Source organism: Nocardia sp. NPDC050378, assembly GCF_040655675.1.
In the GTDB taxonomy this organism is placed as follows: Bacteria; Actinomycetota; Actinomycetes; order Mycobacteriales; family Mycobacteriaceae; genus Nocardia; species Nocardia coubleae.
Genome location: NZ_JBFAKI010000005.1, coordinates 453,784 through 510,799 on the forward strand (window position 1 = coordinate 453,784; position 57,016 = coordinate 510,799).

General features: G+C 68.1%; 51 protein-coding genes and 1 pseudogene (2 of these 52 running past the window's edge). 26 read left to right on the forward strand and 26 right to left on the reverse strand.

Annotated features, from left to right (window positions below):
* Together AB0I35_RS14940 and AB0I35_RS14945 are read left to right on the forward strand one after the other, a co-directional pair.
* On the forward strand, window positions 1–611 hold the 3' portion of the coding sequence (locus AB0I35_RS14940; RefSeq protein WP_357396449.1) for an ABC transporter permease. Its footprint begins 208 nt before the window's first position; the window shows 611 of its 819 coding nt (coding positions 209–819); the start codon falls outside the window, past its left edge; it ends in the stop codon at window positions 609–611.
* 15 nt (window positions 612–626) lie between these two features.
* A complete protein-coding gene (locus AB0I35_RS14945) occupies window positions 627–2,006 on the forward strand; it encodes a hypothetical protein (RefSeq protein ID WP_357396450.1) in 1,380 nt (459 codons plus the stop codon).
* Window positions 2,007–2,016: 10 nt separating this feature from the next.
* On the opposite strand, the gene AB0I35_RS14950 is transcribed toward AB0I35_RS14945, so the two are convergent.
* Complete coding sequence (locus AB0I35_RS14950; protein ID WP_357396451.1) at window positions 2,017–2,445, reverse strand: DUF779 domain-containing protein; 429 nt, start codon at window positions 2,443–2,445, stop codon at window positions 2,017–2,019.
* Between the two features lie 625 nt (window positions 2,446–3,070).
* Between AB0I35_RS14950 and AB0I35_RS14955 the strand changes: the two genes are divergently transcribed.
* Genes AB0I35_RS14955 through AB0I35_RS14985 form a run of 7 tightly spaced genes read left to right on the forward strand, consistent with a single transcriptional unit; the run spans window position 3,071 to window position 11,139 of the window.
* Window positions 3,071–4,120, forward strand: coding sequence for a 3-oxoacyl-[acyl-carrier-protein] synthase III C-terminal domain-containing protein (locus AB0I35_RS14955; RefSeq protein WP_357396452.1), 1,050 nt, complete (start codon window positions 3,071–3,073; stop codon window positions 4,118–4,120).
* Window positions 4,121–4,129: 9 nt separating this feature from the next.
* Window positions 4,130–5,026: a hypothetical protein gene (locus tag AB0I35_RS14960; protein WP_357396453.1), complete on the forward strand. Its 897-nt coding sequence runs from the start codon at window positions 4,130–4,132 to the stop codon at window positions 5,024–5,026.
* Entirely contained in the window at window positions 5,023–6,669 is a 1,647-nt protein-coding gene (locus tag AB0I35_RS14965) for a fatty acid CoA ligase family protein (RefSeq protein WP_357396454.1), read from the forward strand. The genes AB0I35_RS14960 and AB0I35_RS14965 overlap by 4 nt, the downstream gene beginning before the upstream one ends.
* Window positions 6,666–7,709, forward strand: a complete 1,044-nt coding sequence (locus AB0I35_RS14970; RefSeq protein ID WP_357396455.1) for an NAD-dependent epimerase/dehydratase family protein — start codon at window positions 6,666–6,668, stop codon at window positions 7,707–7,709. Before AB0I35_RS14965 ends, AB0I35_RS14970 begins: the two co-directional genes overlap by 4 nt.
* Window positions 7,710–7,725: 16 nt before the next feature.
* Entirely contained in the window at window positions 7,726–8,922 is a 1,197-nt protein-coding gene (locus tag AB0I35_RS14975; protein WP_357396456.1) for a peptide synthetase, read from the forward strand.
* The gene (locus AB0I35_RS14980; RefSeq protein WP_357396457.1) at window positions 8,919–11,000 is read left to right on the forward strand and encodes an MMPL family transporter; all 2,082 of its coding nucleotides are present in this window, start codon (window positions 8,919–8,921) and stop codon (window positions 10,998–11,000) included. The genes AB0I35_RS14975 and AB0I35_RS14980 overlap by 4 nt, the downstream gene beginning before the upstream one ends.
* Complete coding sequence (locus AB0I35_RS14985) at window positions 10,993–11,139, forward strand: hypothetical protein (RefSeq protein WP_357396458.1); 147 nt, start codon at window positions 10,993–10,995, stop codon at window positions 11,137–11,139. Before AB0I35_RS14980 ends, AB0I35_RS14985 begins: the two co-directional genes overlap by 8 nt.
* Here AB0I35_RS14985 and AB0I35_RS14990 read toward each other — a convergent pair.
* The 8 genes and pseudogenes from AB0I35_RS14990 to AB0I35_RS15025 form a co-directional block, all read right to left on the reverse strand.
* Window positions 11,136–11,828: a hypothetical protein gene (locus tag AB0I35_RS14990; RefSeq protein ID WP_357396459.1), complete on the reverse strand. Its 693-nt coding sequence runs from the start codon at window positions 11,826–11,828 to the stop codon at window positions 11,136–11,138. The genes AB0I35_RS14985 and AB0I35_RS14990 overlap by 4 nt on opposite strands.
* Window positions 11,829–12,120: 292 nt before the next feature.
* Window positions 12,121–13,920 (reverse strand): fatty acid--CoA ligase FadD11, encoded by a 1,800-nt coding sequence (gene fadD11, locus AB0I35_RS14995; protein ID WP_357396460.1) that lies wholly within the window; start codon window positions 13,918–13,920, stop codon window positions 12,121–12,123.
* Entirely contained in the window at window positions 13,917–14,375 is a 459-nt protein-coding gene (locus AB0I35_RS15000) for an alpha/beta hydrolase fold domain-containing protein (protein ID WP_357396461.1), read from the reverse strand. Before AB0I35_RS15000 ends, fadD11 begins: the two co-directional genes overlap by 4 nt.
* A complete protein-coding gene (locus AB0I35_RS15005) occupies window positions 14,372–15,247 on the reverse strand; it encodes a short-chain dehydrogenase/reductase (protein ID WP_357396462.1) in 876 nt (291 codons plus the stop codon). Before AB0I35_RS15005 ends, AB0I35_RS15000 begins: the two co-directional genes overlap by 4 nt.
* Window positions 15,244–16,701: an NAD(P)/FAD-dependent oxidoreductase gene (locus tag AB0I35_RS15010; protein WP_357396463.1), complete on the reverse strand. Its 1,458-nt coding sequence runs from the start codon at window positions 16,699–16,701 to the stop codon at window positions 15,244–15,246. Before AB0I35_RS15010 ends, AB0I35_RS15005 begins: the two co-directional genes overlap by 4 nt.
* A gap of 4 nt (window positions 16,702–16,705) precedes the next feature.
* Window positions 16,706–18,192, reverse strand: a pseudogene (locus AB0I35_RS15015) (aldehyde dehydrogenase family protein).
* A gap of 18 nt (window positions 18,193–18,210) precedes the next feature.
* Entirely contained in the window at window positions 18,211–19,209 is a 999-nt protein-coding gene (locus AB0I35_RS15020; RefSeq protein WP_357396538.1) for a PDR/VanB family oxidoreductase, read from the reverse strand.
* A gap of 29 nt (window positions 19,210–19,238) precedes the next feature.
* Window positions 19,239–20,120: a metal-dependent hydrolase gene (locus AB0I35_RS15025; protein ID WP_357396464.1), complete on the reverse strand. Its 882-nt coding sequence runs from the start codon at window positions 20,118–20,120 to the stop codon at window positions 19,239–19,241.
* An 88-nt stretch (window positions 20,121–20,208) separates the two neighbouring features.
* On the opposite strand from AB0I35_RS15025, the gene AB0I35_RS15030 reads away from it, so the two are divergent.
* On the forward strand, window positions 20,209–20,820 hold the full coding sequence (locus AB0I35_RS15030) for a helix-turn-helix domain-containing protein (protein ID WP_357396465.1): 612 nt from the start codon (window positions 20,209–20,211) through the stop codon (window positions 20,818–20,820).
* A gap of 160 nt (window positions 20,821–20,980) precedes the next feature.
* Complete coding sequence (locus AB0I35_RS15035) at window positions 20,981–21,322, forward strand: hypothetical protein (RefSeq protein ID WP_067489284.1); 342 nt, start codon at window positions 20,981–20,983, stop codon at window positions 21,320–21,322.
* 27 nt (window positions 21,323–21,349) lie between these two features.
* Here the strand turns inward: AB0I35_RS15035 and AB0I35_RS15040 are convergent, their stop codons facing one another.
* Both AB0I35_RS15040 and AB0I35_RS15045 read right to left on the reverse strand, forming a co-directional pair.
* Window positions 21,350–21,721 (reverse strand): nuclear transport factor 2 family protein, encoded by a 372-nt coding sequence (locus tag AB0I35_RS15040; RefSeq protein ID WP_357396466.1) that lies wholly within the window; start codon window positions 21,719–21,721, stop codon window positions 21,350–21,352.
* 421 nt (window positions 21,722–22,142) lie between these two features.
* Complete coding sequence (locus AB0I35_RS15045) at window positions 22,143–22,904, reverse strand: 3-hydroxyacyl-CoA dehydrogenase (RefSeq protein WP_357396468.1); 762 nt, start codon at window positions 22,902–22,904, stop codon at window positions 22,143–22,145.
* 69 nt (window positions 22,905–22,973) lie between these two features.
* Between AB0I35_RS15045 and AB0I35_RS15050 the strand changes: the two genes are divergently transcribed.
* The gene (locus AB0I35_RS15050; protein ID WP_357396469.1) at window positions 22,974–23,570 is read left to right on the forward strand and encodes a TetR family transcriptional regulator; all 597 of its coding nucleotides are present in this window, start codon (window positions 22,974–22,976) and stop codon (window positions 23,568–23,570) included.
* A 52-nt stretch (window positions 23,571–23,622) separates the two neighbouring features.
* Here AB0I35_RS15050 and AB0I35_RS15055 read toward each other — a convergent pair whose 3' ends face one another.
* Window positions 23,623–24,426 carry a HEAT repeat domain-containing protein gene (locus tag AB0I35_RS15055; RefSeq protein WP_357396470.1) on the reverse strand — a complete coding sequence of 268 codons (804 nt, stop codon included), beginning with the start codon at window positions 24,424–24,426 and terminating at the stop codon, window positions 23,623–23,625.
* Window positions 24,427–24,804: 378 nt separating this feature from the next.
* On the opposite strand from AB0I35_RS15055, the gene AB0I35_RS15060 reads away from it, so the two are divergent.
* Window positions 24,805–25,047, forward strand: coding sequence for a hypothetical protein (locus AB0I35_RS15060; RefSeq protein WP_357396472.1), 243 nt, complete (start codon window positions 24,805–24,807; stop codon window positions 25,045–25,047).
* 104 nt (window positions 25,048–25,151) lie between these two features.
* On the opposite strand, the gene AB0I35_RS15065 is transcribed toward AB0I35_RS15060, so the two are convergent.
* On the reverse strand, window positions 25,152–25,691 hold the full coding sequence (locus AB0I35_RS15065; protein WP_357396474.1) for an AAA family ATPase: 540 nt from the start codon (window positions 25,689–25,691) through the stop codon (window positions 25,152–25,154).
* A gap of 104 nt (window positions 25,692–25,795) precedes the next feature.
* On the opposite strand from AB0I35_RS15065, the gene AB0I35_RS15070 reads away from it, so the two are divergent.
* The gene (locus AB0I35_RS15070) at window positions 25,796–26,224 is read left to right on the forward strand and encodes a hypothetical protein (RefSeq protein ID WP_357396475.1); all 429 of its coding nucleotides are present in this window, start codon (window positions 25,796–25,798) and stop codon (window positions 26,222–26,224) included.
* A 173-nt stretch (window positions 26,225–26,397) separates the two neighbouring features.
* Here AB0I35_RS15070 and AB0I35_RS15075 read toward each other — a convergent pair whose 3' ends face one another.
* Entirely contained in the window at window positions 26,398–26,547 is a 150-nt protein-coding gene (locus AB0I35_RS15075) for a hypothetical protein (protein WP_357396477.1), read from the reverse strand.
* Window positions 26,548–26,706: 159 nt separating this feature from the next.
* Between AB0I35_RS15075 and AB0I35_RS15080 the strand changes: the two genes are divergently transcribed.
* Window positions 26,707–27,606, forward strand: coding sequence for an SDR family NAD(P)-dependent oxidoreductase (locus AB0I35_RS15080; RefSeq protein WP_357396479.1), 900 nt, complete (start codon window positions 26,707–26,709; stop codon window positions 27,604–27,606).
* Between the two features lie 78 nt (window positions 27,607–27,684).
* A complete protein-coding gene (locus AB0I35_RS15085) occupies window positions 27,685–28,287 on the forward strand; it encodes an alcohol dehydrogenase catalytic domain-containing protein (protein WP_357396480.1) in 603 nt (200 codons plus the stop codon).
* Between the two features lie 71 nt (window positions 28,288–28,358).
* On the opposite strand, the gene AB0I35_RS15090 is transcribed toward AB0I35_RS15085, so the two are convergent.
* The 3 genes from AB0I35_RS15090 to AB0I35_RS15100 form a co-directional block, all read right to left on the reverse strand.
* Window positions 28,359–29,771 carry an NAD(P)/FAD-dependent oxidoreductase gene (locus tag AB0I35_RS15090; protein WP_357396482.1) on the reverse strand — a complete coding sequence of 471 codons (1,413 nt, stop codon included), beginning with the start codon at window positions 29,769–29,771 and terminating at the stop codon, window positions 28,359–28,361.
* A gap of 30 nt (window positions 29,772–29,801) precedes the next feature.
* Window positions 29,802–31,616 carry a DUF3556 domain-containing protein gene (locus tag AB0I35_RS15095; protein WP_357396483.1) on the reverse strand — a complete coding sequence of 605 codons (1,815 nt, stop codon included), beginning with the start codon at window positions 31,614–31,616 and terminating at the stop codon, window positions 29,802–29,804.
* Window positions 31,617–31,706: 90 nt separating this feature from the next.
* Window positions 31,707–33,149: an AMP-binding protein gene (locus AB0I35_RS15100; RefSeq protein ID WP_357396484.1), complete on the reverse strand. Its 1,443-nt coding sequence runs from the start codon at window positions 33,147–33,149 to the stop codon at window positions 31,707–31,709.
* A gap of 161 nt (window positions 33,150–33,310) precedes the next feature.
* Between AB0I35_RS15100 and AB0I35_RS15105 the strand changes: the two genes are divergently transcribed.
* Window positions 33,311–34,555, forward strand: a complete 1,245-nt coding sequence (locus tag AB0I35_RS15105) for a helix-turn-helix domain-containing protein (protein ID WP_357396485.1) — start codon at window positions 33,311–33,313, stop codon at window positions 34,553–34,555.
* Window positions 34,556–34,660: 105 nt separating this feature from the next.
* Here the strand turns inward: AB0I35_RS15105 and AB0I35_RS15110 are convergent, their stop codons facing one another.
* The 3 genes from AB0I35_RS15110 to dctP are packed head-to-tail and all read right to left on the reverse strand — an operon-like array spanning window position 34,661 to window position 37,646.
* Window positions 34,661–35,944 carry a TRAP transporter large permease gene (locus tag AB0I35_RS15110; RefSeq protein WP_357396487.1) on the reverse strand — a complete coding sequence of 428 codons (1,284 nt, stop codon included), beginning with the start codon at window positions 35,942–35,944 and terminating at the stop codon, window positions 34,661–34,663.
* Window positions 35,941–36,600 carry a TRAP transporter small permease subunit gene (locus AB0I35_RS15115; RefSeq protein ID WP_357396488.1) on the reverse strand — a complete coding sequence of 220 codons (660 nt, stop codon included), beginning with the start codon at window positions 36,598–36,600 and terminating at the stop codon, window positions 35,941–35,943. The genes AB0I35_RS15110 and AB0I35_RS15115 overlap by 4 nt, the downstream gene beginning before the upstream one ends.
* Window positions 36,597–37,646 (reverse strand): TRAP transporter substrate-binding protein DctP, encoded by a 1,050-nt coding sequence (gene dctP / locus AB0I35_RS15120; RefSeq protein WP_357396489.1) that lies wholly within the window; start codon window positions 37,644–37,646, stop codon window positions 36,597–36,599. Before dctP ends, AB0I35_RS15115 begins: the two co-directional genes overlap by 4 nt.
* A gap of 407 nt (window positions 37,647–38,053) precedes the next feature.
* On the opposite strand from dctP, the gene AB0I35_RS15125 reads away from it, so the two are divergent.
* Together AB0I35_RS15125 and AB0I35_RS15130 are read left to right on the forward strand one after the other, a co-directional pair.
* Window positions 38,054–38,752, forward strand: coding sequence for a hypothetical protein (locus AB0I35_RS15125; RefSeq protein WP_357396490.1), 699 nt, complete (start codon window positions 38,054–38,056; stop codon window positions 38,750–38,752).
* Window positions 38,753–38,828: 76 nt separating this feature from the next.
* Window positions 38,829–40,139 (forward strand): MFS transporter, encoded by a 1,311-nt coding sequence (locus AB0I35_RS15130; protein WP_357396492.1) that lies wholly within the window; start codon window positions 38,829–38,831, stop codon window positions 40,137–40,139.
* Window positions 40,140–40,204: 65 nt separating this feature from the next.
* Here AB0I35_RS15130 and AB0I35_RS15135 read toward each other — a convergent pair whose 3' ends face one another.
* From AB0I35_RS15135 to AB0I35_RS15155, 5 genes are read right to left on the reverse strand one after another with little or no spacing between them, the layout of a single operon-like run.
* Window positions 40,205–41,680 carry an aldehyde dehydrogenase family protein gene (locus tag AB0I35_RS15135; RefSeq protein WP_357396493.1) on the reverse strand — a complete coding sequence of 492 codons (1,476 nt, stop codon included), beginning with the start codon at window positions 41,678–41,680 and terminating at the stop codon, window positions 40,205–40,207.
* Window positions 41,681–41,713: 33 nt separating this feature from the next.
* On the reverse strand, window positions 41,714–42,730 hold the full coding sequence (locus tag AB0I35_RS15140) for an alcohol dehydrogenase catalytic domain-containing protein (RefSeq protein ID WP_357396494.1): 1,017 nt from the start codon (window positions 42,728–42,730) through the stop codon (window positions 41,714–41,716).
* Window positions 42,731–42,758: 28 nt separating this feature from the next.
* Entirely contained in the window at window positions 42,759–44,705 is a 1,947-nt protein-coding gene (locus tag AB0I35_RS15145) for a hydantoinase B/oxoprolinase family protein (protein ID WP_357396495.1), read from the reverse strand.
* Window position 44,706: 1 nt separating this feature from the next.
* Window positions 44,707–46,749: a hydantoinase/oxoprolinase family protein gene (locus AB0I35_RS15150; protein WP_357396497.1), complete on the reverse strand. Its 2,043-nt coding sequence runs from the start codon at window positions 46,747–46,749 to the stop codon at window positions 44,707–44,709.
* A gap of 25 nt (window positions 46,750–46,774) precedes the next feature.
* On the reverse strand, window positions 46,775–46,984 hold the full coding sequence (locus AB0I35_RS15155) for a hypothetical protein (RefSeq protein WP_357396498.1): 210 nt from the start codon (window positions 46,982–46,984) through the stop codon (window positions 46,775–46,777).
* 187 nt (window positions 46,985–47,171) lie between these two features.
* On the opposite strand from AB0I35_RS15155, the gene AB0I35_RS15160 reads away from it, so the two are divergent.
* The 7 genes from AB0I35_RS15160 to AB0I35_RS15190 all read left to right on the forward strand — a co-directional run bounded on the left by AB0I35_RS15160 (window position 47,172) and on the right by AB0I35_RS15190 (window position 55,981).
* On the forward strand, window positions 47,172–48,152 hold the full coding sequence (locus tag AB0I35_RS15160; protein WP_357396500.1) for an AraC family transcriptional regulator: 981 nt from the start codon (window positions 47,172–47,174) through the stop codon (window positions 48,150–48,152).
* A 26-nt stretch (window positions 48,153–48,178) separates the two neighbouring features.
* Window positions 48,179–49,273 (forward strand): LuxR C-terminal-related transcriptional regulator, encoded by a 1,095-nt coding sequence (locus AB0I35_RS15165; protein ID WP_357396501.1) that lies wholly within the window; start codon window positions 48,179–48,181, stop codon window positions 49,271–49,273.
* A gap of 131 nt (window positions 49,274–49,404) precedes the next feature.
* Window positions 49,405–51,471, forward strand: coding sequence for a hydantoinase/oxoprolinase family protein (locus AB0I35_RS15170; RefSeq protein ID WP_357396502.1), 2,067 nt, complete (start codon window positions 49,405–49,407; stop codon window positions 51,469–51,471).
* 9 nt (window positions 51,472–51,480) lie between these two features.
* Window positions 51,481–53,397: a hydantoinase B/oxoprolinase family protein gene (locus AB0I35_RS15175; protein ID WP_357396504.1), complete on the forward strand. Its 1,917-nt coding sequence runs from the start codon at window positions 51,481–51,483 to the stop codon at window positions 53,395–53,397.
* An 18-nt stretch (window positions 53,398–53,415) separates the two neighbouring features.
* Complete coding sequence (locus tag AB0I35_RS15180) at window positions 53,416–53,676, forward strand: hypothetical protein (protein ID WP_067488460.1); 261 nt, start codon at window positions 53,416–53,418, stop codon at window positions 53,674–53,676.
* A gap of 38 nt (window positions 53,677–53,714) precedes the next feature.
* Entirely contained in the window at window positions 53,715–54,473 is a 759-nt protein-coding gene (locus tag AB0I35_RS15185) for an SDR family oxidoreductase (protein ID WP_357396505.1), read from the forward strand.
* Window positions 54,474–54,517: 44 nt separating this feature from the next.
* Window positions 54,518–55,981, forward strand: a complete 1,464-nt coding sequence (locus AB0I35_RS15190) for an aldehyde dehydrogenase family protein (RefSeq protein WP_357396507.1) — start codon at window positions 54,518–54,520, stop codon at window positions 55,979–55,981.
* 154 nt (window positions 55,982–56,135) lie between these two features.
* On the opposite strand, the gene AB0I35_RS15195 is transcribed toward AB0I35_RS15190, so the two are convergent.
* On the reverse strand, window positions 56,136–57,016 hold the 3' portion of the coding sequence (locus tag AB0I35_RS15195) for an MFS transporter (protein WP_357396509.1). The gene runs 505 nt beyond the window's last position; the window shows 881 of its 1,386 coding nt (coding positions 506–1,386); its start codon lies beyond the right edge, outside the window; its stop codon occupies window positions 56,136–56,138.

Genomic DNA, 57,016 nt, shown 5'->3' on the forward strand with positions numbered 1-57,016 from the left:
TCGCGGGCAGCATGGCGGCGTATCTGCCGATCATGATTCCGGGCGTGCTGGTGCAGATCGTGCTCACCTCCTCGGTGGCCACGGGCGTGCAACTGTCCGAGGACATCCATTCCGGGGTGTTCGACCGGTTCGTCGCCATGCCGATCGCCCGCTCGGCACCGGTTGCGGGCGCGTTGCTGGCGGGCACGGTGCGCTACCTGCTGGCCGCCACGACGGTCGTTGTCGTGGGCTTCGCCATGGGCTACCGGCCCGAACACACGGCCGGTTTCCTCGCGGGCGCGGTGCTCGTCGTCTTCGCCACCACCGCCATCAGCTGGCTGTTCGCCTTCATCGGCGCGACCATCGCCCGCCCGGCCGCCGTGCAGGGCATGTGCATGCTCGTGCTCACCTTCCTCGGTTTCGCGTCCAACGCGCTGGTGCCCGAGGCGGCGATGCCCACCTGGATGCGCCACGTCTCGGACCTGAACCCGGTGTCCTACCTGGTGTCGGCGGTGCGGACGCTGGCCGCCGAGGGCACGATCGGCGCCGACGCCTGGTGGTCGCTGGTGGCCTCGGTGGTCGTGGTCGCCGTTTTCGCGCCGCTCACCGTGCGCACCCTGCGTTCCCGCTGATCAGGAGATTCCCCGATGACCGTCACCTCGCCCGTCGTCCCGGTCGCCACCACCGGCCTCAACCGGATCACCGCCGACGACGACCTGTTCTTCAAACTCCACAGCCTCTACCCCAACGCCCTGGTCAACCAGCTGGCCTACCGGTTCGACACCGCCGTCGGCCGGGAGTCGTTGCAGCGCTGGCACGCTCATCTGGCCACGGGATTCATCGCCCGCCGCGTGCGCACGACCCGTTTCCCGATCGCGCGCGCCCACTGGGAGCCCGCCACCGAGTCGCTGCCGCTGCGGTGGTCGGACACCCCGATCCCCGACGACGCCGTGCTCGACTGGTTCCTCGAGCAGGCCGCGGTGGAATTCGACCCGGCCCGGGGGCTGGTGTGGCAACTGGCCGGGGCACCGACCGAATCCGGTGGCACGGTGGTCACCCTGGTCGCCTCCCATGTCGCCTGTGACGGTGGCGGCATGATGCACGCGATCGTCGACTCCCTCGACCGCCTCGGGCGCGGGGCACAACCCGACCGCGACGCGAGCGCGGGCAGACTCGTCGGTCCGATCGCCGGACCCGGCCGGTTTGCCGCCGACCTCGCCGACGCACGCGCACAGCTGCGCGCGGTGGCGCGAGGTGTGCGGGCGGCACGGCGGGCGCGCGGCGTGAGCGAACCGGCCCGCAATCCGCGTCCGACCGAGCCGCGCCTGCCACACGCCGACACCTGGCAGGCCGCCGACGCCATCGTCCAGCTCGACCTGGCCGAGTGGGACGCCGTCGCCGCGGCACACGGCGGCACCACCAACGGTCTGCTGATCGGCGTCGCCGTCGGTCTGCTCGGTCGCAGCGGTCGCATCGCCGACGGAGCGCAGGTGCGCGTGGATATTCCGCACTCGATGCGCGAGGCCGACGACCCCCGCGCCAACGCGACCACCGGCCTGCCGATCAGCGTCGCCTACCGTGTCGGCGCCCGCACCGACCTAACCGAGGTGCGCGCGTCGCTCAAGGCCGCCGCCCTCGCCTACCGCGATCCGGCGACGATTCCGCCGATCCAGCACTTGCAGCCGGTGCAGATGCTGCTGCCGAAGGTGGTGCTGCACAAGTTCGCGCGCACCGCCAAGGCACCGGAATGCCTGTGCACCAACATGGGTCGCACCGCGCAGAACATCGCGGTGCTCGACGGTCATCGCGCCCGCGACGTGATCATGCGCCCCGTGGTGAACCCCGGCCCGGTGGAGTTGTTCCGCCAGGTGGAGGTCGGCGTGAACCTGGCGTTCTCCTGCGACGACGACACCGTCACCCTGGTGGTCACCGGCGCCGACCCGGACCGCTTCCCGAACCGGGCCGCACTGCGCGAGCTGCTCACCGCCGAATTCGCCGATTGGTCGTTGACGCCCCGTTTCTGGTGAGCCAGGGGATTCAGGAAGCCTCGTCGACCAGTTCCGCGGCTTCGGGCTTGCTGATGCGCAGCGTGAAGCGGAAACCGCAGTCGGATTCGAGTGAGCCGGATTGTCGTCCGGTTCGCACCGCGCTGCGCACCTCGATGCCGACATCGAGGTCCTCGAATCCGGCGTAGAAGTCGCCCGCCATCCAGAACTCGGTGTGCGCGGCGGTGCGGCCGGCGAGGACATCGTCGACACCGGGGCAGAATTCCGTGCGGCGCAAGCAGATCGGGCTGCAGCCGTCGGTGCCGGGGGCCAGGTAGAGCACCACGGGGCCGTGCATCGCGGTGAGCAGCGCGAGCACATCGCCTGCTTCGCCGGTGGCCTCGATCGCGCGATGACGGTGACTTCCCCAGTGGGCGTGGAGATCTCGGTCGCGGTGTACGGACCCGGCACGGTTACCCATGGTGCGCTCCTTGCATGTCTCGACGGTGTTCGGTGCACACTATCGGTGCGCAAGGTTGGTCCAACGTTGGTACGCCCCGAACCTTGCGGAACGACGACCCGCGTCCCGCTCGCGCACGGCGGCCTCCCACACCACGATTCGCGAATTCCATTTTCCGGTCCTTCCTCCGCGACCATTCCTGGAAGCGGGCATTTCGACGATGGGTCGCCGAACCAAATCGCACCTGTTGTTTTCGGTGCGAGAAACAACTTCCCGGTGCGGCGGCAGCCATTCCGTCACCCACACCGGCGTGAGGTCCCTCACGCCACACCTGCCACTCCGAGTGCCCAAAACGTCGGGTTCCACACCCACCTTCGGGTAGCTGAAAACTTGCCGATGTGCGATAGAATCGCGACTCGGATGTCGAAAGGTTGAGGAACAGCGGCGAACTCGGCACAGTTGCTGTGTAACTTCACCATTGCCACCGCCAGATGTCTGGATGTGACCCAGGCCGGCTTCCCCTGCCGGCCAACCCTCCGCGACCGCCGAAGCCACGCCGCGAAACCTGGTTACTTTCCGGTAGTGTCCGCTCGCATCGGCCCCCACCACGGTCACCGGCGACCATTTCCGACTGTCAGGAGTTTTCGTGTCGCATTCGCGTTTCGAATCCATCGGTGCGTATCTTCCGTCGAATATCGTCTCGACCGAAGAATTGATTTCCCGGCTCGCCGCACCGCCCGCTTTCGACCTGGAAAAGATCACGGGCATCAAGGAGCGCCGGTTCCGCGACACCCGACCGGACAGTCTCGAGGACTCCTTCACGCTCGCCGTGAACGCGGCCCGCGACTGCCTCGAGCGCTCACGCTACGGCGCGGGCGAGCTCGAGGTGATCATCTCCTGCTCGATCACCCGCAGCAACGAGGGCACCCGCATCTACATGGAACCCTCCTTCGCCTCGACCATCGCCAAGGAACTCGGCGCCGAGCGGGCCATCACCTTCGACGTGTCCAACGCCTGCGCGGGCATGCTCACCGGCACCTATCTGCTCGACCGGATGATCCGGGCCGGCGTGGTACGCAACGGCATGGTGGTCAGCGGCGAATCCATCACCCCGATCGCCGAGACCGCCGTCAACGAGATCTCCGAGAAGTACGACCTGCAGTTCGCGTCGCTCTCGGTCGGCGACTCCGGTTGCGCGGTCGTGCTCGACCAAGCCGTCGACGACGCCGACAAGATCCACTACATCGAATTGTTCACCGCCGCAGAGCATTCGCACCTGTGTCTCGGCATGCCGAGCGACAAGTCCTCGGGCGTAGCGCTTTACACCGACAACCGCAAGATGCACAACGAGGCCCGCTTCCTGCTGTGGCCCGACGCCCAGGGCGACTTCCTCGCCGAACAAGGCCGCACCTTCGCCGACGAGGAGTTCGACTACATCATCCACCACCAGTTCGGCGCTGCCGCTGTGCCGTACATCAACGCGGTCGCCGCCCGCGAGTTCGGCACCCCGATGCCACCGGACCTGAATGTGATCGAGAAGTACGGAAACACCTCGACCACTTCTCATTTCATCGTGTTGCACGATCAGCTCGCCGACAACGGCATCGAGGCCGGCTCGAAGGTCCTCATGGTGCCCGCCGCGTCGGGCGTCGTCGCGGGTTTCCTGTCCACCACCATCTCCTCCCTGAAGGTCTGAGGTTTCGTCATGGGCGTGCGTATCCGAGCCACCGGTACCAGTCGGTCGACCGACACCCACAGCATCGTCGAGCACAGCGGGCGCGCGGCCCGTAACTGTCTGGAGCAGGCCGGGATCCGGCCCGACCAGGTCGGTGTGCTCATCAACACCGGCATCTTCCGCGATTCCAACACCGTGGAACCCGCCGTTGCCGCGATGATCCAGAAGGCCGCCGGTATCGGCCTGGACTACGGCAAGAACGACCAGCGCACCTTCTCCTTCGATCTGATGAACGGTGCGACCGGCGTGGTGAACGCGGTTCAGGTCGCAGGCGCGATTCTGGCGGCGGGCACCGAGTACGTGCTGGTCGTCGCAGGCGACACCCATCCGTCGCTCACCCGCTCGCGCGCGGATGCCGAATTCCCCTATGCCACAGCCGGTGCCGCGTTGCTGCTCGAGCACGTCGAAGGGGCGGAAGGCTTCGGACCCGTGCACACCGTCACCGCACCCGGCACACCGGCCGGACAGGCCTACGTCGACACCGCGACGATGGGCACCGTCGGGCGCAGCCTCATGACGGTGGAACGCGAACCCGATTTCGAAGACCGGGTTCTGGCGGTGGCGGCCGAGGCCGGTCGCGCGGCACTGGTCGAGGCGCCGGACGCTCGGGTCGCGCTCATCGCCTCCACCCCGAGCGCGCACTTCCCCAAGCGCCTCGCCGACGCCCTCGGCCTGGACCAGAATGCCGTGCGCACACCGGATCTCACCGACGGCGACCCGCACACCGCCGCGCTGCCCCTGGCCTACGCGCGCGCCACCGAGGACGCCTCTCTCGATGGGTTCACCCACATCCTGTTCGTCGGTGCCGGTGCCGGTCCGTCGGCCGCGGCCACCCTCTACCGGCTGCCCGAGGAGCACATCGCGTGACCACCGCGACCTACTGGGCCACGATCGACCGCTTCCGCGCATTCGCCCGCACCGAACCCGATCGCCCGGCGGTGATCTACCCCGACGGCACCACCGCCGACGGCATGCCCGACTACCGGCGGGTCACCTACCGCGATCTCGACCGGTGGTCCGACGCCATCGCCGAACACCTGACGAGTTCCGGTGTCGGCAGCGGCACCCGCACCATCGTGCTGGTGCTGCCGAGCCCTGAGCTGTACGCGATCCTGTTCGCGCTGTTGAAGATCGGCGCGGTGCCGGTGGTGATCGACCCGGGCATGGGGGTGCGGCGCATGGTGCACTGCCTGCGCGCGGTCGAGGCCGAGGCGTTCATCGGGATCCCGCAGGCACACGCGCTGCGGGTGCTGTTCGGGCGCAGCTTCCGCCGGGTGCGCACCACCCTGACCGTCGGCCGCCGCTGGTTCTGGGGCGGACCCACCCTGCGATCGTGTGGCCGCACCCCGGCGGGTCTGCTGCCCGACCGTGCGCCCGCCGCCGAGGACGACCTGCTCATCATCGGCTTCACCACCGGTAGCACCGGCCCGGCCAAGGCAGTCGAACTCACCCACGGCAACCTGGCCGCCATGGTCGAGCAGGTGCACGCCGCGCGCGGTCACACACCGCCGGAGTCCTCGCTGGTCACCCTGCCGCTGGTCGGTGTGCTCGACTTGCTGCTGGGTTCCCGGTGCGTGCTGCCGCCGCTGATTCCCAGCAAGGTCGGTTCCACCGATCCGGCGCACGTGGTCGACGCGATCACCAAATTCGGGGTGCGCACGATGTTCGCGTCCCCGGCCGTGTTGATCCCGCTGCTCGCCCACCTGCGGGCGCACCCCGCCGAACTCGACTCCCTGGTCAGCATCTTCTCCGGAGGTGCGCCGGTGCCCGCGTGGTGCATCGCCGGACTGCGTGAGGTCTTGCGCCCCGATGTCGAGATCTTCGCGGGCTACGGTTCCACCGAGGCGCTGCCGATGACGACGATCGAATCACGGGAATTGCTCGACGGCCTGGTCGAGCGGGCCGCAAACGGTGAGGGCACCTGCATCGGACGCCCCACCGACAATGTCGAGGTGCGCCTCGTCGCCGTCACGGACGCCCCGATCGCGAATCTCGCCGACGCCGAACCCGCCGACCGGATCGGCGAGATCGTCGTCGCCGGACCCAATGTGAGCACCCGCTACTACTGGCCCGCCGAGGCCAACACCCTCGGCAAGATCGCCGATGGTGACCGCGTCTGGCACCGCACCGGTGACCTGGGCTGGATCGACGAGCAGGGCCGCGTGTGGTTCTGTGGTCGCAAGAGTCAGCGGTTGAGCACTGCCGCGGGGCCGATGTTCACCGTTCAGGTCGAGCAGGTCTTCAACGCGGTACGTGGTGTGTCGCGCACGGCGCTGGTCGGTGTCGGCCGACCCGGTGCGCACCGCCCGGTGCTGTGTGTAGAACTGGAGCCGGGTGCCGATGCGGTGGCCGTCGACATGCGCCTGCGCGACCGTGCCGCCGCGTTCGACACCGCCGCACCGATCACCGATTTCCTCATCCACCCCGGTTTCCCGGTCGACATCCGGCACAACGCCAAGATCGGCCGCGAAGAACTCGCCCGTTGGGCAACGAAGAAGCTGAACTCATGAAGATCCTCGTCACCGGCGCGTCCGGGTTCCTCGGCGGCGCCATCGTGCGCGCCCTGGTGGCCGACGGTACGCACGACGTGTCGATCCTGGTGCGGCGCACCAGTGTCCTCGACGACCTCGGCACCGCCCGCGACGCCGTCACCATCGTCGAAGGCGACCTGACCGACGCCGACTCGCTGCGCCGCGCCGCCGACGGGGTGGACGCGGTGATCCACAGCGCGGCCCGCGTCGACGAACGCGGCACCCGCGCCCAGTTCTGGGCGGAGAACGTGCGCGCCACCGAACTGCTGCTCGACGCCGCCCGCCGCGGCGGTGCGCACCGGTTCGTGTTCATCTCCAGCCCGAGTGCCCTGATGGACCGTGACGGCGGCGACCAGGTCGATGTCGACGAGTCGCTGCCCTATCCGCGCCGCTACCTCAACCACTATTCCGAGACGAAGGCGACGGCCGAACAGGCCGTGCTCGCCGCGAACACCGCCCGCTTCAGCACCGTGGCCTTGCGTCCGCGCGCGATCTGGGGTGCCGGGGACCGGTCCGGCCCGATCGTGCGGTTGCTCGCCCGCACCGCCGACGGCGCCCTGCCCGATCTGTCGTACGGCCGGAGGATCGAGGCGTCGCTGTGCCACGTGGACAATATCGTCCACGCCTGCCTGCTCGCGCTGAGCGCCCAGAACATCGGTGGCAAGGCGTATTTCATCGCCGACGCCGAGAAGACCGATGTGTGGGGGTTTCTCGGCGATGTCGCCGAGGGGCTCGGCCTCCAGCGGCCGACGCGCAGACCGAATCCGCAGGTCCTCGCCGCCGTTGTCGCGGCCATCGAGGCGGTGTGGCGGATTCCGGCCGTGGCGCGACGCTGGTCGCCGCCGCTGTCGCGCTACGCCGTCGCACTGATGACCCGCACCGCCACCTACGACACCGGCGCGGCCCGTGCGGACCTGGGCTACCACCCGGTCGTCGACCGCGACACGGGCCTGTCCACCTTCTTGGCCTGGCTCGACGCCCAGGGCGGCATCGAGTCGCTCGCCGGGCACCTGCGGTAACACCCGAGAGGCAATCATGAACGGCGACAACGTCTTCCGTCGGCCCGTGACGACCACCGAACGCATGTACTTTCCCATGCGCACCCTCGCCCCGCCCTTCCTCATGCAGCTCGTCGTGCCGGGCGAGGGCGCGATCGACCCGCGGCGCTTGCGCCGGGCAGTTGCGGCGGCGGCGGACGTGACGCCGGGCGCCCGGCTGCGCAGGCAGGGCGACATCTGGGTGGACAGCGGCGTCGCCCCCGCCGTCCGGGTGGTGGCTGACCACGAATTCGGTTATCCCGCACTGGAATCCGATCCGGTACTCACCAGCGAAATCGGTCCGACCCCGGATGCCACCGTCGAGGTCCTGCTGCTCACCGCGACCACACCGACCCTGGTGTTCCGCGTCTTCCACGGCGTGATGGACGGCATGGGCATGGTGCTGTGGGCGACCAATGTGCTGCGCGCGCTGCGTGGCGCCGACCCTGTTCCGCAGCCGGACCCGGTGGCCGATCAGCAACTCGTCGACCGGGTCGGTGCCCCGGGCAAGCCGACCCCGATGATTCCGCGCTACCGCAGCGCGGTGGGGCGCGGCAGGCAGCGGCGCGGCGCCGCCCGGCATCTGCTGCGGCACCGGCGCGTGCACGCCGCCGGACCCGGTGCGCTGGCCCGTGTCTGCGCCCTGCTGGCCGCCGAGACCCCGGGAACTTCGCGGATCATGATGCCCGTCGACCTGCGCCGTCACGATCCGGCGCTGCGCTCGACCGCCAACCTCGCGCTGCCGCTGTTCCTCGACATCGCACCGGGCCAGGACTGGACGCAGGTCAAAGAGGACATCAAAGCCGGGCTCGCGCAGGGGCGGGAACTGAATCAGCTGGCCAACACCCGCATCACCCTGGTCCCGGATCCGGTCAATCGGGGTGTGCTGCGGACGACGAACTGGCTCGGCGCGCGGCTGGGCCGCAACCTGGCCTCGGCCACGGTGTCCCACATGGGCCGGTTCACCTCCGACGACCTCGCGGTCCCCGGTTTCCGGCCTACCGGCCTGTTCGTGCTCCCCCAGCACAGCGTCGCCATGCCGTTGCTGTTCGGTCTCACCGAATTCGACGGCCACACCGAGCTCACCGTGTCGGCCCGCAACGGTGCCGGGATCGAAGCGCGGCTCGAAGCGCTGCTCGACCGGATCGTCGCCATGCTGGAAGCCGAACTACCCGTGGTGGATTCGGCGCGGTGAGCACGCTCGCCCGGTTCGTCGCGGCCCGGCCGCGCACCGTCCTCGCCGTGGTCGTGGTGTTCATCGGGTTGTGCGCCGCATACGGTGCGACTGTGACCGAACGCCTCAGCGCGGGCGGGTTCATCGACGGTGGCAGCGAATCCGCCCTGGTCGACCGCTTCGTCACCGAACAACTCGGCCCGCAGAGCCCCGACGTGGTCGCGCTCTACACCGCACCGGAGGGGCGCACGATCGACGAGATCGGCCCGCAGGTGCGCGCCGCCGTCGACCGCATCGATCCGGCGCTGCTCGCCCGGCCCGTGGAGAGCTACTGGTCGGCGGTGGTGCCGCGCAAGAACTTCTTGGTCTCCGAGGACCGCGGGCACGCCGTGGCCGTGGTGTACACCGCCGGTGACGACACCGCCCGCATCGCCGCCTATCCCGCCGTCGCCGAGGCGCTGCGGGTGCCCGGTGTCGAAACCCGGCTGTCGGGCTACAGCGCGCTCAATGCCGAGATCATCGATCGGTCCCAGCGCGATCTCGTGGTGGCCGAGTCGATTTCGCTGCCGTTGACACTGCTGGTGCTGGTGCTGGTGTTCGGGGGCATCGCGGCGGGCGCGTTGCCGGTGGTGATCGGCATGCTCGCCGTCGGTGGTGCGCTCGGCGCCATCCGGCTGCTGACCGAGGTCACCGAGGTCACCACCTTCGCGGTCAATATCGCGTCCCTGCTGGGGCTCGGCATGGCCATCGACTACGGGCTGTTCCTGGTGAACCGGTTTCGCGAGGAATACGGTGCGAGCGGGGATATCGGCGCCGCGGTCGGCCGGACGATGGCCAGTGCCGGGCGCACGGTCGCTGTGTCGGCGGCGCTGCTGATCTGCGCGTTCGCGGGTACGTTCGTCTTCCCGCAAGCCGTGCTCCGCTCACTCGGTATCGGCGCGGTGGCGGCCGTCGCGTTGGCGGCTGCCCTGTCGCTGACGGTGCTGCCTGCGTTGCTCGTGCTCTTCGGCGCCCGCATCGGGCGCGCTGAACCGACCACACGCACCGAGCACTTCTGGGGACGAGTGGTCGACGCGGTGCTGCGCAGGCCGGGAACGGTGACGATCGCCGTCGGCGCGGTCCTGCTCGTCCTCGCCACCCCGCTGGCCGGTATCCGGCTCGGCGAGATCGACCACCGCGCGTTGCCCGCCGACAGCCCGATGCGTCACACGGTCGAGGAGCTGACCGCGCAGTTCCCGGCGGCGGCGAGCGGGGCGACGGTGCTGCTGCGCGGTCTGGACGGCCCACCGCAATCGGCGGCCGTGTCGGGCGCGCTCGAAGCGATCGGGGACGTGGCGGGTGTCGACGATGTCGTCCAGGTGGGACGCGACGACGACTTCGTCGTCCTGCACGTCTTCCTCACCCACGCCGACCGCAGCGAGGAGGCCGGCGCCGCCGTCCGCGCCATCCGCGAGTTGCCCGCACCGGGTGCCACCACGGTCGAGGTCGGCGGTGACACCGCGGCCACCCTGGACAGTGTGGACGCGACGCTGGATCGGTTGCCGCTGATGATCGCGGTGATGGTGCTGGTCACGATGGTGCTGCTCACCGTGGCGTTCCGCTCGGTGATGCTGCCGCTCAAAGCCGTGGCCATGGCGTTTCTCAGCCTGGCCGCCACCTTCGGGGTGCTCACCTGGATCTTCGTCGGCGGTCACGGTGCGAGCCTGCTCGGCATCAGTCACGGGCCGCTCCCGGCGGGCATGACGGTGCTCATCATCGCGGTGGTTTTCGGGTTGTCCACCGATTACGAAGTGTTCCTGCTGTCACGAATGGCCGAGGCGCACCGCGCGGGTGAGGACACGGCAACGGCGGTTCGCGTCGGGACCGTGCGGACGGCCAGGGTCATCACCGCCGCCGCCGTGCTGCTCATTCTGGTCACGGGCGCGTTCGCGCTGTCACCGCTCACGCCCATGCGGCTGCTGGGCATCGGCATGATCATCGCCCTGATCCTCGACGCCACCCTGGTGCGCATGCTGCTGGTTCCCGCCCTGGTCCAGCTCATGGGACCGGCGAACTGGTGGTTACCGCGACTATCGTGGAGGCGTGGGCATCATGGGTGAAATGTTTCCTGGCAAGAAGCTGCAGCACGAAGGCAGCGGTGACAGCGACGGCCAGGCACGCGAACCTCACCTCGATCTCGACCTCGACGCCGGTGTCGTCCGGCTGACGGCACCCGACGCCGGGCCGACCGAGGACTAGCGCGGCGAACCGGCCAGCGCGATTTCGGCACCGAGGCGTTCGAGCAGCGGATGCGGGTCGCGCGACAACTCGGCGGACACCACTTCCGACCAGTCGTATCGACCGTTCTCGCACACCAACTCGACCAGCGACAGCGACGACACCGTGTCGTCGAGGGTGAAGTCGGCGAATCCGTCGTGGGCGAGCGCGTCCTCGATCTCGCCCACCGGCACCGGCGTCTTCGTGTACGCCAGCGCCAGGTACGGGAGCAACGGCTCACCGAACTCGGGCACACGCTCGCGGATCCACACATCGGTCAACGCGCGGGTGAGGTCCTCACGGACACGCAGCAACTCCTCGGGCAACGCGATGGGTAATCGCACCCCGTCGGCGGCGACCACCGGCGGGCCGAAGGTGATGGGGAACGGCGCGTGCTCGGCGAGCAGGCCACGCGAACCCTCGACCAGGCGGGCCAGATCGACGCCCTTCACCCCGTCGACGAAGCCCACACCCTGCACTTCCACCCGCAGACGCGGCGCGTCGACTTGTTCGAGGCCGGGCATCCGCGCCACAGTAGGGGCGAAGATCTCCACGAGCTTGTCGGCGACGGGCTGCGTCGGCATCACCTGCCAGTCGTAGAAGGACCGGCCCGGAGTCCACCCCGGCCGCCACCACCAGCGACTCGCCGTCGTCATCGCGCTCATGTCCATGTCTCGCACCTCCGCCTGCGATGCCTGGCTACCTCTCGGTCAAGAACTACCCCGCCGAGATCACCGACCAACCCGACGAGACCGATCCGTTGCCGGTTCGATTCCCGATCACGCTCATAGCGTTCGGACCTCGGGCTAGCCGCTCCGGTGGAGCCAGATGAGATTTCTATAGTTAAATGCGCATATATATATTATGCGAATACGGCCTGGCGTCATCGAATGCACGAATCCCGACGCCCCGACATCCTGGCCGCCGACCCCTCGAGGATCGCACGGACGTCGCCAAAGGTCCCTACCGCGGGAGCAGGATTGCTTCGTTCGGGTTCTCGGCGTAAAGCTCATCGATGTCGGTGGCGTATTTGGTGGCGATGACTCGGCGCTTGAGTTTCAACGTCAGCGTCACTTCGTCTCCGCCCGCTTCCCAGAAGGTCGGGAGGATGCGGAAACGTTTGAGCTGTTCGACTCGGGACAGGGCGGTGTTGCCTTGGGCCACACCGGCTCTGATCGCGGCGATCACGCCGGGATCGACGGCCAGTGCGGCGGGTGAGGCGTCGGGGAGGCCGTGGGTGCGGGCGTAGGGTTCGACGGATTCGGCGTCGAGGACGATCAGGGCGGTGTTGTACGGTTTGCCGTCGCCGATCACGGCCATGGCGCCGATCAGTGGGGTGGCGGCCTTGATGGCGTTCTCGATGTTGGTCGGGGACATGTTCTTGCCCGCCGCGTTGATGATCATCTCTTTCTTGCGATCGACGACGGTGAGGTAGCCGTCGGCGTCGATGGCGATGATGTCGCCGGTGTGCAACCAGCCCTCGCCGTCGACGGCTTCCGAGGTCTGTTCGGGCCGATCTCGGTAGCCCTTCATCACCAGTGGTCCGCGAACAAGGAGTTCACCGTCATCGGCCACGCGGGATTCCATGCCGGGCAACATCTTTCCGACCGAGCCCAGTTCGGCGTCGCGCGGGTGGCTCACACTGCAGATACAGGCCAGCTCGGACATGCCCCAGATCTCGGCGATGGGAATGCCGAGCCCGGCGAAGAACCCCAGCGTCTGCGGTGGGATCGGGGCGGCGCCGGACAAAGCCCAGCGCACCCGGTCGAGACCGAGCGCGGCGCGCAGCTTGCTCAGGACCAACTCGTCGGCCCGCGCCCACTCGGCGGTGAGTTCGTCGGGCACGGGTTCGCCCGCGAGCTGGTGGCGGCTGCGCGTCGCGGCCACCGACAGCGCCCACCGCATGCCCTGGCGTCGCGTCTCGTCCGGCTCGGCCGCGACCTTGAATTCGATGGCGGCTTTGAGCTTTTCCCACACCCGAGGCACCGCACCCCACACGGTGGGCCGGAGGTCGACCAGCGCGGCGGCGATCTGCTTGGGGTCGCGCACACTCGTCACCTGGGTGCCCAGCACCTCCTGAACGTAGAGCGCGGTGAGTCGGTCGGCGATGTGCGCGGTCGGCATGAAAGACGTGATGCTGTCGCCGAATTCGATTCCGAGGACGTCGGCGATGCCGTACACCTGGAACAGCAGGGCGGCGTGGGTGGTCTCCACGCCCTTCGGGGCGCCGGTGGTGCCGGAGGTGTAGATCAGTGTGGCCACGTCGTCGGGGCGCACCGCGCGCCACGCGGCGTCGAAATCGAAATCGTCGGGCGCGGCGGCGAGCAAGTCAGCCACCGACAACGTCCCCTCCGGCGCGTCGTCGACACACACGATGTGGTCGAGCCGCACACCCGACGAGGCGATGACCTTCGCGTACTGCGGCTCACAGATCACCACGCGCGTCCCGGCGTTGTCGAGCACGTAGGCCAGCTGGTCGGGCGAGAGCGTGTTGTACACCGAGAACGAGGTGGCACCGACATGCTGTGCGCCGACCTCGAGCGGATAGAACTCCACCCGGTTGCTCATCATCAACGCGACGGTGTCACCGCGGTGCACCCCGAGACCCGCCAGCCCGGCGGCGACCGCGCGGACTCGGCCGGCATAGTCACCCCAGGTGACGGTCTGTGCGTCACCGGGCGTGCGCAGGGCGACGGCGTCGGGATACCTCGCGGCGGTGTGCTGGAACGCGGCGGGCAGGGTGTCGAAACGAGAATTGCTCACGAGGCAGTGACTTTCCGGGAGATGACAGCTGGGGTGGACAGCTGCGCGGCGATATCGACGGGTGCGGCTGGGAACCGGTGTTCGGGTGCGAGACGGTAATCGAGGGTTGATACGGGAGGCCTTGTCGCGGTGGACAATCGGGAGGCCACTGCTGGGCGATAGCCGTAGGCCGACCCGGCGACGAACCGGCCGCCGTGCACATACAGCACCACCGCGTCGGTGCGCACGGCGCCCGGACCACGCACCCACTCTCCGCGAATCCCGTTGTCCGCCGCCACTTCGCTGATCGTCCCGCGCAGCGGTGGCGCACCGGCCCGCAGCGCCTGGTCGGTGAGCAGACGCGCGGGCGGGATCGTATAGACGTTCACCGGGGCGAGGGCGGCGAGTCGTCTCGCGGCGAGCGCCGAGACCCGGCGGACCGGGCGAGCGCGCAGCGACCCCCTTCCCACGGTCATCGTCGCTGTTCGATCGCTCGCACGAGCCGGTGCACGGTCGCGTCGGCGGCGAGCCGGTGGTCGAGCACCACATTGACCACCCCCCGCAGCAATGCGTAGGGCTGCCAGCCACTGGGCGCGATGGTGCGCGGGGCCCGGCGGGCGATGCCGTCGGCGATGGTGCGCGCCGCGTCCTCCGCCGTGATGCGCACGTTGAGCGGCCACGGCAGCAGCGCGTCGAGTTCGCGACCGAGCTCGTCCGCATCGAGCATGTCATGGGTCATGGCCGTCTCGACGACACCGAAATAGGCCACCCCGGCACTGGCGCCGCTCGCCGCGAGTTCCACCCGCAACGCACGACCGAACTGCTCGACCGCGGCCTTGCTCACCATGTACGGCGAACCACCCATCCCCGGCGCGAATGCCGCACACGAGGACACCACGACGACGTGCCCGTGCACGGACACGATGTGGTCCAGCGCCGGGTGCACGGTGTTGAACACGCCGGTCAGGTTGATGCCGAGGACCCGGTCGAAATCCGAGGGGTCCATGGTGCGCACGGTCGAGGGCACCGGCGTCACACCGGCATTGGCCACGACCACGTCGAGGCGCCCGAACCGGCCGACCACCGCCTCGACCACTTCCACCATCCGGGCCCGGTCGGTGACATCGGCGCCGAAGGCGTGCGCCCGCGACGACAGATCAGCGGCGGTGCGACGGGCCGCCTCGGCATCGACGTCGACCACGACGACGATCGCGCCGCGACGATGCAGCAACGCGGCGAGTTCGCGGCCGATGCCCTGCGCCGCGCCGGTGACCAGGACGACCTTGTCGCGCACGTCGTAGGTGGGCGCGAACCACGACGCCGGATCGAGGGCGGGTAGCCGGATCATGCCGACACCTCGTAGGACTCGATGTCGAATCGCCTTGTCCGGCGCCGATATTCGAAACTCCAGTTCGGATACAACCCGGCATTGCCACCCTCGGGGGTGGTGTAGTAGCTCTCGCAGCCGCCGGTCAACCAGACCGTGTCGGCACTGCGTCGCCGCATCTCCTCGACGAAGTCGTCCTGGACCTCTCCGCGTACCTCGACACGGTGCTCGCCACGGTCGCGCAGGGTGGTGAGGGCGTCGACGATGTAGGCGATCTGCGATTCGAGCATGAAGATCGCCGACTGGTTCCCGGCCGCACCGAACGGTCCGAGGGTGCAGAAGAAGTTGGGGAACCCGGCGATCGCCGCGCCGAGATAGGTCTGCGGGCGCTGGTGGTAGAGCTGGGCGATGGAGACCCCGTCCCGGCCGATGATGCGGTCGAACGCGGTGGGGATCGCGGTGAACCCGGTGCCGAAGATGATGGTGTCCACCGGGATCTCGGCGCCCGCGCGGGTGCGGATGGAGTGCGGGCGCACCTCGGCGATGCCGTCGGTGACCACCTCCACATTGTCCTGGTCGAGGGCGGGCAGGTAGGCGTCGGAGAAGATGGCGCGCTTGCACCCGATCATGTAGTCCGGTGTCACCTTCGCACGGAGTTCGGGATCGCGGATCTGACGGCGCAACTGGATCCGGCCGAGCAGTTCGTAGGGGTGCCGAAAGCGGTTGTCGACGAAACCGACCAAACCGAAGCCTTCGATGAGCGTGTACCAGGTACCGCGAACAGCCTTCTGCGCCAATGGCATATGCCGCAGCAGCAGGCGTTCGAGGCCGAGGGTCGGGCGGTCCAGTCGCGGCACGATCCACGGGGCCGAACGCTGGAACACCGTGAGCGCCTCGACCTTCGGCTGGATCTCCGGCACGAACTGGACCGCCGAGGCGCCGGTGCCGATCACCGCCACCCGCTCGCCGGTCAGATCGTGGTCGTGATCCCAGTGCAGGGAGTGGAACGCCCGACCCGCGAAGGTGTCGAGGCCGGGCAATGCCGGGTACTTGGCCTCGGCAAAAACCCCTGCGGCGGAAATGAAGTAGTCGGCGGTGAGTTCGCCGCGCGAGGTCTCGATCCGCCACAGCGAGTCCGCGTCGTCCCACCTGGCATCGAGCAGTTCGGTGCCGAGGCGCAGGTGCCCGAGGATGCCGTGGCGCTCGGCGACGGTGCGCAGGTAGTCGAGGATCTCCGGCTGCTTGCCGTAGGTCCGCGACCACTCCGGATTCGGGGCGAAGGAGAAACTGTAGAGCTGTGAGGGCACATCGCAGGCACAGCCGGGGTAGGTGTTGGCCTGCCAGGTGCCGCCGAGATCGTCGGCGCGTTCGAGCACGACGATGTCGTCGAATCCAGCCTCCTGCAATTTGATCGTCAGCCCGATGCCGCCGAAACCGGCGCCGAGCACGGCGATGTGCGTGTGTTCTGTGTGCATCGGGTCAACCGATCCTTCCGTGCAGCACGGAAACCAGACCGTCGACAACGGTGTCGATCCGGACGCTGCGGGTGAATGTCGTGAGGGCCAGCGGCGAGGGAAATCGTTGCCGCGTGGTCGCTTTGGCGTAGGTGAACTCGCGCAGACCGTCGGGGCCGTGCACGCGGCCGAAGCCGGACGCGCCGACACCGCCCAGCGGCAGGGTCGGGATGGTCGCGTGCGCGACGAACGCGTTGATGGAGGTGCCGCCGGAGCGGATCCGGTCGGCGATGGCTTCCCCGTTCGTCCGGGCGAACACGGTGGCGCCGAGACCGTACTCGGAGTCGTTGACCCGCTCGACCGCTTCGTCCATGGTGGCGACCCGGGTGACCACCAGAGTCGGCCCGAAGGTCTCCTCGGTGACCGCGGCCGAGTCCGCCGGGACGTCGACCAGAATCGTCGGTTGCACGAACTGTCCGTCGATGCCGTCGAGTCCGCCCAGCAGGGCACGGCCGCCGCGGGCGATGGCGTCTTCGATGTGGCGGCGGATCACCTGCAGCTGCTTGGGCATGGTGATCGGGCCGATCTTCGCGTCGTCCGACCCAGCGCGCAGGTCGCGAGCCTGTTCGAGGAGTTCGGCGAGGAACGCGTCGTAGACGTCGGTGTGCACGTAGACGCGTTCCACGCCGAGGCAGGTCTGCCCGGCGTTCGACAGCCCGCCCCACAGCGCGGCATCGGCGGCCGCGCGCAGGTCTGCGTCGGAATCGACGATCAGCGCGTCTTTGCCGCCGCATTCCATCAGCACCGGGGTGAGTCGCGGCGCGCAGGCGGCGAGCACGCGCTTGCCGGTCTCGGTCGACCCGGTGAACCCGATCTTGCCGACCCGGCTGCGGCACAGCGCCGCCCCGGTGTCACCGTCGCCGGTGACCACTGCAGGACAGCCGCTTCCGGCACGGCGCGAGCGAACGCGTCGGCGAGCCAGACCCCGACTCCCGGGGTGTATTCGCTGGGTTTGAACACCACCGTGTTGCCCGCCGCCAAGGCAAACGAGATCGAGTTGAGCGGGGTGAACACCGGGTAGTTCCACGGGCCGATCACCCCGACCACCCCGAACGGCCGGTACTCGACGCGGCAGGCGTGGTTGAGCGTGAGCAGGCTCGGCGCCACTGTGCGCGGGCCGAGCACCCTCTCGGCGTTGCGGGCGGCCCATTTCAGGTGTTCGAGGGCCATCACGATCTCGAGCTTGGCATCGGAGCGGGGTTTGCCCATCTCGGCGTGGACGAGTTCGGCCAGCTCGTGGCGGCCGCGGGAGATCTCGGCGCGCCACCGGTCGAGGCGACGCGCGCGTTCGGCGAACCCTGCTGTCTGCCACCACGTCGCCGCACCATGCGCGCGTTCGACCGTGGCGTCGACGGCGGTCTCGTCCTGCTGTGGATAGGTACCGACGATCACGCCGGTCGCGGGGTCGTGGACGTCGAAGGTGGCGGTGCGCTCACGGGTGGAGGGGGTCATGAACCGTGCCTTTCGCGGTCAGAGGTCGAGCGTGAGTACGCCACCGGCGGACCGGGACACGCAGGTGAGCAGGTGATCGGGGCGTTCGTCCGGAGTGAGCAGCCGGTCGCGGTGGTCGATCTCGCCGCCGAGGACCCGGGTCTTGCAGGTGCCGCAGAAGCCCTGCCGACAGGAGAAGACGACATCGGGCTGCACCCGGCGTAGGGCGTCGAGCGCGGTCTCGGTGGCGGCGACCCGCACGGTCTCGCCGCTGCGCGCCAGGACCATGTCGAACTCCCTGCCATCGGTGACCGCGCGGGCCGAGAACAGTTCGGTGTGCAGCGAGGCGGTGGGATTCAGCGCGAACAAGGTGCGTCGCGCGAGGTCGATGACCGGCGGCGGACCGCACACGTACACCGCCGCGCCCGGCGCCGCCGTGGCCAGCAGGGCGGGGATGTCGGACGTGCCGACCTCGTCGTCGGGCCGGATCTCGCAGGTGGCGGGTAGCTCGTCGAGGAACGGCATGGTGTCGCGGGACCGGCCCAGATACACCAGGCGACCACGCGCTCCGGCCGCGCGGACCATCGGCAGGATCGGAGTGATCCCGATCCCCGCCGCCACGAAAAGGTACGACGGTGCGGTCTCGACGAAGGTGAAGGCGTTGCGCGGGCCACGGATTCGTACCCGGTCACCGGAGCGCAAGGTGTGCATCTCGCTGGACCCTCCGTCACCGTCCTCGATCCGGCGCACGGCGATGCGATACCGGTGCCGGTCGCGGGGATCGCCGCACAGCGAATATTGGCGCTGCCGACCGGATTCGAGGAACACATCGATGTGGGAACCCGGGCGCCAGGCCGGAAGTACCGCGCCGCCGGGGCGGGTCAACACCAGGCTCACCACGTCCGCGGCCTCGGCACGCACCGATTCGATGGTCAGATCGAGATCGAAACCGGTGTGCCGCACCGGTTGTGGGGGCGAGATCACCGGTCGGGTGAACACCTTCTTGTAGACGTCGACGGCAAGCCCGATCGCCCGCAGGCTCGGTGTCGCGACGTCGGTCGTGCCGCTCACCCGCGGGCTGCCGGGGAATGGGCGAGATACCGCAGTGCATTGTCCATCGAACCCAACTGCGACGGATGGAACCGCGGGTTCAGATAGCGCGGCATCTCGGTCACGAACGTGGTGAAGCTCGGAATGACACCGCGCACCGTCGCGCTGACGAACTGCCGTCCCCACGAGCCGCCCTTGTCGGTGCTCGGATCCTTGCGATACAGGTACGCCGTGGAGATCACGAACAGCGGCAGCAGCGCCGCGCTCGCCAGCACGCCGGTGCGGGCTCGGCGCGCGTAACCACCGTCGACGTGCATATACGCGTCGAACACCACGCTGCGGTGCTCGACCTCTTCGGCGCCGTGCCAGCGCACCAGGTCGAGCATGGTCGGGTGCATGCCGATCTCGGCCAGCACATCGGACTCGAGCAGCCACTCGCCGATGACGGCCGTGAAATGCTCCATCCCGGCGAACAGGCCGAGCCGTTCCTTGAGCCATTCCTCCTTGGCCCGGCCGGAGAGACCCTGATCGCCGAGCACCCGGTCGACCAGCCAGGCGATCTTGGCGACATAGGACTCGACATCGAGCCCGATCAACTGCAGGTGCCGGCGCGCGCCTTCGTGACTGGTGGCGTGCATCGACTCCTGGCCGATGAAGCCGGTGACCTCCTCACGCAATCGGTCGTCCTCGATGTACGGGAGGGCTTCAGCGAGACAGTTCGCCATCGCCCGTTCCCCCTCCGGCAGTACCAGGTGCATGACATTGGTGACGTGGGTGGCCAGCACCTCGCCGGGGATGTAATGCATCGGCACCGAGGAGAAGTCGAAATACACATCTCGTGCCTGGATCGCGTGCGCTTCGTCCTGATAGGAGCGCGTCGTTGCACTGTTATCAGCCATACAGGGACCGTACAGTGCGACAAATAACATCGCAATGTTGCACCTGATGTTGTCCGAGCGCCGACGGAGCGCCTGCTACCGTCGAAACGTGCTCCCCACTGCCGCGACCTCGGAAAAACCGCGCGACGCCGACTCCGTCGAGGAACGGATCATCGATGCCGCCCTCGTGCAGTTCGAACGGGTCGGCGTGCGGAAGACGACGATCGAGGACATCGCCAGGGCGGCCGAGGTAGACCGGGCGACGGTCTACCGCCGGATCGGCTCGCGCGACGATGTGGTGAACGCGGCCTTCGAGCGGGAGGTACGCAGGTTGCTCGCCGACCTGGGCGACATCCCCGCCCGCCACGACACGTTCGAAGCGATCGTCGTCGACGTCTTCACCACAGTGATCGTGCGCTGGCGGACCCATCCGCTGGTCGAACGCCTACTGACCCTCGAGGCCGACCGCATCCTGCCGCAACTCACCGTCGACGGCGCCTCGTTCTTCCTGCTCTCGGTGGCCGCGTCGACCGAGATCCTACGAAAGGTGCTCGAGGACAACCGGTTCCCCGCCATCCCCGACCTCGCCAACCGCGTCGAAGTGGCCTGCCGCCTCGTCCACTCCCTGGTCCTGCAGCCCGTCGGCACCATCGACACCTCCTCCGAGGAAGCCCTGTCCGCCTTCGCCCGCGCCTACGTGGTCCCGATGTTCACCCGCTGACGGTACGAGCCGCTGAACCACTGATCGCACGGGTCGTCGCCCGAAACACCGAAACCCACCCCGGACGACCTCTACCCTCTCGATACCTGGCTACCGTCCACGTCGCAGCGATCAACCATTGCTCCGATACGAGTGGGGGCGGCCCTACTACACTCATCGCATGTCTGTTCGACGGCGGATCACGCTCCTCGCGTTCGCCCTGCTGCTCCCCCTCTCCGCCACCGCCTGCACCGTCACCGGGCCAGGAACAACCTCCGAATGCACCGTCAGCGGTTGCACCGTGACCTTCGATCGGGGCGTGAACGCCAAGGCGTCGGTACTCGGCATCGACGCCGAACTCGTCGCCGTGAACGGCAACATCGTCACCCTGCGCATCGGCGGTCAGGAAGTGACCGTGCCCGCCGGGGAATCCCAGCCCGCGCAGGGGATGGACGTGCGCGTCAGCGAGGTCACCGACGAGAAGGTCGTCGTCGTGCTCTCCACCGGCCTGAACCAGAACTGACGCGCTGGAAAACGTTGTGCGCCATGCTCATCCGAGCACGTTCGGTTGATCGAGGATCCAGCGCCAGGTCCCGTCGGGCTGCCTGCGGGCCACTTCGACGGTCGCCCCGGTACCACCGGGCAGCCGGGAGGACGTGAGCGCGAGGTCGCCCGCGCGTAATGCGGGTGCCTGCGGGCCCGGCTGGAACACCGGACGGTCGGCGACGAGCCGGGCGTAGGCGGCCCTGATCTCCGCGATCCCGGTGGCGACCACACCGTCGGGCAACGCGAGTACCGCGTCGCTCTCGTACAGCTCGACCAGGCCGTCCACATCGCCGGCGTTCAACCGTTCGACCACCAGTCTGCTCAGATCCTCCGGGCGCCTCGCCCGTTCCCTGGCACCCTCGATACTGTCGGTCATCGTCACCCTCCTCGACTCGGGTTGTGCGCCAACGGTAGCGCCGGGGTACGACACAAACCCGACCCCGGCCCGACCCCGGAAACCGCGAAACCTCCGAAAACCCAGGGGCCTTCGGAGGTTTCGCGGACAACTATGGTGTGTCAGCCGATCACAGCGGCGGGAACCCCGACGATCCGGTCGCCATCCAGTTCCAGAACTCCGCAGCGCGGTTCGTCACCAAAGCGATGACGTCGAGGACAGTGCTTCCCATTGTCTTCCTTCATCCGAACGAACACTCTTGCGTCCTCACCATAGCAACCGGCTTCGAGTGCACAACGTTGTGATAACGGACAGATGACAGCCCACTTTGCTGAACAACGTCAAGGCGACCACATCCAGCCACGCAAAGGTCGCGGCAGGATGCCTTGCGGCACAGTCGGACTCAGCGCGGGGCCATCCGGATGGCGCCGTCGAGGCGGATGGTTTCGCCGTTGAGCATCGGATTCTCGACGATGTGGCGGGCCAGCGCCGCGAACTCGGCCGGCCGGCCGAGGCGGGAGGGGTGCGGGACCTGGGCGCCGAGGGACTGCAGGGCCTCCTCGGGCAGTGTCTCGAACAGCGGCGTGCGGAACAGGCCCGGCGCGATGGTGACGACGCGGATCTTGAAGCTCGCCAGGTCGCGGGCGACCGGCAGGGTCAGGCCGACGATGCCGCCCTTGGACGCCGAGTAGGCGGCCTGGCCGATCTGGCCGTCGTAGGCGGCGACCGAGGCGGTGTTGATGATGACGCCGCGCTCCTCACCGACGGGTTCGATGGCCGACATGCGTTCGGCGGCCAGCCGGATCACATTGAAGGTGCCGACGAGGTTCACGTTGATCACCTTGGTGAAGTCGGCGAGCGGGAAGGCGCCCTTCTTGCCGACCGTCTTGATCGCGTTGCCGATTCCGGCGCAGTTCACGGCGATGCGCAGCGGGGCCAGCGATTCGGCGACATCGAGCGCCGCGACCACCGCCGATTCATCGGTCACATCCGCGGCCGCGAAAGCCGCCCCCTCGCCGAGTTCCTTGGCGATGGCCGCGCCGTTGGACGAGGGCAGGTCGACGATGACGACCTTGGCGCCCTTGGCGTGCAGTTCCCGCACGGTCGCCAAGCCGAGGCCCGACGCGCCGCCCGTGACGATCGCGGACGAGTTGACGAAATCCATACTTTTCTCCTGTTTCGGTGACGGCCCACCGATATTGACACACTTCGCCAAAACTGTTTGGCTTTCGCCGTGACCCAGCCAGCTGCCCGCCGTCCCGGCCGCCCCTCCGTGCTGGACACCGCGGCCGTCTCCGCCGGTGCGCTGCGGTTGTGGACGGAACGCGGGTTCGCCACCACGGGTTGGAACGAGCTCGCCGAGGCCACGGGAGTCAGCACACGAACCCTGTTGCGGCATTTCTCGTCCCGATCCGACATCGCCTGGATCGGGGTCGCACCGGCGACGGAGCGGCTGCGCGCGACACTCGCCGGGGCCGGCGCCGAGGATCCGCCCGCGGTGGTGGTCAGGACCGCGATCGTCGAATCGGTGTCGCGCGATCCACGGATCCAGGAACTCGCGCCGGATTGGCTGCGGCTGATCTCGTCGGAGCCGGAACTGGCCGCGACCGCACCGCGGATCTATCGACCGTGGATCGATACGCTGTCGGCCTACCTCGCCGATCGGCTGCCGAACTCCCCCGCTGCCATCTGCCGGGCCATGGCGACTGCCTACCAGTCCGCTACCTTCGCCGCGCTGATCGAGTGGGCGGAGTCAGGGGCGCACGGTGACTGCGCGGATTCGGTGGATCGAATGCTGCGCTGGATGGACCAGCACTTGCCGCGGGGCTGACCTGCTCACGGGAGGAGAACCGCGCGGGACCGGCGCCCGACATGCCGGTCGATCAGGATTCGCGGGCGGCGATCGCGGCCTGGATGCGGCGCAGTGTGCGCAGACCCTTCTTCGCGGCAACACTCACCATGCCGTCGAACACCGTCGAGCCTCGGTCGGTGGCCATCAGCCGTTCCAGTGTCGGCACCGCGCGGTCGTCGCCGGTCGAGCCGAGGGCGACGGCCGCCCAATAGCGCTGATCGGGGTCCGCGCTCGAGGCCGCTTCGATCAGTCGCGGAATGATGTCCGGTGCGAATTCGGACAACGCGCTGGCGATATATCCGATGCGGTAGTAGCCGCGGTTCTCGAATTCGTCCCAGAGGGCGGCCAGTGCCGCGTCGCCCCCGATCATGCCGAGAGCCTCGGCCGCACGCTCACGCATTCCACTGTTCGAGTCCCGCAGCAGAGGCGCGAGCGCCGGAACCACCGATTCGTCACCGAGCACCCCCAGCGCGACTATCGCCTCGTCACGGGCGATGTCCTGCGGATGGTCCAGCATCGCGACCAAACCCGGAACCGCGTCTCGGAAGCCGAGCGCGGCGCACCCCATCGCCGCCCACGCCTGACAGTTGTAGCGCGTGTCGGCCAGGGCGGCGAGCAACGGCTCGCGCAGAGTGTCGTCGCCGAAGACCTTCGCCCGGTTCAGTGCCCGGCTGTAGAGCGTGCGATGGTAGTCCGGATAGTCACGCACGAGCGCGCGCAGTACTTCCTTGGCCGCCGCGTCGCCCTCCCCGGACCGCAGCAGCAACTGCCGCAGGTTTTCCTCGCGTGTGTCGAGGTCACCGTCTTTGAGGAGTCGCGCGTCGGCTGGGTTCACCGCCCAACGGTACCCGGTGACGACTCCCTCCCGAGACCACTGGATCGCCAGGCCGCGACGGCGGGTGACCGGTGGGCCCGTTGCGGTAGGTCTGGATGATCGTTACGCGACCCGGAGATCTCTACGAAGACAACGCCATTCACGGCCACGGCACCGACTCCGACCCTCTCCCTGCGACAACCACCGACCCGGAAGACCGAGCGCAGGTCCTATTACGGATGATGTGGGTCGTCCCGGCTTCCGCTGCGTCCCACATTCTCTGGTTCCAGAAACTTCGAGGGCTGTTTGATATCGGTGAAACAGGGAATCTGCTGTAGTGCCAACCGATCGCCTTGATCGCAGTGCCGCCGCCGAGTGGAGACTGCACAGGAGAACACTATGCAGATTTCGCGCTCGCAGACCCCGACGCACCGGATCGTGAAGGACCGCACCGGCCTGTCCAGCGACTCGGCGGTTTACGACAACCATCTTCTCGCGCAACTGCAAGACGCCCGGCTGCGCGAATTGTGCACCCGCGCGGCGGGACTCTCGATTCAGTCGTTGTTACGGCTGGAAGCCATGGCCGAGACGTTGCGCCGGACCGAGGGCCTCGAACCCGCCGCATCGACTTCCCGCTGGTGATCTGAGGCACCACTGTCACTGCGGGGTTGTGAGCGAGACTGCACTTCAGCGTCCACCGCCGGCGCTGCGGCAGGACCGGGCGCGAGGCAGCCCGCGACCGCGACTCAGGCCAGCCGATGGGTGCCGGCGGCCAGCACGGAACGCAGTTCGACCGCGGTCTGCTCCGGATTCAATCCCTCGGTGTCGAGGACGTTCTGCTCGAGGTCACCCAGGTCGGCGAACGCCCGATGCAAGCCCGTGATCGCGTCCTGGTCCTTCAGCTCCTCACCCACACGCTCCTTCGCGCGATCAAGGGCGGTAGCCAGGTCGGGGCGCAGAACCACGTAGGACACCGTGCGTCCGTGATCGTTTGCGAGCGTGCGGAACTGCGGCAGGAACCACGGCCCGACGATCCCATCGACGACCACGTCGTAGCCGCCACGGGTGTAGACCTCGACGGCTGCGACGATCGCCTCGACGACCACCTCGTTCTGACGCTGAGCCTCGGGCAGGAACGGCAGGACGAATCCCGCGCCGATGGAGCGGTAGAACAGGTCGGTCTCGAGATGAACTGTCGGAACGACTGCCGTGCCGGCGAGAAGGCGGGCGACGGTGGTCTTTCCCGCGGCAGGGGGTCCGGTCACGATGATCACTTCACCACTCATGCCATCGACGCTAGCCACCCGAGCAGGCGAGAAACAGTCTTGTCTTTCCCAGTCGGCTGCCCCGCCGACCCCGAATCCGGTACGGCAACGCCACAATCGAAGCCATGAGTACCGCATCGGCAGTCGCCGTCGCCGTCGTGTTCGTCTGGCTCGGCATGGTGCTGGCCATCTCGTTCCTCGAGGCCCCGCTCAAATTCCGCGCACCGAACGTCAGTCTCGCGATCGGGCTCGGCATCGGCAGGCTCGTCTTCCGCGCCCTCAACATCGTCGAAACCTGTTGGGCGGCAATACTGGTCGTGACGTTGGTACTCGGCCTGCCCGGCACCGCCGCCGGTGCCGCCGTCACGATCACAGTGCTCGCTCTCGCTGTCCAGGTGGTCGTGATCCGTCCACGCCTGACCCGCCGCAGCGACGCGGTACTCGCCGGACTCGACGCACCGCGCTCACACAGCCATTACCTCTACATCGCAGTGGAAGTGGCGAAAACGATCGCACTGCTCGTCGCAGGCATCGCCTTGCTGGGATCCGCCTGACACCTCGCTGACCTGAGTCCTCTCCGAGCACGTCGACCCGGGTAACGCCCGCTCGACAGCGCGACGATCCACCTCGGGACAGACCTTCGAGCTGGAGGGGGCGCCGAGATGATGATCGAAGGGGTCAGTCCGACTCGGCCGCGAGGATGAGCTCCCCTGAGGTCGTACGCAGCTCAGCCAGACGCGACGAGTTCCTCGACCATGGGACCAACTGTCTGCTTGGTGGTGCCGAGGCGAGCGGTGACCTGGGTGACCCGGCAGGCGTGCTCCCGACTGCGGAAGACGTGCAGATGCACCGAGCGCAGGTCGGTACGGATGTCCACCTGGTCGCGCGCTGTTCTGCCGGCTGAATTCAGCGGATCGCTTGCGCCTCCGCACCCTCGCGGACATATACTATTAAATATTATATTTATGAATCCGATGGGTCGTCCTGCGCCCCGTCGATCTGCGTCCATGCCAGGCATGGAGGGAAGCGAGAGACCATGTTGCGTTTCGACGGGAAGGTCGCCATCGTCACGGGCGGCGGCCGGGGGCTCGGCCGTTCGCACGCGCTGCTGCTGGCCTCGCGGGGAGCATCGGTTGTCGTCAACGACTTCGGATCTTCTGCCGCCGGGCAGGGGTCCGATACCTCCCCGGCCGACGACGTGGTCTCGGAGATCATCGCGGCGGGCGGAAAGGCCGTGGCGAACTACGACAGCGTGACCACCGGTGCCGAGGCGATCGTGCAGACCGCGATCGAGGCATTCGGACGGCTCGACATCGTGGTGAACAATGCGGGCATCAACCACATGACACCTTTCGGCCCGGACGCGATCGACGGGATCCGCCAACACATCGAGGTCAACTTCCTCGGTACCGCGGCCGTGACGGCCGCCGCGTGGCCGCATCTGATCGCCTCGGGCGCGGGCCGAGTCGTCAACACCGCTTCGCCGACCCTCGTCGGCTTCGAACAGCAGAGTGCCTATGTCGCCTCGAAGGGTGCCGTCTTCTCGTTCACCCGCACACTCGCCATGGAGGCGCTCAAAGACGGCATCCGCGTGAACGCGGTCGCGCCGACCGCCTATACCCGGATGGCGGCGGAGGCGGAGATCCCCGACGATCTCAAGAAGAAGCTCGAGCAGACGATGACCACCGCGATGGTCTCCCCGACCGTCGCCTACCTCGCGCACGAGGACTGTTCCATCACCGGTGAGACGCTCCTCAGCCAGGGTGGTCTGATGCAGCGCTTCGCGCTCACGATGAACGAGGGCTATACCGATCCCGACGCAACGCCGGAGGACATCCAGGCGAACCTCGACGCGATCCTCGATGATGCCAGCAGCAAGCCGGTCGGCATCATCGGCACGGAGAACGAGGGTTCGCTGCTCGATCTGTTCAACTGACCGGGACCGGCCGGGGTGAGCTGATCACCCCGGCCGAAGATCTGACGCACCGCCGACCCAGTTACCGGAGGAGCACGATTGACCGACACCATGCGCGCACTGGTATCCGGGATCGGACCCGACTGGGTACTCCGGGAAGTCCCCCGCCCGCGACCGGCGTCGGGTCAGATCCTGATCCGCAACCAGGCCGCGGCCACCAACAACGCCGACCTGCCGATGCTGGCCGCGGCCGACCCGACCCACGGCGGGCACGGCAATCAGTTCATCGCCGGCTTCGAATACGCCGGTGAGGTCGTGGAACTCGGCGACGATGTCCGCGCCTGGCAGGTCGGTGATCATGTCATGGGGTCGATCCCGTCGTCGTTCGCCGAATACGTCGTCGCCGATCAACGTTTCGTCCTCCCCCGCCCCGACGGCCTCGACCCCACCGTGGCATGCGCGTTGCCGACTGGTCTGCTCACCGAACACGGCGCACTCACCGTAGCCGGCTTCACCGCCGGCCAGAGTGTGCTCATCACCGGCGCTGCCACCGGCATCGGGCTCATCGGCGCCCAATTGGCCAAAGCCCTAGGCGCGGCCGAAGTCATCGGGACCACCCGTAGCGCCGCGAAACGCGAGATGCTGGAGGATGTTAGCTCTGGCGGAGTTTCGGCACGCCGCCGATCGGCTCCGATCGGGTGAAGCGGTCGGAAAAATCGTCCTGCGCATCGTCTGACGGCTGAGGCACCTCGTCGTCGCGGGGCGACTCCCCCTCAACGCAGCTGTCGCAATGCTCGCTCGGCGGCGTTGGCACCACACATTCCGTGGGCACCGGGTCCCGGCGGGGTTGCCGCCGAGCACAGATAGTGGCCGGGTATACCAATATCGTAGGGCTGCAGGGTCTTTCGGGGGCCGAAGAGCAGCTGGGACAGATTCTTGGCACCGGTCATGATGTTTCCGCCGACGTAATTGGGGTTGTACTCGGCGAATTCTGTAGTCGTGCGGGTGGTCATGCCGACCACGCGGTCCCGGAAGCCTGGTGCGAAGCGTTCGATCTGGGCGATGATCGCTGCGGTGGCGTCTCCGGTGTAGCCGTTGGGGACGTGCGCGTAGGTCCACACCGGGTGTATCGAACCTGCTGATCGCCCGGGATCCGCGAGGTATTGCTGGCCGACCAGGACGAAGGGACGCTGCGGCATTCGACCGACGTGGATGTCGCGTTCAGCTGCGGCGATCTCGTGGAAGGGGCCGCCGAGATGCACTGTGCCCGCACGGTGAGCATTCTCGTTCACCCATGGGACGCCCCCGTCCACGGCGAAGTCGAGTTTGAAAGCACCAGGACCGTATCGGAATCGCCGATACGCCCGGGCCGTCCGCGTGGGCAGCCGGTCGGCGAGAATCCGCGCGACCGCTGTCGGCGCGAGGTCCCAGACAGTGATGTCGGACATCGGCAGGTCCGCGATCGAGCGCACGTGCACCCCGGTTTCGATCTTGCCGCCGTGATCGGCCAGGACATCGGCCATGCTGTCGGCGATCCGCTGGGAGCCGCCCACCGCCACCGCCCAGCCGTAGCGGTGGCCCGCGGTCAGGATCCCGAGCCCGATGCTGGCGCTGAGTGGCTGTTCGAGTGGCTGGAAGGCGTGGGCGACGACGCCGCCGAACAGCGCACGTCCGGCTTCGGTGCGGAACGCGCGCGCGAGCAGTGCGGCGGGCATGGTCGCCGGAATACCGAAGCGGGCCAAGCGAATCGGATGATGGGGAATCCGCAGCAGTGGGCGCATGATGTCGTCGCCGATCTGGTCGTAGCTCGCGACCGGCCGTTCGAACAGGGTGCGCCAGAGCTGTTCGTCGGCGCCGAGGCCGGTGGCGGTGTCGGTGACCGAGCGGTGCAGGACGCCTGCGCTGCCGTCGTCGAGTGGGTGGACGCAATCGAGTTCCGGCCACGCCCACCGCAGTCCGTACCTCTCCAGGTCGATGCGGCGCAAGAACGGCGATCCGACGGCCATCGGGTGGATGGCCGAACAGTGGTCGTGCAGCAGTCCTGGCAGGATCGCCTCGCTCGAGCGGGTGCCGCCACCGATGGTGTCGGCCGCTTCGAGGACCGTCACCTCCACGCCCGCCTTGGCCAGGGTGATGGCCGCGGCCAGTCCGTTGGGTCCGCTGCCGACCACTGTCGCCGTTGTCATCGATCCGTCCTCTCTCGTGGTGCTGGTTGCCTATTCGGCGGGCTGGGGCACGGTGTCGCCCCGGCGCGGTTCGACCCGCGCACCGACGTCTTCACGCCGCCAGGTGACCCGGTGTGGGATGGGCCCATCGGGCAGCCACGGCTGCGCCGCGACCGCGTCGGCGACCTCCCAAGTCCCGCGTTCGATCACCCCGAGAGCGGCGTCGACGACCATGTATTCCTGGGTGCTCTTGTGTATCGGCTGCGACTCCACCCACACCACGATCCATTCTCCCGGGGCGAAGCCGACCCGCGCCTGGACCGCGTTGACGAGGTCGAGATTGTGCAGGTGACCGTCACCGAAGTTGAAGCCGATCAGCGAGTTGCAGGCGAACTCCGCTTCGCGCACAGTCCAGCGATCGATCTCCGGAACGTGCTTGTACAGCAGGGAGAACAGGCCGCGCCCCTGGCTGTGCATGGAACGCCAGGCGATGGTCTGCTGCATGGTGATCTCGGCGACGGCGGGCGGGTAACCCATGGCCTGCAGCTGGTCGACCTGGTTGTCGGCGGGCCGGTGGGCGATGGTGTTGAGCTTGGCCTCCGCACCCGGCGCGAACGCCCACAGGGCCGAGGCCCAGTTGCCCGCGTACTGGCGCATGGACGGCAGGAACGACACCAGGTCCGGGCGCAGATTACCCAGCACCGGGAAGAAGAACAGCGCGGCCGCGATCGCCAGGGTGAGCCACGGCGAGGACATGTCGAACACCCCGTAGCCCTCGGAGTTCGGAAAGCCGAGGAACAGGAAGACGGTGAGGTAGGCGAACAGGATGTTCCACTCCAGCGGCACCGCGAGCGGGAAGGTGGAGGTGATGAACAGGTGGAAGATCACCATCATCGCGACGCCGGCCAGGGTCAGCCAGTGATTTGTCGAGAACAGCAGCACGATCGGGGTGAGCACCTCGACCGTGGTGCCCCCGACATGGGCCATGAACGAGGCCACGCGCGAGGGGCGGATATCGCGGGGGAAATCGCGGTAGTGCGCGCGCTTGATCGACCGGAACGGCATCGACGGACTGTTGGACACCATGGGCGGCACCACATTGGTGAAGTGCTTGCCGAACTTCGACACCCCGGCCCCGATCCACACGATCACGATCAGCAGCTTGGCCGCGATGATCATGTCGGTGAAACCCAGCACCGCGAAGAAGACCAATGCGGGCAGGTACTGCTCGCCGCGGGCAGCCAGGAAGATGGTCTTGTCACGCAGACCGCACAGGATGAGCAACACGATCGGGGCGATCAGCAGCGCGGGCCGGATGAGCCCGGAGGTGTTGTCGGGCAGCGCGTCAAGCAGCGAGGTGGTGGTACGTCCCGGGGCCACCAGGGCGACAGCCAGCGAGGCGAGCAGGCCGAGGTACAGGACGACATCGAGCAGGGTGCGCGAGTCGCCGTCGGTGAACGGCACCCGATGCCAGGGCCGCAGGCGAATACTGCCCGGCCTGGCCCAATACAGGATGCCACCGGTCATCGGCTTGAACTTGCCCGCGAGTGGCCCCCAGGAACCGGCCAGGCCGATCGCCTCGAGCAACACCGTCCACAGCACCAGCTTCTGGTAGACGATCGGCTCGTTCCACCACTGCCCGACGTCCCAGAACGGTCCGACGCCCGAGGTCGCCGTCGCCGCCAGGACACCGCCGAAGATATAGAGCACCAACAGTTTCGCGATGTAGACCGTGTGGATCATCTTCGGCGTGCCGAATCCGTATTCCACCCAGTGCAGCGCCAAGGCCCGTACCCGGTCGCGCAGTGGGAGATCCAGAAATGTCTCCGTGTCGACCGGCGGAAAGTCTGCCGTTTTGAATCCCATGACCCGATTCCCTTCTTCCTGTTTTCGGGTGCGGACAACCGCGACCGAAAGTCCGGCTTTCGTTCGAAATGAATTGCGGCGTAATGCCGCTCAGGCGGAGGTCGCCAGCACCCGCAATCGCTTCTTGTCGATCTTGCCCACCGGATTGCGGGGCAATTCGTCCACGAACACGATCGCGCTCGGCACCTTGAACGCGGCCAGTTCGGCCCGGCAGTGCGCGGTGAGCTCCTCGGCGGTGACCGTTGCCCGCGGGGCCGCGACCACATGGGCCACCGGCACCTCACCGAGCACCGGGTCGGGGACGCCGACCACGGCCGTTTCATGGACCGCCGGGTGCCGGTAGAGCGCGTTCTCGATCTCCTTGGGGTAGAGGTTCTCCCCGCCCCGGATGATCATGTCCTTGATCCGGTCGACCAGCACCAGGTAGCCGTCGGCGTCGAAATGGCCGACGTCGCCGGTGTGCAGCCAGCCGTCCACCACGGTCGCGGCGGTCTCCTCCGGTTTGCCGAGGTAGCCGCGCATCACGTTCGGACCGCGCACCACGACCTCACCGGGTTCCGCGCCGCTCGTCAACGCCCCGTCCGCGTTCATGATCGCGACCGTCTGCCCGGGCAGCGGCAGTCCGACGGTTCCCGGTTTGCGTTGCCCGTCGACGGGATTCAGCGTGGAGGCGCAGGTGCCCTCGGACAGGCCGTAGCCTTCGACGATCGGCACGCCGAAGCGCTGTTCGAAGCGGGCGATGAGTTCGGCGGGCATGGGCGCCGCGCCGCAGATCGCCACGCGCAACGAGGAAACGTCGCGACCGGGCGCTTCGGGCTGGGCCGTCAGCATCGCGTAGATGGCGGGCACCGCCGAGAAGTAGGTGGGCCGGACCGCGGCTACGGTGTCGAAGAAGCCGGAGGCAGAGAACTTGCCCGCGACGGTGGCCTGCCCACCCGCCAGCAGGGGCGAAAGGACGCTCACCACAATGCCGTTGACGTGGAACAGCGGCAGGACCAACAGGCTGTGATCGGTCTCGTTCAAGCCGAGCGACTCGATGACCATCGCGCACATGGCGGCGAGATTGTCGTGGCCGAGCAGCACACCCTTCGGCCTGCCCGTGGTGCCGCTGGTGTAGATGATCAGCGCCAGGTCACCGGTCGAGGTGGCCGCGGCGACCTGGCCCGCCTGCTCGCGCAACGCGGCGACATCGAGAGTGACCGAGGGACGGTCGGTTTCACCGACCACGACCCGCGCACCGGAGTCCTGGACCTGGTATCGGATGTCGTCGTCGGTCAGGCCCGGGTTCACCGGCGTGAGCGCGGCGCCGAGTCGCCAGGCCGCGAACAGGGTCACCACCAGGTCCACCCGGTTGGGCAGGACGACCGCCACGACGTCGTCGGGCCGCACACCCGCGCGGTGCAGGACCGACGCGGCGGCCTCGACGCGAGCCAGGAACCGCGCGTTCGACAGGGTCTGAGTATCGTCGGCGATGCAGGGCCCGTGTGGGTCGGTTACTGCCCTGACCTGGGGCAATTCGGCGATGTGTCGCATGATTCCTCACCGGTCGCGAATGTGATCTGAGTTACATGACCAACGGTAGGGTGCGCGGTGAGCACCGACTACGGGCCGGGAGTCCAGCGTTGCGGACCCGCGTTGTGCCACGAGCACAAACGGCACCGAGCACGGCCGCACCGGGGGTACTGTCTGCGGCCATGGTCCACGACAACGATCCCTTGGTGCGCGCGGTCGCGGGCCGGATCAAGACCGACCTGGCCGGCCTGGCACCACGAATGACCACGATGTTCACCGAGGTCATCCCAGAATTCCGGCACGACGACGAGGTGCGAAGGCTGATGGAGGCCAGCACCGAGTCCAACCTGTCGGCGATCCTGGACATGCTCACGTTGGCCATCGGGCTCGACGACATCACCGTGCCGCCCGCGGCCGCCGAGTACGCACGCCGCTTCGCCCAGCGCGATCTGTCCCTCGAGGCGCTGCTGCGCGCCTATCGGCTGGGCGAGCACATGTTCGTCCAGTGGACGATGACGCTGCTGGCGGAACTGAACCCGCCCACCGACGTGGCGCTGGCCACCGCCGCGCGTATCGCCGACCTGGTCAACAGCTATATCGACCAGGTGATCGAGGGCCTCATCGACATCTACGAGAGCGAACGGCGGCGCTGGGACGCGCGCACCGACGCGGCCCGCGCCGCCCAGGTGCGGGCCGTCCTCGACGCCGACGACCTGGATGTGGGTTCGGCCGAGCAGATGCTGTCGGCCTCGCTTCGGGGCTGGCACCAGTTCGCGATGCTGTGGACACCACCTGGAACTCTTGACCCGCGCGCGGCACTGCGTGCGGGCACCGGCCTGTTGGCAGCAGCCACCGGCAAGACGCCGATGACCGTCGAGGTCGACGACCACAACCGATGGGTGTGGATTTCCTCGGTGGCACGCCCGGCACTGGACACCGCGCAGCTCGCCGAAGACCTGCGCGCCCACCCGAATCTGTCCATCACCCTCGGCGAACCGGCCAGCGGCCTCGACGGTTTCCGCCAGACCTTCCGCGACGCCCAGCAGGCGCGTGCCGTCGCGCTCACCGGCCGGCGCCACGGCCTCACGCTCCACTCCGACGTGGCGTTGACCGCGCTGTTCGCCGACCGGGTTCCGGAGATGCAGGGCTGGGCCCGGCGTGTGCTCGGCGCATTGTTCGGCCCCGACGAAACAGCGGCGCGGCTGCGCGAGACCGTCCACGCGTTCCTCGACGCGGGCGGCAGCTACACCGACGCCGCCGCCCGCTTGCACGTGCACAAGAACACCGTCCACTACCGGGTGCGCAAAGCCGAAGAGCTGCTCGGGCATCCGCTCGGTGAGCGCAGGCTCGACGTCGAGGTCGCCCTGCTGGCCTGCGCCCAGCTCGGGCTCCCCGACGCTACCCGCCGCGTCGACGGAGCCAGGTGAGATAAACCGAGGGCCTTGTCCCGCAGCGCGCCCACCGGCCAGCCCTCGGGTTGCGCAGCACACGGGAAGTGCCGGGCCGGTGGCGAGCAGATCGAGCGCAACCCGCTAGCGCGAATTCGGAAGCCATGTCACGACATCGGGCCACAGGATGAAGCCGATGGCGACGATCACCATGGCGACCGCGTAGGGGGCGGCTCCCTTGAACACTTCGACGGTGTCGCGCCCGGTGGCGCGCGCGACGACGAAGACGTTCAACCCGAGCGGTGGGGTGATCAGGCCGATCTCGCCCATGAGAACCACGAAGATACCGAACCAGATCACGTCGTAACCGAGCGTCTGCACCAGCGGCAACACGATGGGCACGGTCAGCGCGATGATCGCGATCTGGTCCATGAAGAAGCCGAGCACGATGTACATCACCAGCAGCGCGAGCATGATGGCGAGCGGGGGAACCGACAGGCCCTCGATCCAGGTGACCATCGACCCCGCGACCTTCGTCTGCGCGAACGCGTAGCCGAACACGTGGGCCGCGATCACGATGGCGAAGATCATCGCGCTGGATTTGACCGAGTCGACGACCGAGTCGACGAACCCGCTCACCGTCATCTTGCCGCGCGCCACGACGAGCAGCGCGGCGACCAGGCAGCCGATCGCCGCCGATTCGGTCGGCGTGACGATGCCGAGATAGATCAGCCCGACCACCGCGAGGAACACCACCGCGATCGGCAGCGCCTCCACGATCGCCTTGACCTTGGTGAGCAAGGAAGACCGTTCGCCACGGGGCATGCGGGACGGGTCGCGCAGGGCGGGCAGCATCATCGCGATCAGCAGCGCGACCGCGATGATCAGCCCGGGAACCAGACCGGCGATGATCATGTCGCCGACGCTCGTTTCCGCGGTGACGGCGTAGAACACCAGGATGACGCTGGGCGGGATCATGCCGCCGAGGGTGCCGACCGAGGCCACGATGCCGGTGGCGGTCGTGGGCCGGTACCCCTCGTCGATCATGCGCTTGCTGGTGGTTTCGGCCAGTGTCGCCGCGGCGGCGGTCGAGGAGCCGGAGATCGCCGCGAAACCGACGCCCGCCGCGGTGGAGGCGATGCCGGTTCCGCCGGGGATCCGGCCGAACATCGTGCGACCCGCGTTGAACAGCGAGTCCATCATCCCGGACAACAGCATCAGATGCGCCATCAGGATGAACAGCGGAATCGCCGACAGCGACAGCGACTGGACCGACCCGAGCGGCACCGCCTCGAGCACACCGAGGCCCGCGCCGAGCGACAACTGCAACAGCAGTCCCGCGAGCCCGGCGCCGAGGATCGCGAACGACACCGGGACCCGCATCGCGATCAACGCGATGAGCAATACTGCCATGACGAGCGCGATCATCGCGCACCTCCCGCGATGTGGGTTTCGGAGTCGCTTGTGGCCGTGGTGTTTTCCACGGCGTCACCGGGGTCGTAGTCGGTGGCTGTCACGTTCCACGGGGCGATCAGCTCCCTGGCCAGGTCGATGAGCACCACGATCATGCCCAGCACCATCGACAGGGGCAGGATCGCGCGCATCACCCACCCGGGGATGAGCAGCTCCGACGAGCCACGCACCGGTCCCTCGTCGATGTCGATCGCGAACAGCAGGCCCTCGGCGCCCGCGACGAGCAACGCGCCCATACCGAGCAACAGCACGAGGTAGGCCAGGATCAGCAGGATTTTCCGCAGTCGGACGCCCATCCTATAGAACAGGCTGGTCACCGCGACGTGGGCGCCGCTGCGATAAGCGGTCACCAACCCGAAGAAGGCGACGATGGTCAGCAGGTACATCTCGATGAACGCCACCGACCACCCGAGAGTGATCGTGAAGAAGGTGCGAAGCGTCACATCGATCAGGGTCAGCACGACGATCGCGACGATCGCGACCCCGGAGATGACGCCGCAGACGGCCGAGATGCCGTTCTGGATTCGGTCGAGACCAGGATGCTCTTCGGTGCGGTAGCCGAACATGGTGCGCTGGGCCGCGCCCTGGCGGAACGGATGGACGATGGTCATTTCGCCGCCCCTTCGACTCGGGCTTCGATCGCGTCGAGGACTTCGCGGGCGTCCAGGCCCGCCGATTCCAAATCGCGGACCCATTCCGCCCTGATTCCGGCGAGCGCGGCATCCCATTGCGGCCGGGTCTCCGGGCTCACCTCGTCGAAGTGGATTCCGGCGGCGCGCATCGCGTCGACGGCTTTCGCGTCGGCGGCGGCGATCGAGGTGCACGCACCCGCGCGCGCCACCTCGGCGGCCTCCCGCACCACCCGACGTTGGGTGTCGTCGAGTTCGGCCCAAGTGTCGGCGTTCATGGTGAACCAGATGGTGCTCGAGCCCAGATTCGCCCGCAGCGTTCCGTACCGCAGCACCTCCTGGAAGCTATAGGAGAGCACGGCGTAGCGCGGCAGCAGCGCGCCGTCGATCGTTCCGCGCGAGAGCGCCTCGTACATGTCGCCCACCGGCAGCGAAACCGGTGCTACACCAAGGCCTTTCGCGACTCGGTCACCGACTCCGCCGGGTGAACGCACCAGCAGGCCCGCGAGATCCTCCGGCCTGGTGGCGCGGCGATCAGCGGTGAACACCTCGATCCCGGACACCGCGGCGCCCCACAGCGGCACCACACCGCGCTTCTCGATTTCCTTGTCGTAGATGATCCCGCCCGGCTTCACCAGGGGGTCGAGAACCTGGATCGTCGCGCACGGGTCCTCGGTCAATCCCGGCAGGTCACCCACGCCGGTCAGCGGGAGTTCGTCGGCCAGGTAGGCGGGCAGCGCGAATCCCATGTCCACGGCCCCGGTCCTGACCAGCGTCAGCATCTCCTGGGTCTTGCCCAGTTGTCCGGCGCCGTAGTAGTCCAGATGCAGGCCGACCGCGGGTCCGTGCTCACGCAGATAAGCGAAGAACGGCGCGGATCCGCCCTTGCTGACGGGGTGCCCGCCGGAGAATCCGTCGGCCACCACCAGCGTGATGCCCTCGGAGTCGTGGTGCGACGAGCCACAGCCCACGGTGGCGATCATGACCGCGGCGAGCGCGGCCAGCACAGCTTTCGGACGACGCTTCATGGGCTTGCCACCACCCGAGCAAGCTCCGGGCAACCGGTCGATCGCGGCAGTCGAGGCTGCTGGATCGCACTCGGATGAGATGACGCGATGGTTGGAACCCACGCTGCTCTCCGTCTTCATCAGGGGTGGCCTGCGCCACAGTTCCGCATAATATATAAAGCACTGTATCAAGAAGTGTGACGCGTCACTAGGGAAGCGGTGGAACCCACCTGATCACCCGCTGCGGACGAAGTTCTCGAAAACCCGATCTGCAACCTTGCTAATCGAATATATTAAATTTTCTGCTCCGCTCCGATAGCGGTCCGGCGCAGATCCCGCGCTGTCCGGCGGCAGATCCTGCCTGTCGGCAAGCCTCCCTCGCTACCCGGTGGCCTGCGCGTCGAATTCGAACCTTCCCGAGGAGAATCGTGAAATCCACCCGTCTGGTCGGCGCCTGTGCCGCCGCGTTCAGCGCCCTGGTCCTGACCTCGGCCGTTGCCGCTGCCGACCCGCTCAGCGTCGACATCGCCCCCGGCGTGAGCTACACCGCTTACAAGGATGGAACCGCCGCCGTCATCGAGATCCAGCACGGAGCGCTGATCGTGGACAACGGTCAGTTCCAGATCCGGTCCGACCGTGGCGAGATCTTGGCGGGCGTGCCGCTCGAGTTCAACGTCGACGACATCGCCTTCCCGATCGACGTGACCATCACCGGCGATACCGCACGCCTGACCCCCGCACTCGATCCCGCCCGCGCCCACTACCGGCCCGTCGCGCTCCCACACCAGGAACAGGCACCGTGGAAGTCCCCGTACGACCGGGAGCAGGCCGCTTGGTCGCGCATGACCTCGACCATCTCGATGGGCGCGGCCGTCGGCGCTCTGGTCGGGGCGGTCGGCGCGGGCACGATCGGCTGCCTGCTCGGCGGCGTGACCGCCGGTGTGGCCACCGGACCGCTGGCGTTGCTGTTCGGTGCGGGCCCGGTGGCGGGTTGCCTCATCGGCGCCGCAGCTCTGGCCCCGATCGGCGTGCTGAGCGGCGCGATTCTGGTCGGCGCTCCGGTGGCGATCGCGGCTGTCATCCAGTACCAGGACACCGTCAACGCACCCTTCCCCGCCCAGAAATAGGCGGCCGGTGGGCGGCTCATCGGGAGCCGCCCACCTCGCGCCGCGAAGTGACCCCAAGCTCCCGAAGGACACGTACGTGACACAACTCGCGCAAGAGCAAACGCCGGCCGCCGCACCCCTACCGGCCCCCGGCCCTGGAACAACCGGGTGGGGCCTGACCGGGATGCTGGTGGTCCTCTACCTCCTCAATGCCTCCGACAAGGCGGTGTTCGGCCTCATCGCGCAGCCGCTGCGCGAGGATCTGGGTCTGAGCGCCTCGCAGATCGGGTTCACCGGCAGCCTGTTCTTTCTCGCCTTCACCGTGGGTGGGTTCCTGGCGGGCCCGATCAACAAATTGCTGGCGCTGCGGTGGTCGATCGCGTTGATCGCCGTGCTGTGGGGTCTGGTCATGCTGCCGCTGGTGGTGTGGGCGACCTTCGCCGTGCTGCTGCTGAGCAGGATGCTGCTCGGCTTCACCGAGGGGCCCACCTCGGCGCTGCTGCACACCGCGGCGTACTCGTGGCATCCGCCGAACAAACGCGGTCTACCCAGTGGGCTCATCCTCACCGGCAGCATGCTGGCCAAGATGGCCGTCGTTCCCCTGCTGGCGCTGGTTGTCGCCGAATACGGGTGGCGCGCGGCGATCATCGTGCTCGCCGCGGCGACCGCGCTGTGGTGCGTGCCGTGGCTGCTGACCTGGCGGCCGGGACCGTACCAGGTGGGTGGCAAGCGTGCCGCGCCCGCGGACGGCTCGACGGAACCCGCGGTGCCGTGGCGTCGGCTGCTCACCTCGAAGACCTTCGTGTCGGCGGTCGTCGTCGCGATCACCGCGTACGCGTTGATGTCGGTCGTGTTGACTTGGCTGCCTTCGTATTTCGAGCAGGGCCTCGGCTACTCGCGGCTGGAGTCGGGTGCGCTGTTCGCCGCACCGAGCTTTGTCGGGATCGCCACTCTCGTCGGCGGTTCGTGGCTCAGCGACCGCGGGGTGAGTCGTGGCCTGTCGACCCGGCTGGTGCGCGTGGTCGTGCCGTGCGTCGGCGTCATCGTGGCGGGCGTGCTGCTGCTGAGCCTGCCACTGCTCGGGTCGCCGCTGCTGGCGGTGATCGCGGTGTCGGTGGCCTACGGTTTGGTGGTGGCGATCTTCCCGCTGCTCAACGCCGCGGTGATCGCGACGTGCCCGCCGCGTCAGACCGCCGGGGTGATCGGTGCGTTCTTCGCGCTCCAGGCGATCGGCGGCATCGTGGGTCCGTGGTCGATGGGCATCGTGGTAGACGCGTCGGCCAGCAAGGTCGACGGCTACACCGCCGCTTTCCAATGCCTCGGTGTGGTTGGCGCGATCGCCGCGGTGGCGGCGCTGTTCCTCGCCGACCCGCTGCGGGATCGTGAACGCCTGCGCATGACTCGCTGATCCTCGACGAACACCAAGAACGGCCGGGAGACAACGTTGTCTCCCGGCCATTCGCACTGGGCGGCTCAGCCCAGGTTCATGTAGACGGCCTTCGGGTAGAGGTAGCTCTCCACGTGTTCGCGGCCGCCCTTCCAGCCGTAGCCGCTCATCTTCGTTCCGCCGAAGCCGACCGACGGGTCGAGGATGCCGTAGCAGTTGACCCAGACGGTGCCGGCGTTGATGCCGCGCGAAACCTTGTGCGCGGTGCTGAGATCCCTGGTCCAGACACCGCCTGCCAACCCGTACGGGGTCGTGTTGGCCAGGCGAAGCGCCTCGTCGGTGTCGTCGAACGGGATCACCGTCGCCACGGGGCCGAAGATCTCCTCCTGTGCGATGGTCATCTCGTTGGTGGCCGAGGCGAACACCGTGGGTTCGACGAAGAATCCCGAGGCGCGGTCGCCGTCGAGCCGCTTGCCGCCGCTGACCAGTTCGGCCTCGCCGGAGCCGATGTCGATGTAGTTCAGCACCCGGTCGAGCTGGCGTTGCGAAATCAACGGACCCAGTTGGCTGTTCGGGTCGAGGCCGTCACCCACCCGGATCGTCTTGGTGAATTCGGCCATGCGTGAGACGAATTCGTCGTGGATCGAACGCTGGACGAAGATGCGGGTGCCTGCGACACAGACCTGGCCGCTGTTGGTGTACACGCCCATCGCCGCGCCGGGCACCGCCAGGTCCAGATCCGCATCGGCGAAGACGATGTCGGGCGATTTGCCACCGAGCTCGAGTTGCAGGCGTTTCATGTTCCCGGCCGAGGCGCGCACGATGGTCTGGGCGGTGCCGACCGAACCGGTGAACGCGATCCGGTCGACACCGTGATGCTCGGCCAGCGCCGCGCCCGCGTCCTTGCCGTACCCGGTCACCACATTGACGACGCCGTCGGGAACCCCTGCCTCGGTGAGCAATTCGGCGACTCGCAGCACCGACAGCGACGCGTCCTCGGCGGGCTTGAGCACGGCCGTGCAGCCGGTCGCCAGGGCCGGGCCGAAGATCCACCACAGGCCGATGAGTGGACCGTTCCACGGGATGATCCCGCCGACCACGCCGACGGGTTCGCGGTAGCGCAGGGTCAGGAAATCGCCGGGCAGCGAGTTCGGCGGTGTACTGGCCGTTCCCGCGTCGACCTGCGAGGCGAAGAACTGCAGCACCTGCGAGGTCCACTCTTTCAGGCCGCGGGTTCGGGCCAGCGGGGCGCCCATGTCCAGGGTCTCGATGGTGGCGAGTTCCTCGAAGTTCTCGAGCACCAGGTCGTGGACGCGCAGGATCAGCGAGCGACGCTGGTGCGGGGTCCAGCGGCTCCATTCGCCCTCGAAGGCGGTGCGGGCGGCCGCGACGGCGGCGTCCACGTCGGTGGCGCCGCTCGCGGCGATGGTGCCCATGGTGGCGCCGGTGGCGGGATTGACGACGTCGATGGTCTTCCCCGAGGCGGCGGGCACCCAGCGCCCACCGATCAGATTGTGTTTGGCCGTGCCGACGAAAGCGGGCACCGGATGGGTGGTGGTCATAGATCTCTCCGAATCAGCGAAAGGACGTGGCAATCAGTCGAAAAGGAAGACGCCCTTGCCCGCGTCCTGCTTGTCGAACCACCGGTAGGCCTCCTCGGCCTGATCGATGGTCCAGGTGTGCGAATACAGCTCGTCGACCGGAAGCTGGTGCGCCACCACGTAATCGGCGCAGCGGGCCTGTTCGATCGTCGACATGGTCCAGGACGTCATCAGCGTCCACTGGTTCTTGTAGACGGCCTGGGTCGTGAATTCGACGTGACCGGGCAGGCCGATGAACACGGCCCGGCCGAAGGTGCCGAGCACGGCGAGGGCGTCCTCGCCCGCCCGTCCCGAGGTCTCCAGCACGACCTCGGCCTTACGGCCCCCGGTGTGTTCGGCGACGACCTCGGCCACGGACCGCTCGCGGGAATTGACGACGATGTCGGCACCGAAGCGTTCACTCTCGGCGAGCCTGCGGTCGTCGACGTCGACGGCGATCACCCGAGCGCCCATGGACGCGGCGAACATCGTCGCCGAAAGGCCGACGGGCCCTTGCCCGAAGACCACCGTCGTGGTGTCCGCGACGCCACCGACCCGCTTGATCGCGCCCCATGCCGTGCCGGTGCCGCACCCGATGGCCGCGCCCGCCTTGAACGACAGTCCTTCCGGCATCGGTAGCAGGGCGGCCACGGGCACCAGGGCGAAGGCTGTGTGACCGCCGTTGACGTGCACCGCCATGGTCTTCCCGGGCGCGGTCTCACACATCTGCGGCCAGCCCGCACGACAGCGGCGACAGGTGTTGCAGCCGAAATAGTGGTGGATCATCACGCGGTCGCCGACGGCGAAGCGGGCCGGGTCGACGCCCTCGCCGACCGCGTACACCTCGCCGCACGGTTCGTGGCCCTGGATCACCCCGTGGTCGAATTCGAAAGCGCCGTGGTAGAAGTGCAGATCGGAGCCACACATTCCCGAAGCGCGGATCCTCACCACGACTTCGCCGTAGCCCGGTTCGGGTTCGGGGAAGTCCTTCAGTACCGTGGTCCCGTCTCCCGGGAACAAGATCCCCTTCATCAGTTTTCTCCTGTCTCGTGCGAGCAACTCAGGCGCAGGGGCGGGCGCGCAGCCGCGCTGTCGCCTCGTGATCGATGCGCAGGCCCTCGGGGTCCAGGCGCGGGTCGCCTTCGACGACGACCCCGTAGTCACGCGCGGCGCCCGCGATGCTCACGTACTCGTTGCGGACATCGGCGAGGACCCGTTCGGGATCACGCCGCAGCGGATCGCCCCATCCGCCACCACCATTGGTGAGGCACCGCAGGATCGTGTTCGGCCCCGTCGACCACACCTGTTCGGCGGCGAAGTAGTGGTAGCGGCCATCGACCGGGTCCAGGGCCTTGGTTTCCGGATCGAGCACCCCCGCGACGGGCACACTGTCGGCGTAGACCTGCGCGTCGGTGCCGAGCAGACCGGGGGGCGCGGCGTCGTCCCCCGGTGGGAACAGCCACATCGCCCCGGTCGGCCCGGCCTGTCCGCCGTTGGCGCCGACCCCCGAAGGTTGTTTGGTGCGGAACGGTGACAAATAGTGTGCGCCCGCGGTGAGCCACAGCGCGTCCTTCAGATTGGCCGCGCCACCACGGAAGGTGCCCGCGCCGCCGGTATCGATGGCGTGTTCTTTGCGCAACAGCACCACCGGCGACTCGCGTTCGATCGTCTCGGTCGCGGGGTCGAGGTTGTTGAGCGTGAACAGGACGGTGTAGCTGTCGCCGTCGCCGACATGGGTGGCGCCCCAGGGTCCGTGCTCGCCGCCGCACTGGGTGGCCGAGGTCCACGGGGTGCCGTCGGCTCGCAGGCCGGAGGCGTTGTGAGTGTTGGTCGAGCCGTAGTCACCACCGACGCCGTGTTTGCCGAGGACGGGGTTGAGCGCGTCGAAGATCGCCGACGCCACGGCGCCGGAGGCCTCCCAGAACATCATGATGCCGCCGTCGGGTGGCAGCGAGGAGACGATGGTGCCCGGTGGCACCGCGAGGTCGACATGACGCCAGGTACCCGAGGTGAACGGGACCTTCGGGTCGAGGAGCATCGTGAGAGCAACGCCCACAGCGGTTTTGGCGTCGAGAACTCCGCAGTTGATGCAGGTCCTCGCCTGGGGGGAGGTCCCGGAAAGGTCGATCTCCATGTCCTCGCCGCGTTTGCGCACAAGCACCCGCACGGTGTAGTCGACGGTGTCGTCGAGGCCGTCGGCGTCGATCAGCGCCGAGCCCGCGTAGTCGCCGTCGGGTACCAGCGCGATGGCGTCGCGCATGCGCTCGGCGGAGGTGTCGCAGGAGTAGTCCAGCGTGCCGAGATAGGCCTTCAGGCCGTACCTTTCGATGTTCTCCAGGATCAGCCGCTCCCCCAGTTTCAGCTGCTGGAAGATGCTCTTGAAGTCGGGCAGCAGCATGCCGCCCCAGCGGGTGTTGTCGAAGATCAGGCTGAAGGTGGAACGCACCGGTTCGTCCTGTGCCCACAGCAGCATGGGCGGGATGACGAGGCCGTTCTCGTAGACATTGCTCTTGGTCGCCGAGAAGCCGCCGGGCACTGTGCCGCCCATGTCGAGCTGGTGCGCGCACATGGTGACGAAGGAGACGATCTCGTCGTCGACGAACACCGGGCGGGTGAACGCCACGTCGTTCACGTGCCTGCCGCCACGATACGGGTCGTTGCAGATCAGCACATCGCCGGGACGCAGGTTCTCGGGCCCGTACTCCTCCACGGCGTTGCGGACCGCGTCGCCCATGGTGCCGAGGAACACCACCAGGCTGTTGCTGACCACGGCCATCGGGTAGCCCTTGTTCGCGGGACCGCTGATGGTGCAGGCGAAGTCGTACCAGTCGCGGATGATTGGTGAGAACGCCTCACGCATGAAACCGGTGGACATGTGCTCGACCGCGTAGCGCAGCCGGTTGGTGATCACCGTGGCGCTGAACCGGTCGGCGCCGTAGCGAGCACGGAACTGGGCGTCGGTGAGGTCGCGCAGCCGGGGGGTGGTGGGGATGGTCGGACTGGACATGTCACTTCCTCCGGATCACGATTTCGCCGTACTCGCCGACGGTGGCCTGCTGGCCCGCGCCGATATGAGTGGTTGACAGTTCTTCCTCGACCACGGCCGGGCCGTCGAGTACGTCGCCCGCGCGCAGGCTCGTGCGGTCGTAGACGTGGGCCTGCTGGGCGCCGACGCCGTCGGCCTCCAGGTCACCCAGGTATCGCAGGGTCACGGTGCGGGTAGGGGTGAGCGGGCCGTCTGCCGCGGACCGGGCCGGGAGCTCAGCGTATTCGACCTTGGGCGTATCGAGGATCGCGCGCACCCGGAACGTCACGCCTTCGACGGGCATGATCTCGAAGCGGTTGCCCGAGCGGGCCTCGTAGGTGTCGTGGAAGGCCGACACCATGGTGGCGACGGCGGCCTCGTCGATGGTGCCGCTCGGCACGGGCACGAAGGGGGTTTCCCAGCTCTGCCCGGCCAGATGCGCGTCCATGCTGCGCAGGATTCGCACCGAGTCGCCGCCTGTGCGAGCCCGTAGCTGTTCTTCCATCTCGGCGAACAACGTGTCGATCGCGGGAGCGGCCTCGCCGGTGAGCATGAGGTAGGCGCTGCGGTCGACCGTGAAAACCTGGTCGGTGGACAGCAATCCGACCGCGGAGAACAGACCGGGATTCGGCGGCACGATCACCTGCTTGCACTGCACGGTGTCGAGCACCGCGGGCAGCAGCATCGGGCCCGCGGCGCCGAAGGCGACCAGGCTGTAATCGCGGGGGTCGACACCGTTCTTGATGGCGACGTTGAACACGCCCTCGGCCATGTTGTCGACCGCCATCTCGTAGGCGTAGCGAACACGGTGAGCCAGATCCAGCTCGGTGTCGAGGGACTCGAAGGCCCGCCGGGCGGCGTCGGCGTCGAGCTGCAGTTCCCCGCCGGCGAAGTCGTCGGCGTCCAGGATGCCGATCAGCAGGCAGGTGTCGGTCGTCGTGGGCTGGGTGCCGCCGCGGCCGTAACAGGCCGGTCCGGGCTGTGCCCGCGCGCTGTCGGGGCCGACCTGGATCTCGCCCGCGGAACCGATCGACACGATGCTGCCGCCACCGGCGCCGATGCTGGAGATGTCGTTGGCCAGGGCGTTGACCACGAGGTCGTGCTCGAGTTCGAAGGTGGTGTTGACGAACGGTTCGCCCGCCCTGACGACGCTGATGTCGCAGGAGGTACCGCCGACATCGGCACACAGCAGGTCGTTCTCGTCGATCAGCGCGCCGAAATGCGCGCAGGCCACGGTGCCCGCCGCGGGACCGGAGAACACGATCCGGAACGGCTGCCGCATCGCCTGGGCCGACGGAACCAACGTCGCGGCGCAGTCGGCGAAATTGAGCTGGCCCGCGAAACCTAGTTCGCCCAAACCTTTTTCGAGCCCGGCGGTGTAATCGGAGTAGATGATCTTCATCAGCGTGTCGATCACGGTGGTGGAGGCGCGGGCGTATTCCTTGGCCAGCGGCGACACCTCGCTCGAGATCGAGCACGGCACATCACCGAGCACCTCACGCACCAGCTCACGCAAGCGCAGTTCGTGCACGGGATCGACGTAGGCGTTGATCAGGCAGATCGCGACACCGGCGACCTCGCACCGGCGCAGTACCTCGAGCTCGGTCCTGGCCTGGTCCTCGTCGAGCGCGATCAGCACGCCGCCGTCGGCGGTGATCCGCTCGTGGATGCCGCGCCGCAGGTAGCGCTGCACCAGCGGCCGCGAGGCGTCGCCGAAACTGCGCCGCCAGTGCGGGTCGAGGATCGCCTCGGCCGGACGCCACACGCGGCCCATGTCGAGGATGTCGCGATGCCCCTCGGTGGTCAGAAAGCCGATCTTGGGCAGCTGCCGAGTGATCACGGCGTTGAGGCCGTGGGTGCTGGCGTGGTTGAACACCGGCGCGTCGGTGACGCCGAGCACCTCGGCGCCGCGCAGCACCGGGCCGGTGACGTCGGCGTAGTCGGTGGAAATCTTGGCGGTGTGGATCCGCCCGTCGCGCCAGGCGACGACGTCGGTGAACGTGCCGCCCACATCGACTGCGATCATGGTGTCTCCTGAAGTGGTTCGGTGCTCAGACGAGATCGACGAGCAGCTGAATGGGGCCGAGGCGGTGCCAGGGTTCCCGCGACACGGAATGCAGGCAGTGCTGGCACTTGACCACCTGCACCCAGCCCTGTTCCGCGACGACCGGGTACGCGCACAATTCGGCGGCGCCACATCGTGGGCAGGTGCCTTCGCGGGGTTCTCGATTCACGGCGGGTGATGTCGGTGCGTCGGGCATGGTGGGTCCTCCTACGGCGATGAACGGGCGGCCGGGTGCCGTGAGGACGACGGTAGGATTGGGAGACCTGGGTCACAATCCGCTCGGCGAAGGTGCACTGTCCGTCGAGCGAAGCATGACTCGAATCGGAGAAAGTATATTATATTGATTATGTGATACCCATCACGCCTGAAAGGAGGGTCTGCCGTTGTCGTCAGCACCCGCGGCGTGCGTCAACACTTTTCGCACGGAAGATCCGGCCGCCGCACACGATCACGTGGCCGCCGCCTTCGCACACCACGAGCTCGCCCTCGACGAGCGGCACCGGATCGACTTCGCCCTGGAGACAGCGCGGTCGGAGAGCCTGACCGTCGGCCGGATGGCCTACGGCACCGACGCGCGCATCGACGGACCCCCGATGCAGACGTGTTATCACGTGAATCTGTCGGTGGCGGGCCAGAGCACGGTGGCACAACACGGCACCCGCCGATCCTTCGGCGCGGGTGAGGCAGGAGTGGCGTTCGTGCACGACGCCCCGGTGTCCGTTCGCTGGAGCGCCGACGCCGAGCACTATCACATCAATCTGCGCCGCGTGCCGTTCGAACGCCACGCTGCTCGACTGCTCGGCCGCCGGGACACCGAGCCGGTCCTGTTCGACCTCACCTTTCCCATCGACACCCCCGCGGGCCGCGCGCTGCTGGCCTCGACCCGGTTCGTCTACGACGAGTTGGCCCGCGACGGCGGGGTATCGACGATGCCGCTGGCCTGCCGCGAACTCGAGTCGACGCTGATGACACAGCTGCTGCTCACCGCGCCGAGCCAGCTGACTCCGATTCTCACCGGTTCCGCGCCGAGCATCGGGCACACGCGGGTGCGCGAGGCCGTCGCCTACATCCACGCTCACCCCGACGCCGACATCTCCACCGCCGAACTCGCCGCTCGCGCCGGCGTCACCGCCCGGGCGCTGCAGTTGGCTTTCCGCGACGCGGTCGGCATGTCGCCGAGCGCCTACGTCCGATCCGTGCGACTCGACCGGGTGCGTGACGAATTGGCTTCCGGCCGAGCCGTATCGGTGAGCGACGCGGCGATGAAGTGGGGCTTCTTCCATCTCGGTCGGTTCGCACAGCAGTACCGCGACCGGTTCGGTGAACTGCCGTCGGAGACCGCGGCTCGCGTCGGCCTCGATTGACTACAGCCGGAGTACAGGAGCCGAGTATGTGCAGCGCATCGAATCAGTGCGGCGTCGCCGAATTGAACGCCACCATCGCCGAGATCGCCGAGCACGCCAACAGCGTTCTCGATCGGGATCCGGCCGAGCACCAGGCGTCGCTCGGCGCAGGGAGCCTCGGCGCACTCTGGGACCTGGTGACCACCCGCGCACTGCGCGACGCCGAGGCCGAGGGCTCCTCGCCCACCCGGCTGGCCGAATTGATCGATCTGCTCGACCGGATCAGAGCGGCCGAATCGATGCAGGCGCGGATCCGGCTCGCGAACCGGACCCAGCGGCTGAGCAAGGTGCACGCCGCGCTGTCGGAACTGAGCGCGGTGACCACCGTGGAATCGCTGCTCACCCGGATCCCGGAAGCAACCTGCGGCCTCGGTTTCGACCGCGCGTTGGTCTCCACGGTGGACGGCGCGTGGCGATTGCACACAATGCATGTCGTCCGCGATCCGCGGTGGGCGGCCGACATCGTCGCGGTGGGACGGGAGAACCCACCGATCCTCGACCATGGGCTGGTCGAGAACGACACGGTTGTCGATGCACGTGCTGTCCTCGTGCACGAGGTGCAGGACAACCCGCGAGTCAACCGCCCGCTGGCGGAGGTCACCAAGTCCTCCTCGTACGGGATCGCACCGTTGCTGGTCGACGGTGAGGTGGTCGGTCTCGTGCACGGAGACTGTTATCACCAGCAGCGCGTTCTCGACGATGTCGATCAGCTGCTGCTGTCGGCCTTCGCTCAGGGAGTGAGTCAGCAGCTGGCGCGCGTGTCGATGTTGGAGGGGATGTCGGCGATCCGCGCCCAGCTCGAGGGGTTGGGCAGGTGGTCGACGCCGAGGCATGCTGTCACCCGATCGATCGCGATGAGCCGCGACGACGACGAGGTGCTCACCCGCCGGGAAGTACAGATCGTTCGACTGCTCGCGCAGGGCGATTCCAACGCGCGCATCGCCCGCAGACTCACCATCTCCGAAGGCACGGTCAAAACCCATATCACCCGCGTGCTGCGCAAGCTGGGCGCCGCCAATCGCGCGGAAGCAGTCTCGATCTGGTTGCGGAACTCGAACTCGTCCGGGTCGCCGCGCACCTGATGCGACCGGAACCGGCCGAAGGTCGTACGAATCTCTTACCCGCGCCAGATGTCGCCGCGCCCGCGCAGCGGAAAAGTGACGTGTGACATAGAGCGGCAGCACTGCCGCCGCACACGGCACGGAGGCGCGGTATGACACAGAGGGAACGGGGAGCCGACTGGATCGTCGGCATCGACGTCGGTGGCACGTTCACCGACATCATCGGGCTGAACCGGAACACCGGTGAAGTCCGCGACGGGAAGGTGCTGTCGACCACCGAACAGGAGGTCGGCGTTCTCGCGGCACTGGCGGCGATCGAGGTCGCCGTGCCCGAGGTCGCGGAGATCGTGCACGGGCACACGGTGGGAATCAATGCACTGCTGAGCCGCACAGGCGCCCGGACCGGCCTGATCGCCACCGGTGGCCACCGCGATCTGCTCGACATCGGGCGCATGCACCGCGAGTTCGGTGACCGCTTCTACGATCCCACCTGGCTGCGCCCGCACCAGGAACGCCCGATCGTGCGACGCGAATCCCGCTTCGGTGTCCCCGGCCGACTGCGCTACGACGGCACCGAGTTGCTCGCGCTCGACGAGGACGCCGTGCGTCGTGCCGCTCGCGAGCTCGGCGAACAGGGCGCCCGTTCGGTGGCGGTGTGCCTGATGAACTCCTACATCGACGCCGCGCACGAGCAGCGCACCGCCGAGATCCTCGCCGAGGAACTGCCCGGCGCCTACATCCAGACCTCGGCGCTGTATCCGGTGACGCGCGAGCACGAACGCACCACCACGGTGGCCTTGGACGCGTACGTGGGTCCGGCCGTCGTCGGCTATCTCGAGCGTTTGATGGCCCGGCTGTCCGATCAGGACTATCGCGGAACCTTGTGGATCATGATGATGAACGGCGGTGTGGCGACCTTCGCCGACGCGGGCCGGGCCCCGGTGTTCCAGCTCGTCTCCGGTCCGGTCGGCGGGGTGAGCGGCAGCGTCAAGCTGGCCAACGAGAGCGGCGCGCCGAATCTGCTCACCATCGATGTCGGTGGCACCAGCACCGATGTGGCCGCGATCCGCGGCGGCAAGACCCCGCTCACCGACACCTGGACCCTCGAGACCGGGTTGACCCTGACCATGCCGCTGGTCGACGTCGAGAGCATCGGTTCCGGTGCGGGCAGCCTGATCGGGCCCAGCGCTCTCGGCACCGTCGCCGTCGGCCCCGCCTCGGCGGGATCCGATCCCGGTCCGGTCTGTTACCAGCGCGGCGGCGTGGAACCGACCCTCACCGACGCCTGTGCCGCGCTCGGCATCCTGCAACCGGACCTGTTCGCCAACGGCGCGATCCAGCTCGATGTCGACGCCGCCGTCGAGGCTCTGCGCACGACCGGCAAGCAGTGGAGCATGTCGGCTCTCGAACTCGCCTCGGCCGCTTACGAAATCGCCTGCCAGGACATCGCGGCGAAGGTGCGCAGTATCTCGGTGTACCGCGGGCTCAACGTTCGCGAGTTCGCGCTGCAACCGTCCGGTTCGGCGGGGCCGATGCTCGCCGACCGGGTCGGCCAGATCCTCGGCCTGGACAAGGTGATCGTGCCGCGCAGCCCGGGGCAGTTCTCCGCGCTCGGTCTGCTGCGCAGCGATCTCATGGTCACCCGCGCGCGATCCATCATGACCCCGCTCGCACCCGACCGCGCCGAGGTGGTGGAAGCCGCGTTCACGGCCTTGCAGGACAGCATCCGGACCGATCTGCAAGACCAGGGCATCGACGTGTCGCGCCTGCGTTTCGAACGTGCGCTGTTCGCGATGTACCGCGGCCAGACCTGGGACAACCGGCTGCCGATCGAGGCAGGCGCGGTCACCGCCGAGCGGGTCGGCGAGCTGATCCCGCATTTCCACGAGTTCTACCAGGACTCCTATGGTTTCGCCGCACCGGAGATCCCCGTGGTGGTGTCGACCGTCGAGGTGACAGCAGTGATACCGCGCGAACTCGGCGCGGCCGACCACACCCCCGAGCAGGGCGAGTCCTTCCTGCGCACCACCCGGCTGACCGTGCCGGGAACCACCGAACCCGTCGAGGTTCCGATCCACGTCCGCGAACGTCTCGCGCCGCACCACCAGGTCCCGGGCCCCGCCCTGATCGCCGAGAAATTCGCGACCACCCTCGTGCTGCCCGGCAGGGCCGCCCACGTGGACGACGACCTCAATCTCATCATCGAGCCGCAGGCCTGAGGAGCAACCATGACCACCATCGAAACCCCCGGCCCCGCCGTCGACGTCGAGCTCGACATCCTGCGCTACGGCCTCATCGAAGTCGCCCGCGAAATGCTGGATTCCCTGATGCGCAGCGCCTTCTCCCCGGTGTGCCGCGACATCCTCGACTGCACCAGCGCCATTCACATGCGCACCGACGACGGCTGGGAGACGGTCGCGCTGTGGGAGGGCTGCATGCAGCACGCCTTCACCGCACCTCACATCGCCAATTTCGTGATGGACGACTGGGACATCGACACGATGCAGCCGGGCGACGTCATCTTCGTCAACGACCCGTGGCGCGGCACGATCCACCAGTCGGATGTGAACCTGCTGCGCCCGGTGTTCGTGAACGGGCGCGTGGAGTTCCTGCTGCACTCGACCTCACACCTGGTCGACCTCGGTGGCGCGATCCCCGGCGGCTTCTCCAACGGAACCCAGACCCACTTCGAGGAGCAGCTCAAACTGCCGCCGACGCTGTTGTACGCCAACGACGTCCCGGTGCGACCGACCTTCAACTTCATCCTCGAGAACAACCGGGTGCCCCAGCTCGTGCTCGGCGACCTGCGCGCACTGCACGGCTGTCTGGTCGTCGGCGAACGGCAGCTGCAGGAGCTTGTCGCCCGCAGCGGTCTGGACAAGATCCGGGCGGCGGGGCGCTATGCCATCGAGTCCACCGAGGCGAGCATGCGCCGCGGTATCGCGAGCATCCCCGACGGTGACTACACGGCCGAGGATTTCCTCGACGAGGACGGGGTCAGCGACGAGGCGATCCCCGTGCACGTGACCGTGAAGGTCCGCGGGGACTCGATGGAGATCGACTTCTCCGGATCCGGCCGTCAGCCGCTGGGCAACTGTGGTACCGCCTGGTGCGAGGCCACCCGTTGCATCGAGGCGGTCAAACTGATGGTCGACCCTTCCACGCCGGTCAACAGCGGCACCTTGCGGCCGGTCGAGACGATTCTGCCGCCCGGCAGCGTAGTGCAGGTGCTGCCGCCGTCGAGCTGCTCCAACCACGCCGATATCGGCGCGCGCGGCATCAATGTGGTGACCCAGGCGCTGAGCCAGGCCACCGACGAGGCCTTCGCCTGTGACACCGGCACCGCGGTGGTCGTCAGTCTCGGCGGCATCGATACCCGCGCCGGGCACGAGGGCACGCCGTGGGGTGCGTTCGCACTCGCCGGCGGCGGTTGGGGCGGTACCTGGAAGGAAGACGGTGTCTCGTTCTGCGTGATCCCGATCGGCAACTGCCGTACCTCGGTGCAGGAGCATCTCGAGATCGAAAGCCCGCTGGTCGTCGTCCAGCACGAGATGGTGGTCGACACCGCCGGTGCGGGCCGGTATCGCGGTGGCGCCGGTTCGGTGTATTCGATCTACGCCGAGTCGGACACGATGGTCACCGTCACCGCCGACCGGATCCGCGTCGGTGCTCCCGGGTCCAACGGCGGCGGCGCGGGTGCTCCCGCCTTCGGTTGGTACATCGAGAATTTCGATCTCGCCCGGCACGGTGATCCGCTCGATCTGCGCGGGATCGAACCGTTGTTCGGCATGTTCGACGCCGACGGCAGGCCCGACCCCAACCACGGTGAGTTCGGCCGGGGCGCGCGCTATCAGACGGGCAAGTTCTCCGGCCTGATCCTGAAAGCCGGTGATGCCCTGCGGTTCGTCATCGGTGGCGGTGGCGGCTGGGGTGACCCGCTCGAACGCGAAGCGGACAGGGTCGCGGCCGACGTGCGGGCAGGACTGGTGAGCCCCGAATTCGCCACTGCCGGTTACGGAGTTGTGCTCCGTGACGGCGCGATCGACGAAACCGCCACCATCGCGCAGCGCGCGCGCCTGGCAGCCGAGCGCGCCGAGGGCCGCTGGCAGGTACCGGTCGCCACTCCCCTCACCTGGACCCTCTGAAAGACAAGGACCACTCCGATGTCAGTCGATCGACTCCTGTTCCCCCGCCCCGAGACCGACCGCGTGTATGTCGAACGCGTGCCCGTCGACGGCGCGTGCCCGGCCTGCGGTGCCGCCGAGCTGGCCCGCTACCCCGTCGCCAATTTTCTGGGCCCACGCATGGTCGTGAAGTGCCAGCGCTGCTTCCACCACGTGTCGGTGACGCGTCCCGAACCCGAGGACCACTGGCCCGCGTGGCGTTCACCCGCCCACGACTGGCCCGCCTCCCGCGTCGGATAAGCCCTCCCCCCACCATCTTTCGTTCCGAAAGGACTCACATGTTGCTCGACGGGAAAGTCGTTCTCATCACCGGCGCCGCAGGCGGAATCGGCACGGCCACCGCGCAGCTCGCGGCCGAGGAAGGCGCGCGGCTCGCGCTGTCCGATGTGTCGAAGGATCGCCTCGAAGCCACCGCCGAGCAGGTGCGCGCCGCGGGCGGGGAGGTTCTCGCCGTCCCCGCCGACCTCACCGACGGCGCCGAGGTGAACGCGCTGATCGATGCGGTCGTCGCCGAATACGGCCGCCTCGACGGCGCGTTCAACAACGCCGGGGTCAGCGGCGGACAGATCGGCCAGGGTGGCCGCCGCGTCGGCGAATGGGACGAAGATGCCTTCGATCGCGCGATCGCGGTGAATCTGAAGGGCGTATGGCTGTGTCTGCGTGCGGAATTGGCGCAGATGGAAGCCCAGGGCGGCGGCGCGATCGTGAACACCGCGTCGCTGGCCGGGTTGGCGGGCTTCAAGACCACCGCCGGGTACTCGGCAGCCAAGCACGGCGTCATCGGACTCACCAAGACCGCCGCCCTCGAGTACGCGCCGACCATCCGGATCAACGCGGTGTGCCCCGGCTACACCGACACCGACCTGATGAAGGACGCCAAGCGCCGCAGCGGCGACACCATCATGGCGCGCATCCCCTCGGCCCGGCTCGCCCAGCCTCGGGAGATCGCGGAGATGGCGTGCTGGCTGCTGTCCGACCGCGCCGCCTACGCCACCGGCGGCGAATTCGTCGTCGACGGCGGCTATATGGCGGGCTGACCGTCCCTTTCTCGAATTGATCTCTACCCGAAAAGGATTCACGCATGACAACCATGATCGGCGCGGCGGCCAGTTACATCGATGGTCGCTGGAGCGATGGTGACGGCGGGCCCATCGCCACGATCAACCCAGCGACCGGGCTCCAGGTGGCGCTCACCCCCGCCTCCGGCCCCGCCCAGGTGAGCGCGGCCGTCGCCGCCGCGCGCCACGCCTTCGACGGTGGCGAGTGGAGCCGCCTGACTCCGGCCGAGCGCGGCGCCCTGCTGCACCGCCTGGCCGACCTGCTAGAGGCGAACCGGGAAGCACTGGTCGGGCTCGCCGCAACTGAGATCGGCACCCCGATCAGCAGCGGCCCCACCCTCCACGTCGACCTGCCCGCGAAGTTCTTCCGCTGGTTCGCCGACGCCGCCATCCGCGGCCCCCGCGACGGCTACGAACAACCCATGCCGCTGCACCACGACCCGATCACCACCAGCAGCTTGCTACTACGCCAACCCGCCGGAGTGGTTGCCGCGATCGTCGCCTACAACGTGCCCATCATGATGAGCGCCTACAAACTCGGCGCCGCCCTCGCCGCCGGGTGCTCCACGGTACTGGTCACCTCACCCAAGTCCGTGCTGCTCACCGCCGCATTCGTCCGGCTAGTCGAGGAAGCCGGATTCCCCGCGGGCGCAGTCAATCTGGTGTTCGGACCACCGTCGGTCACCGAGCAGGTCGTCACCGCCGCCGAAGTGGACATGGTCACCTTCACCGGCTCCCCCACCGTCGGCAGCCGCATTCTCACCCTGGCCGCCCCGACGCTGAAGAAAGTCGTCCTCGAGCTCGGCGGCAAATCACCCAACATCGTGCTGCCGGGCACCGACCTCGAACGCGCGGTCCCCGCCTCGGCCCTGCGGTTCACCCGCAACAGCGGCCAAGCCTGCGGCGCGACCACCCGAACCCTGGTGCCCCAGAACGACTTCGACGAATACGTCGAGCGGTCCGGGGATTTCCTGCGCACCCTGACCGTCGGTGACCCGATCGCACCCGACACCGTCCTCGGTCCACTCATCACCGGCGAACACCGCGCCAACGTCGAAGGGTTCCTCGCCCGCGCACGTGACGCGGGCGCCGAGGTCCCCGTCGGCGGCGGCCGACCAGCAGGCCTCGACGACGGGTTCTTCCTCGAAGCGACCCTGGTCACCGGTGTCCCCAACGAAGCCGAGATCGCCCAGGAAGAACTGTTCGCCCCCGTCGGTGTGGTCATGCCCTACACCGACCTCGACGACGCCGTCCACATGGCCAACGACGTCAAATACGCCCTCAACGCCAACATCTGGGGACCCACACCACAAGCCATCGAGTTCGCCCGCCGACTGCGCTCGGGCACCGTCACCATCAACGGCGGCGGCGGTATGCGTCCGGACGCCCCGTGGGGCGGCCCCGGTCACAGCGGCATCGGCAGGGAGGGCGGCGAAGAGGGCTTCCGCGAATTCTTCGAGGTCAAACACCTCCAATGGCCGCTGTGAGCTGTTGGACGGCAAGGTCTCGCTCATCACCGAGTTCCGCTCCGGTTCGTGAGTAGGTCCGCCTCGGTCGGCCACGGTTGTCAGGCGGCAACCGTGGCCGATCTCGTGCCGCCCATCACCGGCCTCGTCCGCCCCGCAGCGGCGCGGCGGCTGGTCAGTGTGGTGGTTCGCGGCGGGTCGTCAGGTGGGCGACCAAGAGGACTGTCAGGACCGCGGTGCAGCCGACAGCGCCGACAGCCAGGGCGATGCCGATACCGGCGCCGCTCGGGTAGCCGTCGGGGGCGAGATGAGCGGCGAGGACCGCGCCGGACATCGCGCTACCGAACGAGCCGCCGACGGTGCGCAGCACCTGGTTGAAGCTCACCGCGCTGCCGAGTTCACGATCGGCCACGCTACGCGCGATCAGTGCGGGCATAGCCGCATAGGTCGTGCCGATGCCCGCGCCGAAACCGAACATGCCGAGCAGGATCTCCCACAGCTCGTCGTGAGCCAGCCACAGCAGCAGGCTGGACGCGGTGACCAGGGCGGCGCCGGGAATCAGCAAGGCCCGCATAGGGATACGCGCGGACACCACCCGGACCACCCGATTCGCCGCGAAACTGCCGACCGACAACGGCAGCATGACGAAGCCTGCCCAGAACAACGGCAGCGCGATGCCGTAGCCGGTGGTGGCCGGTGCCTGCGCGATCAGGCTGGCGATCGACAGGCAGGCATACATCGCCGCGCCCAGGCCGATGGCGGTGCCGTTGGCGACCAACGCGTCACCGGCACGCAGCACCCGCAGATCGACCAGCGCGTGCTCGGTGCGCAGTTCCACCAGCGCCCACAGCGTCAGGATCGCGAGCGAGACCACAAGCAGACCGAGCGTCCACGCCGAGCCCCACCCCCATCGCGAGCCCTCACCGGCCACGAGCAGCAATGCCGCGAGACCGGCGCCGAGCAGCAGGGCGCCGCGCAGGTCGAACGGCGTGCGCGGGGCCCGCTCGTCCGGGCCGTCCGGCACCACCTTCCACACCACGAGCACCGTCGTCGACA

Excerpts from the sequence above, each read along its gene's own strand:
- AB0I35_RS14945 (WP_357396450.1), top strand. The coding sequence starts at position 627 with ATGACCGTCACCTCGCCCGTCGTCCCGGTCGCCACCACCGGCCTCAAC.
- AB0I35_RS14950 (WP_357396451.1), bottom strand. The coding sequence starts at position 2,445 with ATGGGTAACCGTGCCGGGTCCGTACACCGCGACCGAGATCTCCACGCC.
- AB0I35_RS14960 (WP_357396453.1), top strand. The coding sequence starts at position 4,130 with ATGGGCGTGCGTATCCGAGCCACCGGTACCAGTCGGTCGACCGACACC.
- AB0I35_RS14970 (WP_357396455.1), top strand. The coding sequence starts at position 6,666 with ATGAAGATCCTCGTCACCGGCGCGTCCGGGTTCCTCGGCGGCGCCATC.
- AB0I35_RS14975 (WP_357396456.1), top strand. The coding sequence starts at position 7,726 with ATGAACGGCGACAACGTCTTCCGTCGGCCCGTGACGACCACCGAACGC.
- AB0I35_RS14985 (WP_357396458.1), top strand. The coding sequence starts at position 10,993 with ATGGGTGAAATGTTTCCTGGCAAGAAGCTGCAGCACGAAGGCAGCGGT.
- AB0I35_RS14990 (WP_357396459.1), bottom strand. The coding sequence starts at position 11,828 with ATGGACATGAGCGCGATGACGACGGCGAGTCGCTGGTGGTGGCGGCCG.
- AB0I35_RS15000 (WP_357396461.1), bottom strand. The coding sequence starts at position 14,375 with ATGACCGTGGGAAGGGGGTCGCTGCGCGCTCGCCCGGTCCGCCGGGTC.
- AB0I35_RS15005 (WP_357396462.1), bottom strand. The coding sequence starts at position 15,247 with ATGATCCGGCTACCCGCCCTCGATCCGGCGTCGTGGTTCGCGCCCACC.
- AB0I35_RS15010 (WP_357396463.1), bottom strand. The coding sequence starts at position 16,701 with ATGCACACAGAACACACGCACATCGCCGTGCTCGGCGCCGGTTTCGGC.
- AB0I35_RS15025 (WP_357396464.1), bottom strand. The coding sequence starts at position 20,120 with ATGGCTGATAACAGTGCAACGACGCGCTCCTATCAGGACGAAGCGCAC.
- AB0I35_RS15035 (WP_067489284.1), top strand. The coding sequence starts at position 20,981 with ATGTCTGTTCGACGGCGGATCACGCTCCTCGCGTTCGCCCTGCTGCTC.
- AB0I35_RS15040 (WP_357396466.1), bottom strand. The coding sequence starts at position 21,721 with ATGACCGACAGTATCGAGGGTGCCAGGGAACGGGCGAGGCGCCCGGAG.
- AB0I35_RS15045 (WP_357396468.1), bottom strand. The coding sequence starts at position 22,904 with ATGGATTTCGTCAACTCGTCCGCGATCGTCACGGGCGGCGCGTCGGGC.
- AB0I35_RS15060 (WP_357396472.1), top strand. The coding sequence starts at position 24,805 with ATGCAGATTTCGCGCTCGCAGACCCCGACGCACCGGATCGTGAAGGAC.
- AB0I35_RS15065 (WP_357396474.1), bottom strand. The coding sequence starts at position 25,691 with ATGAGTGGTGAAGTGATCATCGTGACCGGACCCCCTGCCGCGGGAAAG.
- AB0I35_RS15070 (WP_357396475.1), top strand. The coding sequence starts at position 25,796 with ATGAGTACCGCATCGGCAGTCGCCGTCGCCGTCGTGTTCGTCTGGCTC.
- AB0I35_RS15080 (WP_357396479.1), top strand. The coding sequence starts at position 26,707 with ATGTTGCGTTTCGACGGGAAGGTCGCCATCGTCACGGGCGGCGGCCGG.
- AB0I35_RS15090 (WP_357396482.1), bottom strand. The coding sequence starts at position 29,771 with ATGACAACGGCGACAGTGGTCGGCAGCGGACCCAACGGACTGGCCGCG.
- AB0I35_RS15095 (WP_357396483.1), bottom strand. The coding sequence starts at position 31,616 with ATGGGATTCAAAACGGCAGACTTTCCGCCGGTCGACACGGAGACATTT.
- AB0I35_RS15100 (WP_357396484.1), bottom strand. The coding sequence starts at position 33,149 with ATGCGACACATCGCCGAATTGCCCCAGGTCAGGGCAGTAACCGACCCA.
- AB0I35_RS15105 (WP_357396485.1), top strand. The coding sequence starts at position 33,311 with ATGGTCCACGACAACGATCCCTTGGTGCGCGCGGTCGCGGGCCGGATC.
- AB0I35_RS15110 (WP_357396487.1), bottom strand. The coding sequence starts at position 35,944 with ATGATCGCGCTCGTCATGGCAGTATTGCTCATCGCGTTGATCGCGATG.
- AB0I35_RS15115 (WP_357396488.1), bottom strand. The coding sequence starts at position 36,600 with ATGACCATCGTCCATCCGTTCCGCCAGGGCGCGGCCCAGCGCACCATG.
- dctP (WP_357396489.1), bottom strand. The coding sequence starts at position 37,646 with ATGAAGCGTCGTCCGAAAGCTGTGCTGGCCGCGCTCGCCGCGGTCATG.
- AB0I35_RS15135 (WP_357396493.1), bottom strand. The coding sequence starts at position 41,680 with ATGACCACCACCCATCCGGTGCCCGCTTTCGTCGGCACGGCCAAACAC.
- AB0I35_RS15140 (WP_357396494.1), bottom strand. The coding sequence starts at position 42,730 with ATGAAGGGGATCTTGTTCCCGGGAGACGGGACCACGGTACTGAAGGAC.
- AB0I35_RS15145 (WP_357396495.1), bottom strand. The coding sequence starts at position 44,705 with ATGTCCAGTCCGACCATCCCCACCACCCCCCGGCTGCGCGACCTCACC.
- AB0I35_RS15150 (WP_357396497.1), bottom strand. The coding sequence starts at position 46,749 with ATGATCGCAGTCGATGTGGGCGGCACGTTCACCGACGTCGTCGCCTGG.
- AB0I35_RS15155 (WP_357396498.1), bottom strand. The coding sequence starts at position 46,984 with ATGCCCGACGCACCGACATCACCCGCCGTGAATCGAGAACCCCGCGAA.
- AB0I35_RS15165 (WP_357396501.1), top strand. The coding sequence starts at position 48,179 with ATGTGCAGCGCATCGAATCAGTGCGGCGTCGCCGAATTGAACGCCACC.
- AB0I35_RS15170 (WP_357396502.1), top strand. The coding sequence starts at position 49,405 with ATGACACAGAGGGAACGGGGAGCCGACTGGATCGTCGGCATCGACGTC.
- AB0I35_RS15175 (WP_357396504.1), top strand. The coding sequence starts at position 51,481 with ATGACCACCATCGAAACCCCCGGCCCCGCCGTCGACGTCGAGCTCGAC.
- AB0I35_RS15180 (WP_067488460.1), top strand. The coding sequence starts at position 53,416 with ATGTCAGTCGATCGACTCCTGTTCCCCCGCCCCGAGACCGACCGCGTG.
- AB0I35_RS15185 (WP_357396505.1), top strand. The coding sequence starts at position 53,715 with ATGTTGCTCGACGGGAAAGTCGTTCTCATCACCGGCGCCGCAGGCGGA.
- AB0I35_RS15190 (WP_357396507.1), top strand. The coding sequence starts at position 54,518 with ATGACAACCATGATCGGCGCGGCGGCCAGTTACATCGATGGTCGCTGG.